Origin of the sequence: Blautia sp. 1033sp1_1033st1_G9_1033SCRN_220408, from assembly GCF_040929965.1 — a bacterium.
Taxonomy (GTDB): domain Bacteria; phylum Bacillota; class Clostridia; order Lachnospirales; family Lachnospiraceae; genus Blautia_A; species Blautia_A ammoniilytica.
The window spans coordinates 1-57,671 of record NZ_JBFKZO010000023.1 but is presented as its reverse complement, the minus strand read 5'-3'; the positions used below and the strand labels follow the sequence as shown (position 1 = coordinate 57,671).

Below are 57,671 nucleotides of genomic sequence, written 5' to 3'. Positions count from 1 at the left end.
CATCATCTCTAAGTACAATGGCAGCAAGACCTGTCTTACGCACATTCACGTATTCAGTGATCGGCGTCTTCTTAACAAGACCCTTTCTGGTAGCCATCATCAGGTAATGACCTTCTTCAAACTTACTGATCGGTATTACTGCCGTGATTCGTTCTCCAGGCATCAGCTGTAAAAGATTTACGATTGCTGTGCCTCTCGCTGTGCGGCTGGCCTCCGGTATCTCATAGACTTTCAGTCTGTACACACGACCAGTATTGGTAAAGAACATCAGGTAATGATGGGTTGTGGTCATCAGAAGTTCTTCGATATAATCATCTTCCAATGTCTGCATGCCTTTAATGCCTCTGCCGCCTCTATTCTGGCTGCGGAAGTTATCTACGGTCATACGTTTAATATATCCAAGCTTTGTCATTGTGATCACTGTATTTTCTTTAGGAATCAGATCCTCTGTAGAAATATCATATACATCGTACCCAATAGCAGTCCTTCTCTCATCACCATATTTATCAGAAATCAGAAGGATTTCTTCACGTACAACACGGAGCAAAAGATTTCTGTCAGCAAGGATAGCCTGAAATCTTCGGATCTTTTCTTCCAGTTCCGCATACTCTGCCTCAAGTTTCTCTCTTTCCAAGCCTGTAAGAGCACGAAGACGCATATCAACAATAGCCTGAGCCTGCACATCGGTAAGTTCAAACCTGTCGATTAATTCCTGCTTTGCAATCTGAACGTTTCGTGCACCACGAATGATCCTGATCACTTCATCAATATTATCCAGGGCTTTTAAAAGACCTTCTAATATATGTGCACGTTCCTGTGCCTTATTCAGATCATACTTTGTCCTTCTGGTAACAACATCCTCCTGATGTGCCAGATAAGCCTCAAGAAGCTGTTTCAGATTCAGCACCTTAGGCTCAAGACTGCCACCTCTGGGCACTACGCAAAGCATGATCACGCCAAAAGTATCCTGCAGCTGTGTATGCTTATACAGCTGATTCAGCACAACATTGGCATTAGCATCTTTACGCAGATCAATACAGATCCTCATACCCTCCCGGCTGGAATGGTCATTCAAGTCTGTGATCCCATCAATCTTCTTATCTCTTACAAGCTCTGCGATCTTCTCCACCAGTCTTGCTTTATTTACCAGATACGGAAGCTCAGTAACAACGATCCTGGATTTGCCATTAGGCAGTGTCTCTATATTAGTCACTGCGCGAACACGGATCTTGCCGCGTCCTGTACGATATGCCTCCTCGATCCCTCTTTTGCCCAGAATGGTAGCTCCTGTAGGGAAATCCGGACCTTTTACGATCTCAAGAAGCTCTTCTATAGTCGTATCGCGCTGTTCTTCCACAATATTATCAATAATTTTTACAACAGCACCAATAATCTCACGCAGATTATGAGGCGGAATATTGGTAGCCATACCAACTGCAATACCGGAAGTACCATTCACAAGAAGATTGGGAAATCTGGATGGAAGTACCACCGGCTCCCGCTCTGTCTCATCAAAGTTTGGTTGGAAATCAACGGTATCTTTATTAATGTCTGCAAGCATCTCCATGGAAATCTTGCTTAAACGAGCCTCTGTATATCGCATAGCTGCTGCACCGTCACCGTCCACAGAACCAAAATTACCATGGCCGTCTACAAGCGGATACCTGAAAGACCAGTCTTGGGCCATATTCACCAGTGCCCCATAAATAGAGCTGTCTCCATGGGGATGATATTTACCCATTGTATCACCAACGATACGTGCGCACTTACGATGCGGCTTATCCGGACCGTTGTTCAGTTCGATCATAGAATACAGTACACGACGCTGTACTGGCTTCAATCCATCTCTTACATCCGGCAGTGCCCTTGAAGCAATAACACTCATAGCATACTCAATGTAAGATTCTTTCATCGTTTTTTCCAAATCCACTTCGTGGACTTTGTCAAAAATATTATCTTCCATAAATCATTTTCTCCCCTGCTGGAATCAGATATCCAGATTTTTTACAAACCTTGCATTCTCTTCGATAAATTCACGTCTTGGCTCTACCTTGTCACCCATCAAAGTGGTAAATACCAGATCAATCTCAGATGTGGCAGCCTCATCCATGGTCACTCGCAACAAGATCCTCTTCTCCGGATCCATAGTCGTCTCCCAAAGCTGTTCTGCGTCCATCTCACCAAGACCTTTGTATCTCTGGATCTTATTATTTCCATCACGGCCGATCTCTGTCAGAATATTGTTCAGCTCGTCATCATCATATGCATACCAGATCTTTTTATTTTTCTCGATTTTATAAAGCGGCGGCTGAGCCAGGTAAACATAGCCCTGCTTGATCAGTTCCGGCATGAAGCGATACAGGAAAGTAAGAAGCAGTGTAGCAATATGTGCACCATCCACATCCGCATCAGTCATAATGATGATCTTATGGTAACGAAGCTTTGAAATATCAAAATCCTCGTGGATGCCTGTTCCAAAAGCAGTGATCATTGCCTTAATCTCTTTGTTTGCATAAATCTTATCCAGGCGGGCCTTTTCAACATTCAGGATCTTACCTCGAAGTGGCAGGATAGCCTGTGTGGCACGGTTTCTTGCAGTTTTTGCAGAACCACCGGCGGAATCTCCCTCTACAATATAAATCTCACAATTCTTAGGGTCTTTATCTGAACAGTCTGCCAGCTTGCCTGGCAAGGACATGCTGTCAAGTGCGGACTTACGTCTGGTAAGATCCCTTGCCTTTCTTGCGGCTTCCCTTGCACGCTGTGCCAACACAGACTTCTCTATGGTTGTCTTTGCCACAGAAGGATTCTGCTCCAGGAAAATCTCCAGTTGCTTGCTTACAACACTGTCTACAGCGCCTCTGGCTTCACTGTTACCCAGCTTCTGCTTGGTCTGTCCCTCGAACTGAGGATTCTCGATCTTAACACTGACAATAGCAGTAAGTCCCTCACGGATATCATCTCCGCTTAAATTAGGCTCACTGTCTTTCAGAAGCTTATTCTTTCTTGCATAATCATTAAAAGTCTTTGTAAGGGCATTTCTGAAGCCTACGATATGCGTACCGCCTTCAGGAGTATTAATGTTATTTACAAAGGCATAGCTGTTCTCTGTATAGGAATCATTATGCTGCATAGCAACTTCCACGTATACACCGTCTTTGTTTCCCTCACAGTAAATGATCTCCGGATACAGAGCTTCTTTGCTTTTATTCAGATAAGTTACAAATTCACGGATACCGCCTTCGTAGTGGAAGATCTTTTCTCTTTCCATGCCTTCCCGGTTATCCTTCAGAACGATCTTCAGTCCTTTTGTAAGGAAAGCCATCTCCCGAAGCCGCTGTTTCAATATATCGTAATCATAAACGGTTTCTTCAAAGATCTCTTTATCCGGCAGGAATGTGACCGTAGTTCCATGACGGTCTTCTTCACAGTCTCCTGTCACTTTTAAAGAATACATGGTCTTGCCCCGCTCGTATCTTTGCTGATAAATCTTACCTTCATGGTAAATAGATACTTCCAGCCATTCTGACAATGCATTGACTACAGATGCTCCAACTCCATGAAGACCTCCGGATACCTTGTATCCTCCACCGCCAAATTTACCTCCTGCATGAAGAACTGTAAATACTACTTCTACTGCCGGGAGTCCTGCTTTATGATTGATCCCTACAGGAATGCCTCGTCCATTATCTGTTACTGTAATGGAATTGTCAGGATTGATTGTCACATTGATTTCTGTACACACACCTGCCAGCGCTTCATCCACTGAGTTGTCTACGATCTCATATACCAGGTGATGAAGTCCTCTGCTGGAGGTACTTCCGATATACATTCCGGGTCTTTTGCGTACTGCTTCCAGTCCTTCCAGTATCTGGATCTGGTCCGCTCCGTATTCCGTATTCTCTACGCCCATGTTGTTCCTCCCGTTTTTCTATAATAAAGACCATCTCAGGCCTGAGCTGTTTTTAAGCCCAATAACTCGAATTTATTATAACACAAAAACAAAGAGCGTGCCATGAAAATCGCAAAATTTCGCCGACCGGATACAACAAAACAGGTTCCGAACCTTATCACTCATTCACGATAAAGCCCGGAACCTGTTTTATTTTACATATTTTTAAAACTGAAATTTACTGTTCTATTTTTTCGTTTGCTATTTTATTTCTTTACCACTTTCTTACGTTTTCCCACACGTACCTTCAAGGTAGCTTTCTTACCGCTGGTGGTTCTGGCAGTGATGGTTGCCCTTCCATTGGCCTTCAACCTTACTACGCCCTTGGAAGAAACAGCTGCAACTCTGGTATTGGAGCTCCTCCAGGTTATCCTGTCTGTAGAATTGCCTGGCGTTAATCTGCCCTTTACTGTAAAACGGTATCCCTTATATGCAGTAATGCTTTTCAGATTCAGCCGGATCCGCTTTGCTGGGATCTCCCTTACCGTCACAGTACAAGAAGCCTTTTTCCCATTGGAAAGAGTTGCCGTTATAACAGCCTTCCCTTTTCTTTTTGCTGTTACTTTTCCGGTCTTGCTTACAACCGCCACCTTGGTATTGGAACTTCTCCACTTTGGAGTTTCATTGGCTCTTGCCGGTGTTGTAGTCGCTTTCAGAACTGCTTTTTTTCCCTTCAGAAGACTCAGTGTTTTTCTGTTCAGGCGAATGGTTTTCGCTGCAACAACCAGCTTGCCTTTTACTGCTACATTCACAGATCCGGACAATCCGGCGCCACTGACAGTGATCACTGTCTTTCCTTCCGCTACAGCCGTAACATTTCCTTCACTGTCCACCTTTGCCACAGACGGATTGCTGCTGGTCCATGTGAAAGAATCCGGATCCGGTCTGGAATATACCCAGTCCCACCCTGGATTTTCGATCCGTGCACACAGAATCCTTTTCTGTCCCTGAGACATATTGGCAGTGCCCCGGTCTTCCCACTCTAAATAAAAGCTTTTCTGGTAATTTTGTGGATCTATTGGAATTGCTACCCTTACCTTCTTATCTGCCGGTTTTGAAAAAGCAGCCGTTTCTTCTGTGCCAAACATCTGAACCCAAAATTTTGTACCGCCCTGTTCAAAGCAGCCAATACCGATGGTTTTATATCCGGATGACATAATATTAGCCCTGTGTCCGGCGGAATTCATCCACTGATTCATAGCTCCGGTAGCAGATGTACTTCCTGCAGCAATATTTTCTCCGCTTGCCTTTGCATTGGCTGTAAAACAATCCTGTCCTGTTGGTCTTGTATGTGAAAAATCAAGACATGTTTCTACAGCACGGAGCATGGCTGATTCCAAAAGGCTTTCATCCATGGCAAGAGGTGCCAGACCTTCTTTGCCACGTTCCTGATTTACAATATCCAACACCCGATATGCATCAGCGTAATGGTAATTTCCTGAATAATATAAGGTTTCCACCGTCAGGTAAGACCCATCTTCCATCTGTGTAAGGTGAGAAGGATAATCCACATTCAGATTGGTACATCCGCTAAACGCTCCTGCTTCAATCTTTTTCACAGTAGAAGGAACCTTAAGGTATGTAAGAGATTTACATCCCCAGAAATCTGCTACATCAATATTTTCCAGTCCTTCTGGAAGATTTACAGAAGTAAGGGCTGTACAATTAAAAAAGATTCTTGTGCCAAATTCCTTAATATTACTTCCAAGAGTTACTGTAGTAAGACTTGTACACTGCTCAAAGGTTCTGTATGGAAGAACAGCTACCCCATTTCCCACATAAGCTGTCACAAGGCTTCTGCACTCTTGCGCAATGCCGTATCCAATGGTTGTCACAGTATCCGGAATTGTAAGAGATGTAAGACCAGATCTGGCAAATGCCCAGTCTCCAATGGTTGTCACAGTAGCTGGAATAGATACCTGCTGCAAGGCTGTATTTTTGATAAAAGCCGAACCTCCTACCGTTACAACTCCATTTGGAATCGCATAGGAAGTATCTCTTTTCCCAGTTGGATAATCCAGTAATGTGCTTCCATCCTTTGTAAAAAGAACACCATTTTCTGCTTTAAAGGACGGATTCTGACTGTCTGCTGTATACTGGCTGATACTGGATCCGAAAAATGCCAGCGGATCATACGTAGTCAGGGATGCTGGAAAATGAAAAGCAGTAATCAACGTCTGCTGAAAAGCATACTCTCCTACTTCACGAACCTGTGATCCCATATTCAAGGTTTCCAGATTGATGCAGTCTGCAAAAGCTGCTGTACCGATCACCTGAAGAGACTGTGGCAGTGTTACTGAATGAAGATTATATGCATTGTAAAAAGCTGCTTCACCAATGGATGCAAGCCCCTCAGGCAAAGATATCTCACGCAGGGAGCCACATTCTATAAAGCTGTAATCGCCTACACGAGTAATCCCCGGAGAGATAATAATCGTACTGATCTGTCCTACATCATCTTTCCAGGGGGCACTCTTTGAATCCTCAAAATCCTTCATTGCTCCAGAGCCACTGACTGTGAATACTCCATTTACAAGTGTGGCGGTAATGCCATTTCCTGCATCATAGCTTTTGGTGCCTTCGTTCTCACCGGAAGAAAACAGATCTGTATCCGCATCCTCCTCCACATCTTCAAAAACTACATCTCCCTCCTGGGAATCTTCCCCGGAAACATCGTAACCCTCCTCTGCGTCAGTAACTTCATCCTGATTCTCAACATCCTCAACAGATGTTTGGTCTTCCCCTGTTACAGGTGTGGCAGAAGAATCTCCTTCTGGCTCGCTCTCATCCGCTTCACTGCTGCCTGCTTCACTCTCAGCAGTTTCGCTGTCAGTTGTCTCGCTTGCAGTGAATTCACTGCCGGCCACTTCCTCAGCCTGGCAGATTGCAGCCGGCTGCACTGCCAGCATAAAACTTAAAATACCTGCTAAAAACTTCTTCTTCATGGTTTCCCTTCTTTTCTTCATGTGTATTTGTGACAGCCCGGGTATCAAATCCGTCTGCTTTAATTCCCTTTATTATACTACTAATGTTCCGTCGATTCTACCCAAAAGATAGGATAATCAACTTCTCCAAATTGACAGATAAATGACAGAAACAAAAACGGTTGCCTTGATCCCGCAAATCCTGTTTGCGAAATCAGACAACCGTTTTCAGTTTCAAACCTTCTGTTTAATCTGTTTATTTTTTAATTTGTTTCTTATTTTCCCGGAATTCCTCTGAATACATTGATGTCAAAATCCATTGCTGCTTCGCTTTCCCTGCATGTATCCAGTATAATGTTATCAGAAGACGCTGCATCTACGCGCACAGCATCCACAGAAAGTCTTACCAGTTCATTCATGCTGAGCAAAGCCCCCACCTGTGCATCGAAGCAGGAAGAATCCCCTTCTTTTTCTTTTTTGTCTGCTTGTGTAGTCGCTACAATATGATTGCAGGCAACGTAATTTTCTGTTCCGGAAACCAGGCGGATCACCACAGGCTTTATCCCTGCCGGTTTTAAATATTGCATTTCTATGGTTTCAGAAATATGATTGCTGATCACAGAGTTGCAGCTTCCCTCTATATGAATAAGGCCATAATCATCATTCAGCCCATTATCATATCCCTGCATAGGCGGCCACGGCTCATGATCCCTCAGGAAATGATTAGAAGATACCAGATTTTCCCTGCAATCTTCAAAAATCAGCATGCCCGGATAAAAAGAGTGAAACCTGTTGGCTGTTACAGAGGATCTAAGCACACCTCTAAAATGAACAATGCTTCTGCCCCTGGGGAAAATATTGTTGGAAGCAACCAGTAAGCCTCCGAAATTTTCTGCATAAATTGAATGACCTCTGTATCCTGCACCCATAAGATTGTCTGTGATCTTAGATGCCTGTCCAGCACCCCGAAGTTCCACACAATTTCCACATTCTGCGATAAAATTATCATGTACAGACAGTGCATCTGAATTGTAAAGAGTCACGCCATGCTCCAGATATATGATTCCCATACCTGTGATTCTAAATGAATCCTGTGCACTGGCAACATAAATCCCGGTCTTTCCATTTACATATGTATTCTCAGGATCTCCATTCCCATCATCTACAAAATGAAGCCCATCTATGCAGAAATTTTCAAATTCCACAGAACTGATTCTTGGATCTCCTTCACGCTCTACTAAAAATGCCGCTCCTGATCTTTCGTCGTTTTTCTCAGGCTTCAGATCCACCAGGATCCTGCTGCCTCCAGGCCAAATATCATGAAGATCTTTCCACTGTTCCTGTGGTACATTATACCGGATACTGGACGACACAAATCCATGTCCGGAGCCTTGGATCTTCAGATAACTGATATCAATCTTTACCTGAGTTTTCAGGTGATAATCCCCAGAAGGAATATAAATAACCGCACCTGGTTTTCCCTCATCATTCACATCCGTTTCCTGTTGTCTGCTTTTAATATCTGCAAGGATGCTGTTGATCACTTCTCCAATATCCGTATACGGATTACCAACATGCCAGTCTGTCACATCATAGTAATTTTTACCAGCCATTTTTATCCCTCCGGTCACTCTTTCCTGAAACAGTCTTTTAATTTATATGATTCATAATTTCTGATCACTGCTTTTCCGCCATGAGCTGAAATACTCAACTGATCCTGCTGATCACCTGCAAAAATATTGTTTGAATGATTATTCCGATACTGATCTGTAAAAATTTCCAGAGAACTCTGATCAGAAAAAATATGAACATCCAGTTCGCTTTTATCATTAACCAACAGCACACTTCTGGATACACCTATACTCCATCCATCAGAATTCTGCCTGTCCACAGACAATTCTCCATTTTTCAAATCAAAGATACAGCAGGTTTCTTTTCCGTCACCGCATCTAAATTTCATTTCTATACTGTCTGCATCTGTTTTCTTAAGGTCAAACACAAATTTCATCTCAAAGCTGATCCCGTCTCCTGCTTTTAACTGCTTCGGATCTTCTGTTATCAGCATTTCTTCCTGACAGAACCCGTCTTCACGGATATTTTTCATTTCCTCTATTGGAACAAACTGCAATGTACCATCATTACCAAGTTTTACTTCCCGAATCAGATTAAAGAAACCACACCATCCCTCCTGATAGGTAGGTCCCCAATCCTTAAAAAGCGGCATCCATTCCCATTCATTTGCCCAGGAAATGACCAGCCGTCTTCCATCTGGTGTTACAATGGACTGTGGTGCATAATAGTCAAACCCCCAATCCATTTCCCCACTTACATGAGAATCAAACCTGCCGGTTTCATAATCAAAATCCCCTACCAGATATACAGAGGTATGATCCCCTGATCCCATCGGTGAAAATGTGAGAACGTACTTATCTCCTAATGGATAGAAATCCGGACATTCCCACATAAATCCCCATTCTCCACGGCTTTCTGACAGTACATTTAAGTAATTCCAGTGATAAAGATCTTCAGATTCAAAAATCAGAGCCAGTCCTCTGTGATTGCGGCTTCCTCCGATCACCATATAATATTTTTCTTCATGCTTCCATACCTTTGGATCCCGAAATGAGTCCGGTTCGATTCCCTCCGGAACAGTGATCAGTGGATTTCCGGTATATTTTTCAAAATGAATACCATCCTCACTTATGGCAAGACACTGGGTCTGCACATTTCCATGTCCATGATTGGCTGTAGCTGTATAAAACAGATACATTTTCCCATCATGTTCAATGGCACTTCCTGAAAAGCATCCGCCCTTTTGAAAATCATCATATACCTCACTTGGTGCCAATGCCAGAGGAAGGTATTCCCAGTGAAGAAGATCCTTGCTGACAGCATGTCCCCAGTGCATACTGTCCCAGAAACCGCTATATGGATTTGTCTGATAAAAAACGTGATACTGCCCTTTAAAATAAATCAGTCCATTTGGATCATTCATCCATCCACATTGAGGCATTAAATGGTAATGCTGACGCATTTTTCCATTTTCCACATACTTCTTTTTATCATCTATTTCTTTTTGTGCTTTTGCAATTTTTTCGTTCATTAATAATTTAGTCACTATTTTCTCCATGTCATTACCCTTTTACAGCTCCGGCAGTCATTCCCTGAACAATGTATCTTTGCGCAAACATGGACAAAATCATTACCGGAAAACTGAACAGGAAAGCACCGGCACACATTGGTCCAAGATCCTGATTATATGCAGATAGGAAACCTGCAAGTCCTACGGTAAATGTTTTGGCATTCATGCTTGTCAGAAGCAATGAAAGCAGGAAATCATTCCATGCCAGAAACAATGTAAATATAAATGCAGTTGCAAGTCCAGGCGTACAGATTGGCAAAATAATCCTTCGGAAAGTCTGAAGACTGGTTGCACCATCCACGTATGCCGCTTCATCCAGAGTTGATGGTATTCCTTCGTAAAAGCTAAGCATGGTCCACATAACAAAAGGCATGTTGACAGCTGCATAGACAATAATCAGTGCAATCTTGGTATCATAAAGTCCCAGGTTACAGATGATTTCATAAATTGGAACTGCAATACTGGAAGTTGGAATCATTTTCAGACACAAGATCAGAACTACCAGCCATACAGACAACTTTGCTCCTGATCTTTGAATGGCATATGCAGCCAAAGATCCCAAAATTACCGCGATCAGTGTACTGCCTACAGCTGTAGTCAGACTGTTGATCAAATATTTCGCTGCATCCATTCTGGAAAAAAGCTGTGAAAAACTCTCTGTTGAAAATACTTTAGGCAGAAAGGACGGTGGAACTGCAACCACTTCTGATCCCGGTTTAAATGAGCAGCAGATTACATAAATATATGGAATCAACCAGAATAGTGTAACAATTATTGAAATAACAATTGCTATTTTCAGTTTGATACTCTTACCTTTTTTCATTTTCTTCTCCTTATTGAAATCCTTAATAATTACTGTTTAATACCTTCTCAACAGTTTTTATTTTTTCTTTGGATTCCATAAACTCTGCATGAATATTAAAGTGAATACCACAAGAACTATGATAAAGATAACAGCCATCGCACTGGCATATCCTGTGTTATTGTATTTTACAAGGGTCTTATAAATAACAATACTGATCGTCTCAGAGGAACTGTTGGGGCCGCCTTCTGTCATTGCCCAGATAATATCAAATGTCTTTGCTGCATCAATGATACGCACAGATAATGCAGTGAGCAAAACCGGCTTGATTCCCGGCACTTTAATGTAAAAAATCTCCTGCAGCTTATTGGCTCCATCCATTCTTGCCGCTTCGACCATGCTGCCATCCAAACCTTGAAGCCCAGCCAGAATCATCAGCATCATAAATGGTGTGGTCAGCCATATATCTGCGATGCAACATGCGATCAAAGACCATCTGGAATCCGCCAGCCACAGAATATCACTGGCGTTGGATAGGATTCCCATTCTCATCAACATCTCATTGACAATACCGAAATTTGAACTCATCATCAGTTTCCAGATAAGACCTGCAACCAATGGTGCAATCATAAGCGGAGTCATCATAAAAGACCGAACGATCTTGCTTCCTTTATAGTTGAGTTCAAACAGTAATGCAAAAATAAATCCAAGAATTGTTTCCACAGATACCGCTATCAGAATATAGACCAGTGTATTTTTCAACTGCTTCATAAATCCACCGGCAGTAAATGCTTTAATATAATTATCAAGTCCTATAAATGCCCGGTCCCCTGTGATGCCAACCTTAAAAAAGCTGTCAAATACCATTTTCATGATCGGATATATCAAAAAAGCACCCATGAAAATCGCACCCGGAAGAAAGAACAGCAATAATGTTTTCTTTGATATCAGTCTCATACTATTTCCCGCTTTCTCAAAACCAAGGGTGATTCAACTCTTTTTTTGTCAAACCACCCTTGGATCAATTATACACTCAATATGATCTATATGATCTTACTTGCCGATTGCTTCGATCTCATCTTTTGCAGCTGCAAGAGTTTCTTCCACATCAGCACCGCCCAGGCAGGATTCTACAACACCTACCAAAACTTCTTCTACCTGTGACCATGTTGTAACCATTGGTCTTGGCTGAGTCTGTGCTGCACCCAGTGTATCCAGAACTGCCTGTGTGTGCTCATTTCCAGCCTCTTTGGCAGATTCTTCGTATACAGAAGTACGTCCTGCGATCTTAAGTGTTTCATTCATGTAATCAGCATTATGATCATACATATACTCTACATATTTCAGTGCCATGTCTTTGTTTTCAGAGTTCTTCATCACGCTCTCATACCAAGGACCTGTTGTTGCTCCAATGCCTGCACTTCCACCGATCATCGGTGCACATCCAACCTTATCAGCTCCAAGTGCTGCTACTGCTGCCGGATACTGATGGCTCCAGTTCAGCTGCATGGCAACCTTGCCGTTTGTAAATAACTCCTGAGATTCTGTTGCTGCTGTAGCAAGAGAATCTGTAGGTGAATAATCTGCATTTGCCATTTCAACCATGAAGTTCAATGCATCTACGTATGCCTGGTCAGTAATATTTACATTTCCGTCTTTATCATATACAAGTCCTTCTGCACCGGCCTGGCATGCAAAATCAAGGAATGAACAAACTGCATCAGTACCACTTCCAAATACGGTTGTTCCATACATGTCATCTGTTTTCAACTCTTCTGCAAGTGCTTTATATTCATCCCAGGTCTTCGGCACTTTATCCTCCGGAATCAGATCTTTTCTGTAGATAAGGATCTTTGAATTCACCCACATTGGATATCCGAGAAGGTTGCCATCAATAGTTCCGCTCTCTTCCAATGTTGGAAGAAAATCACTTGTATCAGCTCCTGTGATCGGTTCGATTGCATCCGCAAATGCTGCCAGCCATACAAAGTCCATACATGCAACATCGTGTGCAGCCTGGCCTGCCTTGATTTCTGTAGAAAGCTTATCGTACATACCTGTATAAGCAACTGCGTCAATCACAACCTTGCATCCTGTCTCTTTTTCAAAATCCGCAGCCGTATTGTTGGCCAGTGCTTCTGCCGGTGAACCACTTTCAACAAGAACAGTTATGCTGCCCCCATTTCCCTTATCCTCTGCAAAACATGGTACAACCATTCCAGCCATCATACTTCCAGTTAATGTTGCAGCGAGTAATGAATTAATAATTCTTTTTTTCATCTTTTTTCTCCTTACGTTTTCAACCTGTGATATTGGTGGTTATTAATATCATTTTGTTTAGTCATTTAGAATGCGTTTGTTTACGTATCACCTGAACCGTTTAGATATTCTCCGGAGTTATCTAAATTTACGGGTTAAAAATTGGAAAACCTTTTTTGTGTGGAACGCGTTCCACATCTATTAAAAAATTTCTGTTTTCCAATTCCTTTAAATTTATTATACTTTTTTTATTATTTTTGTCAATACACTTGTGATTTTTTTTCATTTTTCGTTCATTCTATCTAATTTCAGGTGTTTATTTTGCACAAAACAGACTGTTTTTTGTGCAAAACTTTCAATTTTCTAAACTGTTGTGCCCCCTTTCCGGAATGTGGGTTTTAAAATAATCTGACGGTTTTTGATTTTTTCCCCACTGATCAGCTCACACATACACTGAACAGATGCTTCAGCCATTTTGTCAATGGGCTGGACAATCGTACTGATCTTAGGCTCAACGATCTCTGTAATATAAGTTCCATCATATGACACAATCTTTACATCCTGAGGAATATTCTTATGCTGCCTGATCAGACCATTCATGCATTCAATAGCCAGCCGATCTACTCCAAATACACCATCAAATTCAATCCCTTTTTCAAATATTTCTTCCACTACCTGATGATAATACTCAATATCAAGTCGGCGCCAGTCCAAATTATAGCAATAAGTTTCCACACCACATTCATCCATGATCTTCTGAAATTCTGTGTGACGGTCATGGTACAGGGACTTTTTCTCAGCAGTACTTCTGAAATGAAGGATTTTCTTGCATCCACTGGCAAGCAGTACTTCTGCTGCCAGTCTTCCACCTTCTTTATGATCTACTGTTACAACAGGGATATATTCTCCAAGATAACGGTCAAGGGCAACGACAGGCTTCTGGATTCTGGAATATTCACTTTCATCCAAAGAAGACATGCCTGCGATCACCCCATCCACAATATGTCTGTTCAAAAGATCCAGATATTCAGCTTCTGACTTCACATCCTTCATGGTGCTGCAAAGCATGATTTTAAATCCGGCTCTGCGCAGTTCTCCCTCTACGCAGTCAATAAACTGGGCAAAAAAAGGATTCAGCACATTCGGAACCAGTACGGCAATGATGCCGCTTTTTTTATAGTAAAGATTTCTGGCAAGCTCATTGGGTGTATAATTCAGTTCTTTCATTGCAGCTTCTATCTTCGCTCTTGTATCAATGGAAACATATCCACTTTCATTGATCATTCTGGATACAGTTCCAACTCCAACTCCCGCCAGTTTTGCAACGTCCTTTATTCCTGCCATACTTTCACCTTCTTTCCCCATTTATTATTTCTTATACACTTTCTTCTTGCTCCACACTGTAACCTTCACAGTGGCTTTCTTGCCGCTTTTGGTTCTTGCTGTAATGGTAGCCTTACCATTCTTTTTCATCCGGATCACACCCTTGGATGTGACAGATGCAACCTTTGGATTAGAACTTTTCCAGGTAATAGTATCTGTGGCTTTTTTCGGTGTAAGGGTAGTCTTTACTGTAAATTTGTAACCTTTATATGCCCGCAGATCCTTTACATTCAGTTTTATCCTCTTTGCAGGGATCTCTTTTACTCTTACCTTGCAGACAGCCTTTTTCCCATTAGAAAAAGACGCTGTGATCACTGCAGTTCCTTTCTTTTTTGCAGTGACTTTTCCTTTCTGGTTCACTGCTGCCACACGGCTGTTAGAACTTTTCCAGGTAATTTTCCCTTTGGCCCCACTTGCCTTAAGCACAGCATTTTTCCCTTTATAAAGGGTCATAGAAGATCTGTTCAACTTAATTTTGGAACTGCTGCTACTGTTGCTTCCACTATTGATATTGTTATTGTTGCTGTTATTTTCATTGTTTTTATCATTATTTCCAAATGGATTGTCCCCATCCCCATCAATGGTATCCCAGAAATTTACCTCACCCACTTTGATCCTTACCGGTGCTGTTACTGTAAAGCCGCCCATCATAGTGGTGGTTGCAGTGATCTGTGCACGTCCTGCTGAAATCCCCCGTACATTTCCCTGGGCATCTACAGAAGCCACAGCCGGGTTACTGCTGCTCCACTGGAAATCTTCAGGATCCAGTTCCGTCACTGTCCTGCTTTCATTTGACTCTGCGATCACAGGAGCCATTTTCTGTGTATCTCCCACACTCACGGTCTGTGTCCATGCAGTAATAGTCTGGTCATACCATACCAGTTTTTTAATGGTATAATCTTCAGCGATCACAGGGATTGTTACTTTTGTTGTGTAATCTGCCGGTGCTGCAAAGCTTCCAGGAGTGGTTTTGCCGAAAAGCTGTACACAGTAAAAATGTTCATTCTGCTCAAAGCATCCCACACCAATTGAAGTATAATCTGTGTTCAGGATATTCCATTTGTGCATTTCTGAATTCATCCACATCTGCACATCCCCGGCTGCATCCAGGTAACTGGTTGCACTTAAAATATTTTCTCCCCAGGCAGTAACAACTGTGCTTGCAGTATTCCATGCGGATCCTGTAGGTCTGGTATGATCATATTTCACGCTGCATTCTGATGCTCTTTTCATGGCAGCTGCAAGAAGATCCGGATCCATGGTAAGGGGTGCAGCTCCCACCTTTGCTCTTTCCTGATTGGTAAAGTTCAAAATTTCATATGCTCTTGAATATTTGTATGTACCTGTAAAACTTAAATTGCTGGTTCTTCTGTAAGACCCATCATCCGTCTGTACCAAACCTGAAGGAAGATTCACCACCAGTTCAGGAGAACACTCGGCAAAGGCTCGGCTTTCTATTGTTTTAACCGTTGAAGGAATATTGATTTGCCTTAATGCAGTACACCTGTAAAAAGAATTACCGTTGATCGTTTCCAGCCCCTCTGGCAGACTAATAGAAGTCAGACTGGTACAATCCAAACACGCCCTTGAATCAATTACTTTAATGTTATTTCCAAGGCTTATACTTTCCAGACTTGTGCATTCTTCAAAAGTCTTGTAAGGCAGTTCTGTAATTCCGTTTCCGATAACAGCTGTCCTCAGGCTCTTGCTTCCCATGGCAATTCCGTATCCAATCTGTGTTACCGTATCCGGGATCACCAGTGATTCAAGACTGGAATCCTGGAATACCCAGCTTTCAACTGTAGTCACACTGGCCGGAATCGACACCTGTTTGATATTCTTAACCCCTGCAAAAGAAGAATCTCCTATAATCTCCACACCATCAGGAATCTGATATGTATCTGTATTTTTCCCTACAGGAACACTGAGCAGTTTCTTACCATCCGCACTGAATAAAACACCATCGATCACTTTGTAGTAAGGATTGCCTGTATCAAGAATGTATTCTTCCAGTGTTGTATTGTCAAATGACTGGGTATCGATAGACTCCAGGGATGCAGGAAGTGTGATCTGCTTTACATCCACACCCATAAAAGCTGCATTTCCAATGGATTTTACGTTCTTTCCCATACGTACCCCGGAAGCTCTTTCACATGCACAGAATGCTCCGTCTTCGATCGTCACCAGAGATTCCGGAAGATTAATTGTCTTCAGCCTGTAACAGCTGTAAAATGCATTTCTTCCGATCACAGTCAGTGTTTCCGGAAAAGAGATTTCCTCTATGGCACAGCACCAGAAATTGGAACTTCCTACCTTTGTGATCCCATCAGAAATCACCAGTTTCTTAATCTTCGTTTCCTCTGAATACCAGGGTTGCTGAGTATCATCTTCATAATCAGGCATTTCGCCGCTTCCGGTTATCGTCATCACTCCCTGTGATAACTGAGCGGTAATGGTTCCGGTTAATGTATAAGTCTTTGTTTCCCCTGAATCGCCTGCACTAAACACATCTGTATCTGCCTGATCTGTAAATTCTTCCTCCGTAACCTCAAAAGAATCGTCTGTTACATCCTGAACCTGATCTTCTGACGCGTCCTCTGCCGATACAGCCTCATCCTGTACATCTTCTATCTCATTATCAGAGTATCTTGTATTATCACTCTGTGCAACTTCATCCTCTGATAACTCTCCTACACTTTCCATATCCTGCTGTACATTTTCCTGGCTATTCTCCTGCACATTTAAAGCCTCTTCTGCTGTAAACTCCTCTGCGCCGCATAACGCTGCAGGCTGCACAGCCAGTATCAGGGTTAAAACTCCTGCAAGTAATTTTTTCTTCATCTCTCTTATTCCCCTTTTGTACTTGATGAAACAGACATGTCACCTATAGGCGGCCAAAAGTCCTCTGATTCACTGGATCAGATACTTATAAATTTCTCTTTTAGTCACGCCTCTGTCCTTTGCCACCTGCTTCATGGCTTCCTTACGCGGCATTCCCTGTTTTTCATAAAGCTCCATATGATCCTCAATAGAAATCTCTTCCCAGGATTCCTGGGCTTCCTTTTCCATCTCTTTTCTGCTTCTTCCCTGGATCACCAGCACGCATTCTCCTAAAGGCTTGCTGTCCTTATAATATGCCAGCAGATCATCTATTGTAGTAAGAAATGCTGTCTCATGCTTCTTGGTCAGTTCCCGGCATAAGGTCATTTTCCTGTTACCAAGAGCTTCCCTTAACTCTTCCAGGGTGCTTAACAGATGATGTGGTGCTTCATAAACGATCATAGTTCTTGTTTCATTCTTCAGTTCTTCCAGAACCGCCCTGCGCTCTTTCTTATCAGAGGGAAGAAAGGCTTCAAAAGCAAATCGCCTGGTAGAAAGCCCGGACATGGTAAGAGCTGTAATACAGGCAGCAGGACCAGGCAAGGAGGTCACTTCAATCCCCGCCTGGTGGCACATGGAGACCAGTTCTTCCCCCGGATCTGAAATCCCCGGAGTACCTGCATCTGTGATCAGAGCAATATTGGCACCTTGACGCATCTTTTCAACCAATACCATCCCTTTATCAATCTTATTATATTCATGATAGCTTGTCATAGGCGTTTTGATCTCAAAATGATTCAGCAGCTTAATACTATTCCTGGTATCCTCCGCTGCGATCAGATCCACCTCTTTCAATGTACGCAGAACCCTGAAAGTAATATCCTCCAGATTCCCGATCGGTGTTGCGCATAGATATAATTTTCCGCTCATAAATTCCTCATTTCAGATACATTCAAGTCGAGCAGCTGCGAGACTTGGCGCGTGATTCTGGTCAGCGTAAGCTGACATATTCTTTACAGAATCACTGCGCATCCTCGCGGAGCGTTTACCTCAGTCGGAGATTGGACTCCCACTGAGACGAACTTGCTGTTACTCACCACCTGAAAGAGGTGGGAGTCTTCTCGACTGAGGTAAAATAACCACTGCATAATCATCCTTACCTCATACCATCCCATACAGTTCCAAGATAGACTTTGTGTAAACCCCCGGCTTTTCATAAACGATCAAAGGCCTTTCCACTGTGATCCGCGGATTACCGCCTTTCACAGCTTCAATCAGAACCATGTTGGGTTCCTTATCAATATATGGATAAACCATCTGCATTCTCTTTGGCTCCAGCTTGTATCTGGTCAGAACATTCATGATCTCAGCCAATCGAAAAGGCCTGTGCACCATATAAAAACGTCCTCTGTCCCCTAGTACCCTGGCTGCCTGGCTTACCACATCTTCCAAAGTACACAGGATCTCGTGTCTTGCAATTGCCTTTGGCATATGGGGATTGGTCAGCCCATGGGCACCGATCATATAAGGAGGATTACAGGTAATAACATGAAAAGAAGCTGCCCCGAAAATACTGACAGCTTCCTTTATATCTCCCTGTATGATCTGAATCCTGTCCTCAAGGCCGTTATACTTTACGCTTCTTTCTGCCATCTGGGCGCAATCCTCCTGGATCTCTATCCCGGTAAAATTCTTTCCCTTTGTTTTGGCAGATAAAAGAATGGGGATAATGCCGGTACCTGTACACATATCAAGTACCTTTTCCCCTTCCTTTACCTTTGTAAAACCTGACAGAAGCACTGCATCCATGCCAAAACAGAACTTTTCCCTGTCCTGGATCACATAACAGCCATTCTGCAGATCATCTACACGTTCATTTTCTTTTACAAGATCTTTATTCATCCAGCTTGGAGTCTCCCTTTTTGTCTTCCAGATTCTTAAGTTCTTTCAGTTCCTGCTCTGAAATCTTCACTTTCTTTTTCCTTGGTCGGAACTTCAGATCCTCCACAGCAAACTCCTGGATCTCTTTTTCATCGTTAATCTCAACAATAACCTTTACTCTCTGCCTCAGTACATTCACACTGTGTACAGTTCCATGAAGGCCATCCGGAGTGATCACTGTATCACCATTCCCGGGAAGACGCTTGTTTAACTCCTCGTAGGTTTCCTGCTCATTTTTCAGACAGCACATCAGTCTTCCGCACACACCAGAAATCTTGGTCTGGTTCAGAGAAAGGTTCTGCTCTTTTGCCATACGAATGGAAACCGGTGCAAACTCTGACAGATAAGTATGACAGCAAAGGCACCTGCCGCAGATCCCAATACCTCCCAGGATCTTTGTCTCGTCCCTTACTCCAATCTGACGAAGCTCAATCCTGGTCTTGAAAATGGCTGCCAGATCCTTTACCAGCTGTCTGAAATCAATACGTCCGTCTGCTGTAAAATAAAACAGCACCTTATTGTTATCAAAAGTATACTCTGCATCGATCAGCTTCATTTCAAGCCCATGTTCACGGATCTTCTTCTGACAAATCTTGAAAGCATCCTTTTCCTTCATGCGATTCTGGGCTTCTCTTTCGTCATCATCCTTTGTTGCCACCCTGATCACTTCTTTCAGAGGATGCACCACATCTTCTTCTTTGATATCTCTTGGTGCAAGCACAACCTTGCCATACTCCACACCTCGTGCTGTCTCAACGATCACATGATCTCCTACTTTTATTTTGTAGGTCTTAGGGTTAAAATAATATATTTTTCCTACATTTCGGAATCTTACACCAACTACCTTTGCCATTCTATTTCTCCCTGATTGTCAGAAACAGTAATTCCAGTGCCAGTTCCGTATTAACATTGGCACGCAGACGTACTTTTGTCTTATCCAATGCCTCCAGTATCTTTTCCAGATTCTCATACGAACGCTGACTGGCCTGTTCCCTGATATAATTGATTTCCTGCTTAAATACCAGATTATCGATCTCTCTGGTAGCTTTGAACATCAGAACATCCCTGAACCAGAACTGAAAAATATCCAGATAGTCATTAATATTCTGCTTCTCACTGGACAGATTCTTAATGGCTTCTGTCAGCTCATATACTTCCATGGAATCTGCATACTTCAGAATTTTAAGTGCCTTCTGAGTAATATCCGCAAACTCCTGAGAGGTGGCTGCTTCCTTTGCCTTGCCTATACTGCCATGTGCAAAAGATGCATCAATCTCTGCCTGATAATCCGGTATATGAAGATGCTCCATCAGATATTTCTTTACCAGTCCATCATCCACTACCTTCAAATCCAGACGTACACATCTGGAACGGATGGTAGGCAGAAGGCCGTCAATATTACTGGTAAGCAGCATGATCACAGCGTATTCCGGTGGCTCTTCAATGGTTTTCAGAAGAGCATTCTGTGCCTGCGGTGTCATGATCTCTGCATCCGGAATAATATAGATCTTATGTGGACTGCTGTAAGGCTTAATATCCACATCATTTACTACCTGCTCACGTATTTCATCAATACTGATGGTGTTTGGTTTTTCATGCTTCACCATGATGATATCCGGGTGATTCTTACCAATAGCTCTCTTACAGGATTCGCACTTCCCACATGCATTCTCTCCACCTGCTTCGCATTGCAGTGTCATTGCATAAATGCCGGCAAGCAGTCGCTTTCCGGATCCCGGTTCTCCGGCAAAAATATAGGAATGTGATATCTTTCCTGTTTTGATGGCATTTTGTAAATGCCTGATAATCTCTTCATGCCCTATCACATTATTAAACCCTACCATAGGAATCGCCCCTCTCTCATCAATCTTGTTTCAGTATATCATATTTTCGGATATAATGCTACAATTTACACAAGACGCCAGATCCGAAAACGAAGGCCTGATATATCGTTTCTTTCAAATTTACCCCCACATATTGTATCTTCGTATTTTATTGTGTTTTGATATAGCCTACAATCTCCTCCACACAATCCTCCAATTCAACATTCTGAAACCTCTTCCAGATTCCTGCCTTCAGAATATTCTCCTCAGAAAAATCTGCCTGATCTGCCAGGAAACGTCTGCACATTTCCTCATACTTTGGCTTCTCCTGCTCCTTCTCCCTATTCAGTGCACGGGTAAGACGTTCTCCATCCTCCACTTCGATATAAACCGGACGTACTGCATCCTCACCATAATAGTTTTTCAGTTTAAGATAGGATTCCAATGTGCCAATCCCAAGATAATCATCCTGTGCCAGATCCACCTGTCCGTCATCTGCGGTAAAATAATACCAGATTCCATGCATGGTACTGTAGGAACGCGCCTCGATCACATAACCCTTTCTCCTGAATTCTTTCAGCTTTTCTTCATCTGTAAAAAAATATTGCTTTCCTTCTTCTTCTCCGTCACGTATAGGACGTGTTGTATATAAAACCATTTTTTTCAGATTCAGTTCTGTATGCTGCATCAGTCTTGCGTAGATATGATCCTTACCTGATGCACTCTTTCCCATGATATAAAAAATCTTTCCCATATGGTTCCAGGGCATAAGCCCTATAACTCCTTTACTACTGCTATGGTTTCATTTGTATTGTCTGCAAGCCCCTGGAAATTCAGTCCCTGCTCCATGTATCTTCTCACATTCTTTATGAAAAGTCCAGTAATCTGCTCACCTGGTACCAGAATCGGAATCCCCGGTGGATACAGATAAGCAAATTCTGTAGAAATCTTCCCTGCACTTTCTTCTAAAGGACAAGGCACAGATGGAGCATCCATTGCCTGGGTGATCCTCATAAACTGCTTTTTTTCTTCCCAGCGAAAATCATACTCTCCCCTCTTATCTTCCACCTTCAAAATGGCAGCTTCTCTTTCATCAATGGTCTGTATGGCCTCACACAAACGTAAAAATCCTTCTTCTGTATCACCTACTGCTGCCATAGCGATCACATACTGCTCTGTCTCCATCTCCACTTCGATCTTAAATTCCTGACGCAGGATCTTGGCAAGCTGTGTGCCATTAAAGGAACAATGCTCTGTAGACAATATGATCTTTGATCTATCAAAATCGAAATATTCTTTATTGCCTGGCTCAGGAACCAATCTTATATAATTACATTTCGCCAATCTTCGCCTTGCCTGCTCCAACTGCCTGGTAAAGGTGCGAAACATGTCCGTACCTTCTCTTTTCATCTTGTCTACACAGGCATCAATACTTGCCATAAGTACATAGGAGGGACTGCTGGTCTGATAAATATCCATAAATCTGGCAAGCTTTGTCCCATCTACAAGATCACTGCACCTGTGGAGAACTGCAGTCTGTGTCATAGAAGGCAGGGTCTTGTGAAAACTCTGGATCACCACATCTGCTCCCAGCTTCTCTGCTGGCACAGGAAAATAAGAAGAATATCGGAAATGAGCACCATGAGCCTCATCTACGATCAGTGGAACCTGATGCTCATGTGCGATCCTGGCGATTTCCTGAATATCTGACACTACTCCATCATAAGTAGGAGAAGTGATCAGCACTGCCTGGATATTTTTATTTTCTTCCAGCGATCTTTCCACACGGGAAGTCAAAATTTCTCCATTTATCCCCAATTTGGGGTCTGTCTGTGGATAAATATATATTGGTTCAAGATCTCTTAAATAAATCCCATGATATACCGCTTTGTGGCAGTTACGTGCTACCAGAATCTGTCCTCCCTTTTCCACAGAAGCAGAAATAGCCGAAAGGATAGCTGCCGTACTTCCATTTACAGAAAAAAAACTTTGTTTTACTTCGTAAAGTCTGGCCAGCTCTTCCTGTGCTTCTTTAATGATCCCTTCTGCATGATGAAGATTATCAAATCCATATATTTCTGTAATATCCTGCTCTATTGGAAAATCTCCGTACACAGATGCTTTGTTTCTTTTGTGCCCCGGCATGTGAAACGGGTAAGACCCTTCCTGACCGTATGCTTCCAGCTTTTTATATAATCGTTCCATCCTGTCCTCATATCCTGTCTGTATGGCCGATCCAGCAGGATCAAACCTTAAACCTGTATCCAACACCCCAGATCGTCTCAATATACTGTGGCTTTGCTGTATTAAACTCTATCTTCTCACGGATCTTCTTAATGTGTACAGTAACTGTGGCTATATCCCCTACAGATTCCATATCCCAGATCTCCCGGAACAATTCTTCTTTTGTAAATACCCGGTTGGGATTCTCTGCCAGAAAAGTAAGAAGATCAAATTCCTTGGTAGTAAAGGTGGTTTCTTCCCCATTAATCCATACTCTCCTGGCCGTCTTGTCAATCTTGATCCCACGGATCTCGATCACATCATTCTTCTGGACATTAGATCCTACCAGACGATTGTATCTTTCCATATGAGCTTTTACCCGGGCAACCAGTTCACTGGGGCTGAATGGCTTGGTCATGTAATCATCTGCTCCAAGTCCAAGTCCTCGTATCTTGTCAATATCATCCTTCTTGGCAGAAACCATGATGATCGGGATATTCTTTTCCTGGCGCACCTGTCTGCAAATATCAAAGCCATCCACCTCCGGAAGCATAAGATCCAGAATGATCAGATCAAATTTCTCTGTCAGTGCCCGATCAAGTCCTGTATCTCCCCGGTTGGCTATCTCTACTTCAAACCCGGAAAGTTCCAGATAATCTTTTTCCAGATCTGCAATTGCTTCTTCATCTTCTATGATCAATATCTTACTCATTTCATAGGTACCTCCTGATATTTTCTGAGAACAAAGTACATGATCGTACCAATCCCTTCACGGCTTGTAGCCCATACCTTGCCGCCATGGTCCTCCAGGATTTTCTTTACAATGGAAAGCCCTATGCCACTGCCCCCCTTAGAAGAATTACGGGAAATATCCGTCCTGTAAAAACGGTCAAAAATATATGGAAGATCCTTGGCCCCAATACCCTTGCCATTGTCCTCTATCTCAACCTGGATAAAATCTCCAACATCCTTTACACGAATCTGTATAATACCTCTCTTCTTGTCCATGTACTTGATGGCATTGCCGATAATATTGTGAATCACCCTGCGGATCTGCTCACCGTCAGCGATCACCACCACATCATTCTCCACATAATTGGCATAAACCAACTCGATTCCTTTTGTTTCCAGCTCCAGACCAACTTCTTCTGCGCAGTCACTGAAATAATCCTCTACATTCAGCTTGCTGAACGTATATGGGATACGGTTGGTGTCAATCTTGGAATAAAAAGTAAGCTCATTGATCAAATGATCCATCTCATTGGTCTTATTATAAATGGTACGCACATATCTGTCCATCTTCTCCGGTGTATCTGCAACACCATCCATGATCCCCTCCACATATCCTTTCACAGCAGTGATCGGGGTCTTCAGGTCATGGGAAATATTGCTAATCAGCTCTTTATTCTCTTTTTCGATCAGATTCTTCTCTTCTGTGGATTCTTTCAGACGGCGGCGCATCTCTTCAAAGTCCTGGCACAACTGGGAAAATTCATCATTTCCCTCTACATCCAGGACAAAGTCCAAATTCCCTTCTTTGATGTTCTGCGTCGCTTTTTTAAGTTTTACCAAGGGAGTGGCAATACTCCGGTACAGCCAGAGACCAATTGCCAGCGCTGTAAATATAAGAATAATAAATGCAGACAAAAACAGATCCTTGGTCATCAAATGGATCCTGGCATGTCCTTCATCGGACTGCGAAATGGCAATATCATATACTTCTCCATCACTGTCAGTCTCTGTCTGGGTAACGGTTTGCTTGGACTGAGTCTCTCTAAAACCATATAATGCTGCAGCAAAAAGCAGTAACGGAACCAAAATGATCATCGTAAATCCTACGATGATTCTTGCTTTCAGTTTCATAGGCAATATCCTTTACTTATTCATCCTGTACGTTAGCAGTATTATATCACAGATACCATTGTTTATCTCTAAATTTTCTATAAAAAAGCTTCACTGGGCACGATCCTATTACGAAAAAAAGCGCCCCACCATACAGTGAAGCGCATTTTCCAAATCTATTAACGGCTTATGCCAGATATTTTTTAAGATCATCAACTTTGTCCAGATGCTCCCATGGAAGATCAACATCTGTACGTCCAAAATGTCCGTAAGCAGCAGTCTGTTTGTAGATCGGGCGACGCAGATCCAGCATTTTGATGATACCAGCCGGGCGAAGATCAAAATTCTCACGGATCACTTCTACAAGCTTTGCATCAGAAAGCTTTCCTGTGCCAAATGTTTCTACATGAATAGATGTAGGATGTGCAACACCGATTGCATAAGAAAGCTGGATCTCACACTTGTCGGCCAGTCCTGCTGCTACAATATTCTTAGCTACATAACGAGCTGCATAAGCTGCAGAACGGTCCACCTTTGTACAGTCCTTTCCGGAAAAAGCACCGCCGCCGTGACGTCCTGTTCCACCGTATGTATCTACAATGATCTTACGTCCGGTAAGTCCACTATCACCATGAGGTCCGCCGATTACAAAACGTCCGGTAGGATTAATAAAATACTTGGTATCCTCATCTACCATATCACTTGGGATGATCTCATCAAATACATATTTTTTAATATCTTTATGGATTTGCTCCTGTGTTACATCCGGATCATGCTGTGTAGAGCATACAACTGTATCAATACGGATCGGCTTTCCATCTTCACTGTATTCTACAGTTACCTGAGTCTTGCCATCTGGCCTTAAATATTTTAAAGTACCGTCTTTACGTACTTTTGTAAGCTGATATGAAAGCTTGTGTGCCATATTGATGGCATAAGGCATATATTCTTCTGTCTCATTGGTAGCATAACCAAACTGAATGCCTTGATCACCGGCTCCAATGGAATCCAGTTCATCCTCATCCATCTTATCCTCTCTCAGCTCCAATGCTTTATCAACACCCATTGCAATGTCTCCTGACTGCTCGTCGATTGCAGTGATCACAGCACAGGTATCTGCATCAAATCCGTATTTGCCTCTGGTATAACCAATCTCACGAATCGTATCCCTTACGATCTTCTGGATATCAACATATGCTTTTGTAGTAATCTCTCCCATAACAAGCACAAGACCTGTGGTTGTTGCTGTCTCGCAGGCTACACGGCTCATCGGATCCTGTTCTATCAATGCATCAAGAATGGCATCTGAAATAGCATCACACATTTTGTCCGGATGACCTTCTGTTACTGATTCGGAAGTAAATAAAAGTTTCTCCATGATTTCTCCTTTTCTCTTTAAATGTAAAAACAGCCCGAATAATCGGACTGTTTAATAAATGCTATATATAATCAGTCCTCTTATTGTTCGATTGCTCGCTCAGGCAGGGCACCTTCCATGATCTCTCAGGGGTTGCCGTGGCTTCTCAGGTCCTATGTACCTCCACCACTCTGAATAAAAGGCTATTTTTAATTGTATCGTTGCAAACAATACAATATACTCATTAATATCAATTGTCAATAGATTTCAGAAAAAAGCCTGACCGACAGTCATTTCATAGTATTAACACCGCTTTACAGCATGCTATAGCATCAGGCCAAATCCATAAGATCATCCTACACGAAGACGGAACTTCTGGATCTCTTTCTCACTGGATACACGCTCGATCTCAGCTCCAAGACTTCTCAGCTTGTCCTCAAAATCTTCATATCCTCTCTGGATATACTGGATATCATCCACTATGGTAATACCCTCTGCTGCAAGTCCGGCAATCACAAGAGCAGCTCCTGCACGCAGATCCGGTGCACTGACTCTAGCTCCTGTCAGCTTCCTCACACCATCAATAATAGCAGAATTACCTTCTACCTTGATGTTGGCTCCCATTCTGGAAAGCTCGTCTGCATATTTGAAACGATTCTCAAAAATACTCTCTGTTACAATACTTGTTCCCTCTGCAAGGGCAAGGGCAACTGCGATCTGCGGCTGCATATCTGTAGGATATCCTGGATATGGAAGGGTCTTCACATGGGTACGGTGAAGCTTTCCTGTAGCACGTACACGAACCGCATCATCAAATTCCTGTACCTCACAGCCGATTTCCTCCAGCTTGGCAGTGGTTGCTTCCAGATGCTTCGGTATTACATTTCTTACGGTAACATCGCCGCCTGTAGCAGCTGCAGCAAACATAAATGTACCAGCCTCGATCTGATCCGGAATAATGGAATATTCTGTCTTGTGAAGCTTCTCAACTCCACGGATACGGATCACATCTGTACCTGCACCCTTGATGTTGGCTCCCATACTGTTCAGGAAATTGGCAACATCTACTACATGTGGCTCACGTGCTGCATTCTCGATAATCGTACGTCCTGGCGCCAGGGATGCAGCCATCATAATATTGATGGTAGCTCCAACAGATACCACATCAAGGAAAATATGACTTCCATGAAGATTCTCTGCTTTGGCCACGATCGCACCATGAAGAATATCCACCTTTGCTCCAAGGGCACGGAATCCCTTTAAATGCTGGTCGATAGGACGGCTTCCGATATTACATCCTCCCGGAAGGGGGACTTCTGCATGCTTATACTTGCCAAGCAGTGCTCCTAACAGATAATAAGACGCACGGATCTTCTTAATATATTCATAATCTACACTTACGTCCGCAATGGTAGAACCATTGATCTTAACGGTTGATTTGTTCACACGTTCTACCTGGGCACCAATACCGGAAATAGCCTCCAGCAAAACATTTATGTCTCTTACATCAGGCAGGTTTTCAATCAGGATAGTCTCGTCCGTCATTATTGCTGCGGATAAAATAGCAAGAGCCGCATTCTTTGCACCGGCTATGTCCACCTCACCTACCAGTGGATTTCCGCCTTTAATAACATACTGTTCCATAAAACACCTCTATTATTTACTCTCCTCATGTCAACAGTTACTTTTACCCCTTTGATTATCATATAGCTACTGATTCTTTTCACTATACCAGTGTTTCCAAAACTGCCTGCAGACTTGCTTCCAAATCTTTCCCTTCTTCATCGATCACAATATCTGCATATCTCTCATATAAGGGAACTCGTTCCTCATAAAGGCTTTTCAGAGTCTGTCCTTCCTTCAAAAGAACTCCTCTTTTTTCAAGATTTCCCAGTCTTTTAGCAAGGGAATCCAGAGAAAGCCTGAGATAAACGACTTTTCCTATTTTTTTGAGATGATCCATTGCCTCCTCACAATATACCACACTTCCCCCAGTGGCAATAACTGTATTCTCAGTCTCAATGGATGCATTCACACGATTCTCTATGGCTTTGAATCCTTCGACTCCTTCCTGCTCAATGATCTGATGCAGACGCCTTTTCTCCTGACGCTGTATCAACAGGTCTGAATCCATAAATTCATATCCCAGTACCTTGGCAAGAACAACACCAATGGTGCTCTTCCCCACTCCCGGCATGCCAATCAATGTAATATTATTCATGTTCTCAATAAATTCCTTTCGATTTTAACACATTCTGATCAAATGTGCAATCCCACCGTGAAATCAGCGCTTTTCCTGTTTTTTTCTTTTCTTTACGCTGTACCCGAAAGTGCCCAGGCTTTTGCCTGTTCCCAAATATTCACCATGGGAATATACGATCGGTTTTGCTTTATTCAGTTGAAATTTATTATTCTTATCTATGTACTCCTGCTGGGCATGGACTGCCAGAACCTCTGCAAGAAACATGTGATGGGAACCAAGCTCCCTCACCTCTGTTACCCTGCATTCAATAGATACCGGTGATTCCTTGATCATAGGTGCCTTTACAAACTGTGCCGGCTCCTTGGTAAGATGGGCTTCTTTAAATTTGTCCACATCCCTTCCTGAACGGACACCACAGTAATCTGTAGCAAAAGCCAATTCCTCAGTGGTAAGGTTGATCACAAATTCTCCGGTCTTTTTAAGCATTTCGTAGGAATATCTTGACGGGCGCACAGAAATATAAACCATAGGCGGATTAGTACATATGGTTCCTGTCCAGGCCACTGTAATAATGTTGTCATTCCCCTGTCCGTCTGTAACGCTTACCATCACTGCCGGAAGAGGATACAGCATATTCCCAGGTTTCCATGTTTCTTTCATAATTTTTATCTATCCTTCTGTATTCTTTAATGCTCTTTATCCTAACGATTTTTATACAATGGTCTTTACTGTAATGATCTTACTGCAAGATTATGCATATTCGTTGGTCATAAGCTGTGCAGCTTCCATCATCGCAGGAATGATCTGCTTCTTTCTTGAAACCACTCCCGGAAGCATAAATGCTCCGTTCTCAGGCTCAATATGAAAAGCAGACTCTGCCATTTCCCGGCTGCCTTCTCCATAGTAAAGAAGCATAGTAGACTCGTCCAGGATATTAGTAAGCATAAAATAAACCCTGGTAACACCATGCCGCCCGCATTCGCTTACCATAAATGGCTCCAGCCTCTCTTTGATCTCCAGAAGCTCGTCTTTGTCCATGGAACTGATCTGTCCCACGCCAAAAGTAACATTTCCTTCTGCAATAAATTTCTTGTAATCCTGATAAAAAATCTCTTCCGGAGACTTGTCCTTCAGATTGCTGCCTGCCTTAAACATTTCCTTTGCAAATTCTTCTATCTTAATATCAGCGATCAGTGCCAATGCACTAGCAGCAATCTTATCCTGCTGCGTGCATGTAGGGGAACGAAACATCAGCGTGTCTGAGATGATTGCCGCACAGAGAAGTCCTGCGATCTTTGGCGGAATCTCCAGCCTTTCTTCCCCATAAATCTTATAAAGAATGGTGGCTGTGCAGCCTACCGGTTCATTCCGAAAGCTGATAGGCTTCATCGTCTCCAATGATCCCAGCTTATGGTGATCAATGATCTCAACGATCTCAGCTTTATCTATATTATCAACTGCCTGATCCTTCTCATTATGATCTACCAGAATCACCTTTTTCCTGTGCATATCAAGAAAATTACGGCGAGAAATAGTACCTACGCATTTCCCCCGCTTATTGATCACAGGAAATGCACGGTGACGGTGTTTAATCATAACATCCTGAATATCATCTGTAAAGTCTTCTGTATTAAAAGTCACCAGATTATCCCTTTTCATTACAAATCTTAAAGGAATACTCTGGTTGATCAGCCTTGCAATTGTAAAAGAATCACATGGTGAGGTGATCACCACAATGTTCTTCTCATGTGCAAGAGATAGCACCTTCTGAGATACCTCAACGCCCATACCCACAATGATACAGCTTACATTTAGTCTGATTGCCTGGATATGGTCTTCTTCACGGTTGCCCATGATCACCATATCGTCTTCTTTTACAAATTCCTTCAGTACCTGAGGATTGGCAGTGCCTACAAGCACCTTACCCTTTACAAAATAAGCATGTTCATTACCCTCAACTACCTTGCCGCTAAGGGTTTCCGCAATCCTTCTGTACTGGGTCCTGGCATTAGACAGAAAGTAACTATCTGTTGTATCCATGTAAGTCTTTGCAATATCTCCGATGGTGACAAGGCCTTCCAGTTCTCCGTCCTTGTCCCGGATGGGCAGTGACACAATACTATTCTCCTGCATCATATCCCATGCATTCTTCAGGGACATACTCTTATCCGCCTCAGGACTGACACGAATATCCATATCCTTTACCTGTGTACCTATATTTCCCAGATATGCAGGAGGCTGTACCCCAAAACGCTTCAGTACATACTGAGTCTCTTCATTGATCTGACCTGCACGCTTGGGAATATATTTTTTTACAAGGCTTTTTTGATTCTTAATGTCTGCATAAGCAATGGCAGAACAGATGGAATCCGTATCCGGATTCTTATGTCCTATTACAAATATTTTTTCCTGTGTACCCATTCATACCGTCCTTCCACGATCCAGAACCCTGATCAAAGCTTGATGTTTGCAAACAGAGAACCAAGGGATGTTGTAGCCTGTTCTCCTGAATCAGGAATTTCAAAAGTTTCTTCTTCTACATCTTTTGCCATCAGGTCGGAAGCCTCTTTAATGCTCAGGCTTAACTTACCGTCCTTCACAGAAATCACTTTTACCTTAACAGTATCTCCTACTGTCAATACTTCTGAAGGCTTCTTGATCCTTTTCTCACAGATCTGTGAAATATGGACAAGACCAGAAAGACCATTTCCCAGATCAACAAATGCGCCATAAGGCTGCAGGCTTTCTACTTTTCCTTCCGTAACAAAGCCCGGCTGAATATTTGAAATTTTGTTCTTACGCTCTTCCTCTGCCTTCTCTCTGAGAAGCTCTTTTGCAGAAAGAATCAGCTTCTTGCTATCTTCATCAACATCGATCACCTGTACCTGAAGATGCTTATTCAGGTAATCATTGGTATCCTCCACATAAGAAAGTGCCAGCTTAGATGCAGGGATAAAGCCTCTGATGCCTTCTACATAGGCAACTACACCGCTGTTCACAACTCCCTTTACAATCACATTGATCACTTCACCGGAAGCTTTCATCTCTTTTAAACGATCCCAGGCCAGCACATCAGTGGCCTCCACCCTTGAAAGCAGAATATTCCCATGTCCGTCATCTGTACGCACTACTGTGGCAGAAACCTCATCACCTACATGCACATCTTCTTTCAGGTTAAAACCAGGCTCCCTGCTGTAATCCTCTGCCGGAATAATACCTTCTGCATAATATCTCAGGTCAAGCACTACTTCCTTCTCATCTACACTGATCACTGTACCGGTAAGAATGTCTCCCTCCTGTACCTTCTTAAAAGAAGCCTCCAGCTCCCTTTCATAATCTTTCATTGTTTCAGACATAATCTATTCTCCCATCTTTCAATATTAATTATTCTCATTGTAAATAATCCATATCCTTATAGTATTACTTTTAAAAATGCATTCCACAGATAATTCTCATCTTATCTGAAGTGAATTATAGCATACTAGCTGAAAAGATGAAAATATGGATTTTTATATTTTTATATAACATTTTGCTTTCTTCTTGGAAATAAAGATAAACTTTCCCTAAAAACGAGGAGTGCCCCGGTAGTGGTTTACCGGGGCAATTATTATGAAAAAATTTTATGTGTAATGGTGTCATTACAACGTCTTTGGTATTGTTCTTTCGAACTGATTACATCATAGCAGTTACTTGTGAACAAATTATGAACCTGTAGTGAACTTTTAGCTTTTTTGCACAATATTTTCTGTTTTTCTATTCTTTTTTTATAAAATTACCACATGCAATTTTTTCATAATGTTTTTATTTATTGTATATTTAGTACATTAAAGTGATAAATTAGAACCATCCTTTTACTAAATTAAGAATCTTCTTCAGGAATCCTTTCACATCATTCTTCTCAACTCCAAGAGCATCCATCTTGTCAAATACTGCATTTACATCACTGCGAAGCTCATCCTCATCAATATTGGCATCCTTTACCTTTCTGGCAAGGTCTACCAGATTGTCCTTCTCTGAATCTGTAAGACTGATCTGGAAAGCATCCGCTGCCTCATTGATCACAGTACGGATCTGATCATCAGTTACATCCTGCTGTCCGATCTTGTCCTTCACATACATGATAATGTCTACTGTCTGATCCGGATCGCTGAATACTGCATCCACTCCACTGTCGATCAGAGCTTCCAGAGAAGAAGTATCAAAACCGGAAGCTATCGCCGGTACCGGTACAGAAAAAGCAAGTGCCCCAGCCATCATAATACCTGTTAATTTCTTTATGTTCTTCAAAATAATAACCTCCTGTTAAATAACCAAATGATCTTTATGTCTCATAATTTCTCTATGATATCATCAAATCATTACATCCTTACGATCCGTTTCTTATATCATAAAGTTCGGTTTATTATAACACAGTTGGTATTTAAAATTTGTAAAATATATATAAAATTTCTATAATCATTTTATAAGTAATATCCAAAAGAAAGTTATAATTTTCACTCAATTCCAAATCTCAGTTACAATTATTTTTTTTCTCGTTCATTGTTTTTTCATAATATAAACATGATTCCATCACAATTTATGGATATACTAAAAAACGTAAAAATAATACAGCCAACATTATTTTTATAAATTTCTTTTTCATATGTTAATTACCAATACGGTAATTAACTCTCCTTCCTTTTAAAAAATATATTTGAGACAAAATAAAAAGCATCCGCCTAGCCAACGGATGCTTTTTATTTTATTTTATTTATATTCTGGAAAATTCATTGGAAAGCTGTGCAAACTGCTCCAGCGTCAGTGCCTCTCCTCTGATATTCAGCGGAATACCAGCACTTGTCAGCGCACTTTCGATCTGCTCCTTCGTAAAAGACAATTCAGAAGCGTTCTTAAGTCCGTTTACCAGAGTCTTTCTTCTCTGATTAAAGGATGCCCGGATAATGGCAAACATCAGTTTCTCATCATCTACCTTTACCGGCGGCTCCTGAAATCTGGTAAGCCTGATTACAGCACTTCCTACCTTTGGCCTTGGCATAAAACAGTTTGGCGGAACATTGGTCACGATCTGTGGCCTCGCATAATACTGTACAGCCAGTGACAGTGCTCCATAATCCTTAGTACCCGGACCTACCTGCATCCTGTCTGCCACTTCTTTCTGCACCATAATAGTAATACTGTCCAATGGTACCTGATTTTCAAATAATCCCATAATAATAGGCGTTGTAATATAATATGGCAGATTGGCAACCACCTTTACCGGACGTCCACTGTTCTTCTCCTGGGCCAGCTTACATACATCTACCTTCAGGATATCCTCATTGATCACAGTTACATTATCCCAGTCCTGTAAGGTATCCTGTAAGATTGGAATCAGAGAACGGTCGATCTCCACCGCTGCCACTTCCCTGGCAGCCTCTGCCAGATACTGGGTCATCGTACCGATACCAGGACCTATTTCAATCACAAAATCATCCTTTGTTATCTGGGCAGCTTCAATGATCCGTTCCAGAACGTGGGTATCAATTAAAAAATTCTGCCCAAACCTTTTCTGGAATACAAAATGATACTTTTGAAGGACTTCAATGGTATATTTTGGATTTCCAAGATAAGGTCTGGGCATTTTTTAATCTCCTTTATTTTGCAAAATCTTTCTCATAGAGTACGATGTATCCGTCTCTGTCAACTCTTTTTTTCTTGTTGAATTTCAGAAGGCCTCCCTGAGATCTGGAAATTGCATTATCCAGAAGCTCTTTCACAGAACCGATATTCATTGGCTCATCTTCTTTTTGGTTGATGCCAATCAGATTATAAAGGGCAAGCATTCCCATCTGATCGATACGGTATCCATTTTCTTTTGTATAAACTCTTGCGAAATTCACAAGCTCATCATTAGTGAAAACAGGTATATTGATCATGGATGTGAACTTCTTTGCAAACTTTGGATATTTGGCAATCAGCTTCCTCATGCCAATCTTCTCATCTTCAAGGATCACTGTAAGACCATCCGTCCTGAAATTCATAGCTTTATCCAGTTCTTCTACAGTCTCCGGAGTAAGGGAATTGGCTTCCTCAATCACCAAAAATCCACCGGAAAGCTTATCTACTACCTTTGACATATCCATGCCATTGATCTGGTCAGCAAATACGTAGGCTACTTTTGAAGCTTCAATATTTCTTTCTTTACAAATAGCAGGAATAAGACTTCCGATCAGCCTTGTCTTACCTGTATCATGACCTCCCATAACAATAATATTGCCTGTTTTTGAGGTCTTATCTGCTGCTGCCAATTGGGCGTCCAGAAGAGCGTCCAGAAGCTGCTCCTTCATACCGGGAACCTTTACAAAATATGTAAACAGCTTTTTCTCCTCATCAGTCAGTGTACGCTCTCTTGGGATAATATCCATAGGATCTCTTTCATCCTTAGGCTGAATAGAATCAATAAACTGCTCTAATTCCTCTTCCTCAGAAAGAACCGGCTTCTCTTCTTCTGACTCTTCATTCAATGGCTGTATCTCTTCTGCAGCTTCAGGCACTTTCGGTGCAGCCTTTTCTTCTAATTCTTCTATCGGCTCATCATCTGCACTGTAATCGTTGGTAAATAATTCTTCATCTTCCAGTCTTGGGATCTCAGGTACAGAAGATTTCTCAAGGCTTTTCTCTTCAGGCTTCTTCGGACCATTCAGGAATTCAGCTTCTGCTTCCTGCAGATCCTCCTCGGAAAGAAATTCTTCTTCCTCAAGTTCCACCATTTTCTTTTGTGGTGAAGGCACTTCTTCTTTTTCAGGAATCTTTTCTTCTTTGGAAACAAGAGTTTCCTTTACTTCAGGTTCTTCTGGAATATTGATGCCCTGGGCACTTGCTGCTGCCAGAATGGTATCTTCCAGATTAAATTCTTTGCCCTCTTTCTGATTGGCAAAAACAGGAGTATCATCCAGAACTGCCTTAGGTACCTCTGGTGTTTCTTCTGCTTCAAAATTCTTCATGGACTCCGGAATTTTAAGCTCCGGCATGGTGAAATTCTCTTTCAGATCTGCAGATTCTTTCTTTTCTGCAGCATCCTCTTTAACCAGAATGGACTTGCCGCTCTCAGGCTCCAGTGCAGGTGCATTCGCCAGTTCTTTATCTGAAGGCTTTTTGATCATCTCATCCTCTGCACCATACTCCTCGCTTAAAAGCTCTTCATCCGATTCCATACGTTTACCGAAAATGTCACGGATTCCTTTGGATATCTTCTCCTGAAGACTTTCTACTCCGCTCAGGTCTTTATCATTGCCAACCGGAATACTTTCGATCAGTGGCTGTTCTTTTTCTTCACTGCTTTCTTTCGGCTCCTCGCCTTTGTCCTTCAGACTCTGTACTTCCTCAGGTGTAAACAGCTTAGGCACAAACTGCTGCTCATAACGCTGCTTCTCATCTCCTGTAAGTGCTCCCATACGAAGCTTCAGATCCATGGCACGCATCACATAGCTACCTTCATTAAACCACAGGATCATCTCATTACATAATTCAAGACACTTTTCCTTTTCGCCTGCCTGATAATAAAGATTTGCCAGCTCATAAGACCATTTCTCTGTAAATTCTTTTTCTTTATATTCTTCAAGAACCTTGATCTGTTCACTGATAGGAGCATTCTTTGCACTTAAGATCTTATATTTCAGAACCAGAAGCGTGCTGTCCCCTGGGGCAACCTCCTTGTATTCCTGATAAAAATCCTTAGCCTCCTCAATGTCCCCCATCTTCAGAGAAACCTCGATCAGACGGTAAAGAATATTCTTGCCGATAGGTGCCCTGTGATAAGCCAGAAGAAAAATCTCCTTACTGTCCTCATACCGCTTATTGGCAGCATAGATCTCACCTACTACACAAAGAGTACGTACATTCTTTACACGGCGCCAGTCAATACTGTCAACAACGCCCATAGCCCCCTTATAATCCTTGTTCTCAACAAGGTGATTAATCTCCTCCAGCTTAATACGAAATTCTTCCTTGTCCAAAATTTTCACCAACTTTCCAATACCAACTCACAATTACGGATAGTTTATCATAAGCAGTCATGCTTGTCAAAAAATAAATGTTACTGTTCACAGGTAACTATGAACGTAATAAACAGAAACACTGTTTCACGTCTATTCAAGAATGCCTCGGCATTCTTGCTGCGAGGTGCGCGTCATGCAATTGCATGACATACTTCTCCTGCGCACCTCTGCAATCCTGCCGGAGGCTATATCAGCTAGGGGATTGACTCCCACCACTGATACCAGCTTGTTGCTCACCACCTATAGAGGTGGGAGGCATCTCCCAGCTAATGTACATGACCAGCAACAACCTGAAAAACCTTATTAATGTGAAACTGCCTGCTTACAAAATCATCAAGTCCTGTACAGGTGATCAATGTCTGTATATCATGGATGCAGTCCAGGAGACAGGACTGCCTGCTGCTGTCAAGTTCAGAAAGCACATCATCCAGAAGAAGCACAGGCTTATCCTTAATGATTTTTTCTACCAGATATATTTCTGAAAGCTTCAAAGATAAAGCTGCTGTCCTTTGCTGTCCCTGAGAACCATATTTACGGATATCAATGCCATTGACCATTACACAAAAATCATCTCTGTGGGGTCCTGTAGAACTTAAGCGCATACGAAAATCCCTGTCTCTGTTCTTAAACAAAGTCTCTTCAAAATCCTGGTCACTTACATTTGGCTCATAAAGGATCTCCAACAGTTCCTCCCTGCCCGTAAGATTCTTATGGATTTCCCGGATAATATCATTAAGTTCTGCCACAAAATCCCTTCGCTTAGTAATTACCCTCTTCCCATAATTAACCATCTGCATATCCCATACATCCAGAGTGTCCTTCAGAGATGTATTCCCCAATATCTCCTTCAGCAGCTTATTCCTCTGATTCAGTATATGATTATATCCTGCCAGGTCTGTAAGATAAAGCCGGTCAAGCTGGCAAAGCTCTGAATCCATAAACCTTCTTCGCTCTGAAGGACCGTTTTTGATAATATTCAGATCCTCCGGCGAAAAGAAAACCAGATTTACCACACCTAGCAGTTCTCTTGCTTTCTTGATAGGCATTCCATTAATTGCCACGCCCTTTGCCTTATTTTTACGAAGATGCATATCTATTTGATAATTCATCCTGTTTTTACATACATTCATCCGTATGTGGGACTCATCCTGCCCGAAACGGATCACTTCTTTATCCCGGCTTCCTTTATGGGAACGGCTTGTACCACACAGATAAACAGACTCCAGGATATTTGTCTTTCCCTGCGCATTATCTCCGTAAAAAATATTGGTTCCCTGATCCAGATGCAGTTCAAGATTCTCGTAATTTCTGAAATTGCTTAATTTGATGGATTCAATATACATGGGACTGCTTATTCACTTTCTCCTTCAACCTGCACATCCTGTCCATTATAGGAAATCGTATCGCCCACATATAGCTTACGGCCTCTGCGTGTGTCAACCTCTCCGTTTACTTTTACAAGTCCGTCACTGATCACATATTTTGCTTCTACACCGTCAGATACCAGATCTGCCAGCTTCATTGCCTGTCCAAGTTTGATAAATTCGTCTCTGATATGGATAACCAAAATAATCCGCCTCCTGATGTTTTTACTGTTTACATTTTATTTTTTACACAGATCCGGCTTTCTATCTGTGTCAGTTATTTTCTCTTCTTTTATCTTGCCTGATTCTGATTAATGTTCACAGGCAGGATCAGATACGTATAGGACTCCTCATCATCCCTGATAAAGCATGGAGCCTTGGGATTTACAAGATAAATATTAATGTTTTCATCATCAATGACCTTCAATGCATCGATCAGGAATTTAGGATTAAAGCCGATTACAATATCCTTTCCATCTTTTGAAATATCAATATCCTCATTCATAGAACCCATGGCAGAATCGATTTTCAACTCCATACTGCTGTCTGTAATGGAAATAATGATAGGTTTTTTATCACCTTCACGTACCAGAAGAGTGGCACGGTCAATACAGCTTAAAAATTCTTTTTTGTTAATAGTCAGCTTAGTCTCATAATCGCTGGAAAGCATCTGGTCAATCCTGAAATATTCTCCTTCAATCAGTCTGGATACTACCATTGTCTGGTCAAATTCAAAAAGAATATGATTTTTTGTAAAGAAAATGCTTACCTGTTCATCTACTTCGCCAGAAAGGATCTTGCTGATCTCATTGAGAGTCTTACCTGGTACCACCACTTTTTTGTCTGAGTAATCTCTTTTCAACGGCATTTTACGAATAGCAATACGGTGTCCATCCAGAGAAACTATTTTCAGACAATTATTTTTTATTTCAAACAATTCACCGGTCATTAATTTGTTGTTTTCATTCACTGCAATTGAGAAAATTGTCTGACAAATCATATTTTTCAATGTGTACTGGGATAAAGTCAAAGGTTCATCCCTTTCAATCATTGGCAAATAGGCAAAATCTTCTCCGGATTTGCCGGGAATCGTAAATTTTGCTTTTTCACAGGTAATCGTTGCAGTAAATTTATCATCTGTTTTGATGGTTACATCATTATCAGGAAGTCTTCTTATGATTTCGTAAAAGATTTTAGCATCTAGTGCAACCATACCTTTTTCTTCAATAGTACCCTCAACTATGGTTTCAATACCAAGTTCCATATCATTTGTTGTAAATTTAATCTGACTGGCTGATGCATCAATAAGAATACATTCAAGAATCGGCATGGTTGTTTTTGATGGAACTGCTTTTAATGAAATGCTTACGCTTTTCAGAAGATTATTTTTAGAGCAGATAATTTTCATAATGTGTATAACTCCTTTTCTGGCTGATGTGGGTTTTTATGTGTTTAAATAAAAGAAGAAATCCGAAGTAATCGCCGTAGGGGGTGTGAAAATGTGAATAACTTCATAAAAGCCCCAAAATCAAAGGGTTCAAGCATTGGATAACTTCGTGTAAAATTCAGGTTTAGGTGTGTGAATAACTTGTGTAAAACAAATGTGGAAAAAAACGGGTAAAAAAACCACTTAAGTTTTCCACATTAAACCACATGCTATACACAGGGTGTGTGGATAAGCGATGTTAATTTTGTGGATTAATCTTTTTCTTTAAGATGTCAATGGTATTGTTAAGATTACTGTCTGTAATTATTTCCTTTTCCATCTTTTCGATACCATGCATAATAGTGGTATGGTCACGGTTTCCAAGGGATTTACCAATGCTTTTTAATGGTGTGGAAGTAAGTTCACGGCAAAGGTACATTGCTACCTGTCTTGGAATCACGATTTTGGAGCTTCGCTTATTGCCGCAAAGATCAGCGGTTGTTACATTATAATGTTCTGCAACAATGGAAATAATATATTCAGGAGTTATAACTCTCTTTTCATCAGGTGAAATAATATCCTTTAATGCCTGTTCAGCCAGTTCTAAGGTAACATCTTTTTGTTCCAGCTTTGCGGAAGCCATTACTTTATTAAAGGCGCCTTCCAGCTCACGGATATTAGATTTGATATTATTGGCAATGTATTTGATAACTTCTTCATTAATATTATAGCCGTCCATTTCTTCTTTTTTGTGAAGGATGGCCATACGTGTTTCGTAATCTGGCAGGGTTATATCTGCGATCAGTCCCCATTCAAACCTGGAACGGAATCGTTCTTCCAGGATCTCCATATCCTTTGGCGGTTTATCTGAGGAGATGATGATCTGCTTTTTGGCGCTGTGCAGGCTGTTAAAAGTATGGAAAAATTCTTCCTGGGTGGATTCTTTACCTATAATAAACTGAATATCATCAACCAGAAGAACATCGATATTACGGTATTTTTCACGGAATTTGGTCATGGCAGAATTATTTCCATTACGGATCGTCTCGATCAGTTCGTTGGTAAATTCTTCACTGGTAACATAAAGTACCTTACTTTTTTCGTTATGTTCAATAATAAAGTGGGCAATAGAATGCATCAGATGGGTCTTTCCAAGTCCGGCACCGCCGTAGATGAAAAGCGGATTATATGCTTCTCCTGGTGATTCTGCAACTGCAAGGGCTGCAGCCTGTGCAAATTTGTTGTTGCTGCCTACGATAAAGGTATCAAATGTATATTTGGGATTTAAATGTGCTTCTTCGCAACGGATATCCTGCGCTGTATGGCTGTTGCCAGAAGAAACTGTTTTTTTGGCTGGTACGTCTTCGGGAAGGATAAAACGCACATCACAGTTGTCCATGCCTGCAACTTCACTGATGGTTACCTGCAGAGGAAGCTTATATTTCTTTGTAATATAAGAAAGCCCTACCTGCTCAGAGGGCACGATGATGGTGACTACATTACCATTTACTTCATATACTTTAAGGGGTTTCAGCCATGTATTAAAGGAAACCTCAGAAAGATCATGTTCTGTTTTTACTATATTAAGGATTTCATCCCATTTTTCGATTACTGTGTTCATTTTTTCCTCCCGTGGTGCATTGATAAAAGGACATAAATATCCTTTTATATATTATAATAAATTTCCTGGTTTCGCAATGAGAAAATAGGGCAGTGATGGAAAATAAATGGTGGGTAATGAGAAGAATAATGTGGATTAGATGGGTTGTTATCCACATTTTAGCTGTGGATTAGTGTGGATAACAGTGGAAATAACCACACAGGTTTCCATAAAATCCGAAATAGCGACAAAATGGTTTAAAATAATGTGTATAAGTTTATCCACTGTCCACCACTTGAAAAAAATGGCTTTTTAGCAAAAGGTGTGTATAAATATGTCGAAAAAAGTGGATAGTTTTATAGATTATTGACAAGTTATCCACAAGTTATCCACAAATTGTGGATAATATTACGTAAACCATTTAAACTATCCACTATTTCCCAAAATGGCAAAAAAAATGAGACGAAAAAAAGCCGGAAAATTCCCATTTTATGCTTGACGTATCAGGTTTTTATGAATATAATTGAAATGATGTTCTGATTAGGATAGATAATTAAAATGATAAATAGATAAAGGAGGTGCTTTACCTATGAAAATGACATTTCAGCCGAAAAAAGGATCAAGAGCAAAGGTTCACGGATTCCGTGCACGTATGAGTACAAAAGGCGGACGTAAAGTTCTGGCTGCCAGAAGATTAAAAGGAAGAAAGCGCTTATCTGCTTAAGCAGGACAGCTGTCAGCAGCCAATTTTATATGCTGGAGCAATAAGAATGCTTGACCCGTTAAGACCGCAGATATGTGGTCTTTTCTTCTATAAAGAATTAAAAAGGAGGATTAGATGCAATACTCAGACTCCTTAAAGAAAAATCAGGATTTTCAGAAAGTATACCGAAAAGGAACATCACAGGCAAACAGGTATCTGGTGATGTACGTGCTGAAGAATGGGCACATGGAGAATCGTCTGGGAATATCAGTAAGTAAAAAAGTAGGGAATAGTGTGGTACGCCACAGAATCACCAGATTGATCAGAGAGAGTTATCGCCTGAATGAAACATTATTTGAAAGAGGTTTGGATATAGTAGTTGTTGCCAGGACCGGGGCAAAGGGAAGGTCTTATCAGGAAATCGAAAGCGCCCTTTTGCATCTGGGTCAGCGGCATAAATGCTGTGGAGGAAAGCCATGATCAAAAAATGGATGATTAAGATGATTCGTCTCTATCAGAAATATTTGTCACCAATGAAGAGAACAAAATGTCCTTATATTCCCACATGTTCTCAATATGGTTTGGAAGCAATCGAAAAGTACGGTGCATGGAAAGGCGGCCTTCTTGCTTTGTGGAGGATATTAAGATGTAATCCTTTTTCACATGGAGGCTACGATCCTGTACCATAAGGTATTTTACCTAAGCAGTACGAAATCTAGGAGGAGAAAACCTTGGATATTATTTTAGCCACAAAGAGTACTACTCCGATCATTGGCCAGCTGGCAACTCTGATGGGATGGATCATGAATGGCATCTACAAGATGTTTGATAGTCTGTTCGGTATTCAGAACCTGGGTCTTTGTATCATTATTTTCAGTATCGTTATTTTTTTGTTTATGACCCCGCTGCAGGTTAAGCAGCAGAAATTTTCCAAGCTGAGTGCGGTTATGCAGCCTGAGCTTCAGAAGATTCAGAAGAAGTATCAGGGTAAGAGAGATCAGGTTTCCGCACAAAAGATGCAGGAAGAAACACAGGCTGTTTACCAGAAATACGGCGTTTCTCCTACAGGAAGCTGTGTGCAGTTGTTGATCCAGTTTCCTGTATTGATGGCTTTATGGCAGGTTATCTATAAGATTCCTGCATATGTAAGCAGTGTTGGTGAAGTATTTACAGATGTTGTGACAAAGATCGTTTCCGTAAACGGATATACAGATCTGCTTCAGACCTTTATCAAGGATCACAACATGTCAAGGGTATCCCTTGTTTTAGATGGAACAAAGGCTACAAGCAACTCAATCATTGATTTCCTGTATGCACTTTCCCCATCTCAGTGGAAGGAACTTTCTTCCATGAGCCAGTTTTCAGGATTTTCCAAGGAGATCAATGGAGCAGCCAGCGAGATTTCCAAGATGCAGAGCTTTTGCGGGCTGAATATTGCAGACCAGCCTCTTACCTATATTAAGGCTGCATTTACAGGTGGTGCTATCATCCTTGCTATTGTAGCGATCATGATCCCGGTTCTTGCATGGGCAACACAGGTACTCAATTATAAGCTGATGCCTCAGGCAGCAGTAACAAATGACAGCAATTCTACCATGAATGCATCCATGAAGACCATGAATACAGTAATGCCCCTGATGTCTGCTGTATTCTGTTTCACATTCCCGGTAGGTCTTGGTATTTACTGGATTGCCAGTGCAGTGGTACGAAGCGTACAGCAGGTAGTGATCAATCGTCTTCTGAATAAGATTGATATTAATGACCTGATTAATGAAAACATGAAAAAAATGGAAAAGAAGCGTGCAAAACAGGGGCTTCCGCCACAGAAGATCACAAATCAGGCAAATCAAAATACAAAGAACATTAATACAACAAAGATTGATAAGGGAAATGGCGGCGGCAATGCTGCTGAGAAGACAAAAAAACTTGAGGAATCCTACCAGAAGGCAAGAAATGCAAAGCCAGGCAGTATTACTGCAAAGGCCAATATGGTAAGGGATTTTGATGAGAGAAACAAGAAAAAATAAGAACAACAATAAGGAACGGAGGGGCTATGATGGAGGATTACGTTCAGTTTTCCGCAAAAACTAAAAGTGAAGCAATCACAAAAGCCTGCATAGAGCTTGGCACATCCAGTGACCAGCTTGATATTCAGGTTGTAAGCGAAGGCAGCTCTGGATTTTTTGGCATCGGCAGTAAGCCTGCAATTATTAAAGTACGTAAGATCGAAACCGTTTCTGATGAGGAAGAGATCAAGGAAATCGTTGATACTGTAAAAGTGGAAGCGATCAAAGAAGATGAAAACCGCAAAAAGGCTCCGAAGCCAGTGAAGAAACAGGCACCCAGACAGGAAGAAAAGAAAGAGCCAAAGAAAGCGGATCTTGCAAAAGAACCAAAGGAAAAGCCAGTTAAGCCGGCAAAAGAGAAAACTTATAAAGAACGTCCGGTTAAAGAAAGACAGCCAAAAGAAACAGAAGGCACAGTAAAAGAACGTCAGCCGAAGGAAAGACCGGTAAAGCCGTCTAAGCCTGTAGAAGTGATCACAGATCCACAGGAGATCAAAGAGATCGAAGAGAGAGCAATTGTTTTCCTGAAGGATGTGTTTGCATCCATGGATCTTGGAGAAGTAGAGATCACATCCAAGTACGACACAACTGACGGATGTCTGGAGGTGGATTTTGAAGGCGAAGATATGGGTATCCTGATCGGAAAAAGAGGACAGACTCTGGATTCCCTTCAGTATCTTACCAGCCTTGTGGTAAATAAAGGCAAGAGTAATTATATTCGTGTAAAGCTTGATACAGAGGACTATCGCCGTCGTCGTAAAGAGACACTGGAGAACCTGGCAAGAGGGATTGCCTACAAGGTTAAGAAGACCAGGAAGCCGGTAGTTTTAGAGCCGATGAATCCATATGAGAGAAGGATCATCCATTCCTCTTTGCAGGGAAACAAGTATGTGGAGACCATCAGCGAGGGCGAAGAGCCATATCGTCATGTAGTTGTAAGACTGAAAAGGTACTAAGATTACAGGATGGAAAATATGGACTCAGATATAATAATATTTGTTTTGCGAAAGCTCAGAAAACAGATATAAGAATATCTGTTTTCCGAAAATCCAGTTGAATATGAAACTGAAAAGATGTTATTCTAGGTGAAAGATAGAAAAGCAGCTTTGTTATTCGGGATATATTCCAGCATAGCAAGGTGCACCTGGAGTAACATTTTTTTATTGAAAAAACAAGAGGAGAATGAAAATGGAAAAAACCATCGCTGCAATTTCTACAGCTGTCAGTGCATCCGGCATTGGGATCGTCCGTATCAGTGGAGAAGAATCCATGGATGTGATCAGTCGGATTTACAGATCCAAAGGTGGGAAAAAGGATATCCGCAAAGCGGCATCTCATACTATTCATTATGGATATATTTATGATGGAGAGGAATTGGTAGATGAGGTTCTGGTAATGATCATGAAGGCACCGCGCACTTTTACAGGAGAGGACACTGTAGAGATCGATTGCCATGGCGGTGTGTATGCCATGAACAGGGTACTGGAAACAGTTTTGAAAAACGGAGCTAAGATTGCAGAGCCAGGTGAATTTACAAAACGGGCATTCTTAAACGGAAGGCTGGATCTGTCCCAGGCTGAGGCAGTGATGGATGTGATCCAGGCAAAGAATCAGTCAGCTTTGAACTGCTCTATGAGCCAGCTGAAGGGTTCTGTAAAAAAAGTGATCACACAGATCCGTAGTGAGCTGATCTACCATATTGCATATATTGAATCTGCACTGGACGATCCGGAACATATCAGTTTGGATGGATATCCGGAGCAGCTCCTTAAAGTAGTAAAAATACAGGAAAAGAAGATGGATCATCTGATTGCAACAGCTTCAGATGGAAAAATGATCCGTGAGGGTATCCGCACAGTGATCCTTGGTAAGCCAAATGCAGGAAAATCTTCCATGCTGAATCTTCTGACAGGGGAAAACAGGGCTATTGTTACAGACATTGCAGGAACTACCAGAGATGTGCTTGAGGAGTATATTAATCTTCATGGGATCACCCTGAAAATGGCAGATACTGCAGGAATACGGCAGACAGAGGATGTGGTTGAAAAGATTGGCGTAGGGAAGGCAAAGGAGCTGGCAAAGGACGCAGATCTGATCCTGTATGTGGTAGATTCGTCTACGCCTCTTGATGAAAATGATCATGAGATCATGAAGATGCTGGAAGGAAAAAAAGCCATTGTGCTTTATAATAAAACAGATCTGGATCCGGCTGTTACAACAGAAGATATTAGGGCACTGGTTTCACATCCTGTAATTCCGGTTTCGGCTAAAGAAGAGACTGGGATAGGAGAACTGGAAGAACAGATCCGGAAGCTTTTCTTTCAGGGGGAAATCACTTTTAATGACCAGGTTTATATTACAAATGCAAGGCATAAGGAAGCCCTTACAGATGCATTGGCAAGCTTGAAAATGGTGGAACAAAGTATTATTGATGATATGCCTGAAGACTTCTTTTCCATAGATCTTATGAGCGCTTATGAGAGGCTTGGAAGGATCATAGGAGAGTCGGTAGGCGAAGATCTGGTAAATGAGATATTCAGTAAATTCTGTATGGGAAAATAGGTAAAAGGAGCAGACAGCAAATGAAAAGAATAGAAGAAGATTTTGATATTGTTGTTGTAGGTGCAGGGCATGCAGGCTGTGAGGCAGCACTGGCAGGGGCACGCCTTGGACTTAATACCATTATGTTTACAGTCAGTGTGGAAAGTATTGCGCTTATGCCCTGTAATCCTAATATCGGCGGCAGTTCCAAGGGACATCTGGTAAGAGAATTGGATGCACTTGGCGGCGAAATGGGGAAGAATATTGACAAAACATTTATACAGTCAAAGATGCTGAATTGTTCCAAAGGACCGGCCGTTCATTCCCTTCGTGCCCAGGCAGACAAGCAGGCTTATAGCAATGAAATGCGTAAAACACTGGAAAATCAGGAGAACCTTACCATTCGTCAGGGCGAGGTGACAAAGCTGCTGGTACAGGATGGCAGGATCACAGGTGTGGAAACATATTCAGGCGCTATTTATCATTGTAAAGCAGTAGTTCTTTGTACAGGCACTTATCTGAAGGCAAGGTGTATTTATGGGGATATAAGCAATTATACAGGACCTAACGGCCTTCAGGCAGCCAATTATCTTACAGATTCCCTGAAGGAGCTGGGAATTGAAATGTTCCGTTTTAAAACCGGTACACCGGCCAGAATCGCAGGAAATACCATTGATTACAGCAAGATGGAAGAACAGTTCGGAGACGAAAAAGTAGTGCCGTTTTCCTTCTCTACTGACCCTGAAGATGTACAGATCCCTCAGAAATCCTGCTGGCTCACCTACACCAATGAAGAGACACATAAGATCATCCGGGATAATCTGGATCGATCTCCTCTTTACTCCGGAATGATCCACGGAACAGGACCCAGATACTGTCCTTCTATTGAGGATAAGGTAGTACGTTTTGCAGATAAAAAAAGGCATCAGGTGTTTATTGAGCCTGAAGGCGAATATACAAATGAAATGTATATCGGAGGTATGTCCAGTTCTCTGCCTGAGGATGTGCAGAAGGCTATGTACCATACAGTACCTGGTCTGGAGCATGCAAAGATCGTGAAAAATGCATATGCAATTGAGTATGACTGCATTAATCCAAGGCAGCTTTATCCCACTTTGGAATTTAAGAAAATCCAAGGATTGTTCAGTGGAGGACAGTTTAATGGAAGCTCCGGATATGAGGAAGCAGCGGCCCAGGGATTAATAGCAGGAATTAATGCGGCTATGGAGGTAAAAGGCCAGGAACAGCTGATTTTGGACCGCTCAGAGGCATATATCGGAGTGCTGATAGATGACCTGGTAACAAAGGAAAACCATGAACCATACCGTATGATGACAAGTCGTGCAGAATACAGGCTTCTTCTCCGGCAGGATAATGCAGATCTGCGTCTGCGTAAAAAAGGATGGCAGGTAGGGCTTGTGGATGATGCCACTTATCAGAAGATCCTTGTTAAAGAGCAGCAAATTAAAGATGAGATTAAGAGGATCGAAAATGCTACTATTGGAGGAACACCGCAGGTACAGCAGCTTCTGGAAAGCTTAGGAAGCACACCATTAAAATCCGGTACAACACTTGCAGAACTTATCCGCAGACCGGAGCTTTCTTATGATGCGATCCAGTCTATTGATCCGGCAAGACCAAAGCTGTCCAGGGATGTGGAGGAACAGGTAAATATTAATGTGAAATACGACGGATATATCCGTCGTCAGTTGAAGCAGGTGGAGCAGTTTAAGAAGCTGGAAGAAAAGAAGATACCTGCAGATCTGGACTATGAAAAGGTAGGAAGCCTGCGTCTGGAAGCAAAACAAAAACTGGAACTATACAGGCCTGTATCCATTGGTCAGGCATCCAGAATTTCAGGAGTATCTCCTGCAGATATTTCCGTACTTCTGGTATATTTGTCCCACTGAAACATTCTTAAAATAGTTGGGTGTTTTGCACCCAACATCACATTTATTTAGAAAGAGGAAATCCAGATGAATTATGATCTGACATCATTTGAAAAAGGGCTGGAACAGCTTTCTATTACCCTTTCCGGGGAGCAGAAACAGCAGTTTCTCACCTATTATGAATACCTTGTAGAGAAGAATAAAGTTATGAATCTTACGGCGATTACAGAATATGAAGAAGTGATCACTAAGCATTTTCTTGACAGTCTTGCTGTGGTAAAAACCAGCTGTTTTAAGCCGGAAAAGCTGGCTGGAAAAAGGCTGATAGATATAGGAACAGGAGCTGGTTTTCCAGGAATCCCGCTGAAGATTGCTTTCCCAGAGCTGGAGATCCTTTTGCTGGATTCACTGAATAAAAGAATCAATTTTCTGAATGAGGTAACAGAAATGCTGGGGCTTACAAAGATCAATACTGTGCATGGAAGAGCCGAAGATTATGCAAAACAGAAGGGATACAGGGAGAGTTTTGACTTTTGTGTATCCCGTGCTGTTGCTAATTTAAGTACACTTTCCGAGTATTGTATCCCATTTGTCAAGCAGGGCGGATGCTTTATTTCCTATAAGTCCGGTAGTGTTGACCAGGAGCTTATCCAGGCAGAAAAGGCTGTAAAGATCCTGGGAGGACAAAGAGAAGAGGTGGTGCGTTTTTCCCTTGCAGACACAGATATGGACAGATCCTTTGTGGTGATACGCAAGGCAAAACCAACACCAAAGAAGTATCCAAGAAAGGCCGGACTTCCTTCCAAAGAGCCATTAGGAGTGGTAATACTATCATAAATACCAGATAAAATATCAGATAAAATACTGCGAAAAATAGCACATAAAATACTAGAAAAATACTGGATAAAACACCTGAAATTTCACATTTGAAACACATAACTATCACACTTTTTTCACACAATCATACAATTTTCCTCACATCTTAAACATAAAATATATGTTAAAGAAGTATCCATGCGGCAAAAATGCTGAGGCATTTTTGCTGTGTGGAAATGTGGCCTATGAGCCGCATTACCATATATGAAAGTCAGCAGTCATCCTGGACTTTCACAGCAAAAAAGGAGGAGAAGAACTTGATTGAAGTGAATAATCTGGTCAAGCGGTATGGAGATCACAAAGCGGTTGACCATCTCTCTTTTTCTATCGAAAAAGGCAAAATCTACGGTTTTCTAGGACCAAATGGAGCCGGTAAATCTACTACCATGAATATGATCACCGGCTATATCGCTTCCACAGAAGGAAGCGTTGTTATTGATGGGCATGATATTCTGGAGGAGCCTGAGGAAGCGAAAAAATGTATTGGCTATCTTCCGGAGCAGCCACCTCTTTACTTTGACATGACGGTTCTTGAGTACCTGCGGTTTGTCGCTGATCTTAAAAAAATTCCAAGAGCAAAAAAAATGTCCATGATCGAAGAAGTTATGGATATGGTTAAAATAACGGACATGAAACATCGTCTGATCAAGAATCTATCCAAAGGATACAGACAGAGGGTAGGAATTGCTCAGGCAGTGCTGGGATATCCGGAAGTGATCATTCTGGATGAGCCTACCGTTGGTCTTGACCCGAAACAGATCAATGAGATCCGGGAACTGATCAAAGGTCTTAAAAAGAAGCATACTGTGATTTTAAGTTCTCATATTCTGTCAGAGGTCAGTGCGGTATGTGATTATGTTTTGATTATCTCCCACGGGAAGCTGGTTGCCAGTGATACACCGGAGAATTTGGCTAAACTGGCAGCAGGATCCAATAATCTGAATATGCTGATCAAAGGAAATCGCAGTGAAATTCAGAACGCACTTGCTGAAGTGGAAGGCATTAAACAGATAAAACTGGAAAAATCATCTGAAGAAAATATTTGGAATGCATCGCTAACCCTGGATGAAAATAAAGATATAAGAGAAGCGGTATTTTACAGTATGGTTAAAGCTGACTGCCCAATCCTTGAGATGAAAACAAAGAGGGCTTCTCTTGAGGAAGTATTCCTTGAGCTTACCGAAAATGAAAAGCAAGATCAGGCAAAAGATGAAAAAACTGATAAGAAGTCAGAAGCAGCCATTTCAGACGCAGATATGGATACAGATACTGAAACAGATATAGCTGCAGAAAAAGATACAGAAAGCGTTGCAGATGTGGATATAGAAACAAGTGCTGGATCTGTAAACGGACCGGCAGAAAAGGAGGAAGATCCAGATGACAGCAGTTTATAAAAGAGAACTAAAAAGCTATCTGACCTCCATGATCGGATACCTGTTTATATTTTTTATCCTTGTTTTAGCAGGAATTTATTTTTCTGCCTATCAGCTTTCATCCGCTTATCCAAAGTTTGAGTATACTATGAGTGCGCTTACGTTTGTATTTCTTATTAGTGTGCCCATTCTTACTATGCGTGTATTGGCAGAAGAAAGAAAGCAGAAAACAGACCAGCTGCTTCTTACATCCCCTGTGTCTGTTACAGGCATTGTAATGGGAAAATATCTGGCATTGGTAACTGTTTTTGCAATACCGATGGCAGTGATGTGCACATATCCGCTGATCATGTCAAAGTTTGGAAGTGTATCCTATAAGGGAGCTTACACAGCGATTCTTGGGTTCTTTCTTCTTGGATGTGCCAATATTGCCATTGGAGTATTCTTTTCATCTATAACAGAAAGCCAGGTAATCGCAGCAGTGCTTACTTTTGTATTTTTGTTTGCATTTTACATGATGAGTGGGATTTCTTCATTCTTTTCGCAGACAGCACTTTCTACATGTATTGCATTTGGTTGTCTGATTCTTGCACTTTGTATCATTATTTATACTATGATTAAGAATACAATAATATCAGCAGTCATCTGTATCTGCGGAGAAGCCGCACTTGTCGTCACATATATAGTGAAATCCAGTATTTTTGAAGGCGGGATTCAAAAGATTCTGGAAGTGTTTAACCTGAGTGCACATTACGAGAACTTTACGAATAATATTTTGGATGTAACAGGAATTGTATATTTTATTTCTGTAATTGCAATCTGTATATTCCTTACTGTCCAGTCAATCGTGAAGAGACGCTGGAATTAAGGAGGTGGAGAAATGAAATTGTTAGGAAAAAATATAAACGAACAGACAAAAAAAGAATCTAAGGAAAAGATGCCGCTTAATAAGAAATATCTGCGGAACGGCTCTTACAGTACGCTGTTGATCGTGATTTTTGTGGCAATCGTGGTAGTGATCAACATGATCGTAGGAAAACTGCCATCCAAGTATACGCAGATTGATATTAGTGATCAGCAGCTGTACAGTATTGGTGATGAGACAAAGAAAGTCCTGAATAATCTGGACAAGGATGTTACCATCTATCAGATTGCTCAAAGCGGTTCTGAGGATGAAACTATCAGTAATTTGCTTCAGAAATACGCAGATGAGTCCAAACATGTGAAGGTTGAATTGAAGGATCCGGTTGTAAGTCCCAAATTTGTTTCTGAATACACCAGTGATCAGGTATCTTCCAATAGTCTGATCGTTGCATGTGGCGACAGAAATAAAGTAGTGAATTATAATGACATGTACGAATCTACAATGGATTATAATACTTACAGTTACCAAACAACCGGATTTGATGGAGAAGGACAGATCACAAGTGCGATTGCTTATGTAACAACAGAGAATCTTCCTGTTCTTTATACATTGGAAGGACATGGAGAGAAAGAACTGGACAGCACCATAAAAGAAGATATTGAAAAAGCCAATATGGAAGTCAAGACTCTAAATTTGATCAGTGAGGGTAGTGTGCCAGATGATGCAGCGTGTCTGCTGATTGATTCACCATCCAGCGATATTTCTGATGATGAAAAAACAGCATTGTTGGATTATCTGGAAAATGGAGGAAAAGCAATGGTCTTCTCCGATTATACAGAGAGTACATTGTCCAATTTTGCTGCTGTGCTTGAAAACTACGGAGTAAAAGCAGCTGATGGCATTGTTTTTGAGGGAGATAACCAGCATTACGGAATGCAGATGCCATATTATCTGCTTCCTACTGTTAACAGTACAGACGCATCCTCTGAAACAGCCTCTTCCGGATATTATATTATCATGCCTTACGCACAGGGAATCCAGAAGCTTGATGATGTTAGAGATACTGTAACCGTTGAGGATATTCTTACAACATCTGACAGTGCTTATTCAAAAACAAACCTGCAAAGTGAGACGCTGGAAAAGGAAGACGGAGATGTAGAAGGGCCGTTTGCTCTTGGTGTAAGCATCAAAGAAGATGTGGGAGATGGAAAAAAGACTCAAATAATCTACTATTCTTCTTCTTATATTATGGATTCGCAAATGAATCAGCTGGTTTCCGGAGGAAATGAGAAGCTTGTAACAGAAAGCCTTAACTCTATGGTATCTACAGAGGAAACAACCACTGTTTCTATTCCGTCCAAGAGCCTGGAAGTATCATATCTGACAATATCTGATTATGATGCAAGTTCCTGGAAGATTTGTACAATTGGTTTGATCCCTGGTATCTTTTTAGTGGCAGGTTTTGTGATCTGGTTTAAGAGGAGAAAAGCCTGATGAAGAAAAAATCAATGAATCTGATAACTGCAGTTGCAGTATTAGTCGTTTTAAGCGGTGCATATGTAGGCGTTAAGACATATGTGGCCAAACAAGAAGAAAAAGAAAATGCAGAAGAGGAAGAGGAGAAAACCCAGGTTTTCTCCATTTCCTCTGAGGATGTTCAGTCAATCAAATTTGTGATTGATAAGAAAGAAGTTACTTTTGAAAAAAATAATGATGAATGGGTTAAAAGCGATGAAAGGGACTTTCCGGTAGATCAGGATAAACTGATTGAGGCTATAGGAAGTCTGAATAATGTTGAAGCGGATCGTGTTCTGGACAATGTTACAGATACTACGGAGTATGGCTTAGATGATCCTACAAATACTATTACGATAACTGATAAAGATGGTAAAGAGACAGTACTGCATGTGGGAATGGAAAATGCATCTACAAGTCAGTATTATGTAGAAAATGGTGAAGATGAGTCAAAAATTTATGTTGTAGCAGATTCAGTATTCCAGCCATTTATGAAGACCTTGTATGATTATGCAAAAGCTGGAACATTCCCTGTTATAGATTCTTCAACGGTCAGCAATGTTACAGTTGATGAAAATGATGATAGTTACACTTTGACCAAAGATGATAATACTGGGCTTTGGAATATCCAGGATCAGGACGGGTCCGAGAAAGCAGATTCCGCAAAAGTCAGCAGTCTTACTTCATCGATTGCAAGCATTGCTTATGGATCATTTGTAAATTACAATTGTAAAGATCTTTCAGAGTATGGTCTGGATAAACCTTATGGAACCATTACCATTAATTATCAGGAGAAAGTGGAGGAGAAAAGTGATTCTTCAGAAGATGGAGATGTATCTGAAGAAAATTCCACAGATGAGCAGGACACTACAGAAGACAAGAAAGATATCTCCGCTACGGATTCTACAGAAGATAAGGATGATGCCTCTGCTGTAGATTCTACAAAAGAAGATACCTCCGCTACGGATTCGACAGAGGAAGATACCTCTGTTACGGATTCATCAGATACTCAGACTAGAATGGTGAATCGTGAGATGACAATTCTTGTAGGTGATCAGTCTGATGATGACGGAAGATATGTAATGGTAAATAACAGTAAAGAAATATACACTATCTCAAATGATACATTATCTGTATTCCTTGGAAAGACAAAAGAAGATTTCTGGGATATGACAGTAAGCTATCTTTCTGTAAACAATCTTGAAAGCTTGCAGGCAGAATATCAGGGAGAGACGCATGTAATTGATGTTTCACGTGAAACATCTGAGGATAATAGTGGTGATGATTCTTCCACAACAAGTACTACAACCTTAAGCTATCAGCTGGATGGAACAGAATTGGATGACAGCACTCCATTTACTACATTTTATAATAAGCTGATTAATATGACCGGACAGAAACGACTGACGGAAAAATATGAAAATAACAATAAATCAGATTTTGATGTAGAATTAGAAGATGTAGACGGTGAAAAGACAAAGATTGACTATTATCAATATGATACCAATTTTTATGCAGCTGTTGTTGGTCAGAAGGTGTATTTGGTAAATAAGATGACAGTAAAAGAATTGATTGATAGTTATAAAACTCTTGTAGGACAAACAGATTCTGAATCATCTGATGAAAATTCGGATTTGGTAAGTGAAGAGAATGCTACTGATGAAGAATCTAATTCAGCAGATAATACTGATAATACAAATGGTGTAGATGTAGATTAGGCGACTGAAAAGCAAATGATATAGTTTTGAAATTTTCAAGACATATAAAATTTATCTCAGTCGAGAAGACTCCCACCTCTTTCAGGTGGTGAGTAACAGCAAGTTAGTCTTAGTGGGAGTCCAATCTCCGACTGAGATAAACGCTCCGCGAGGATGCACAGTGATTCTGCAAAGAATATGTCAGCTTACGCTGACCAGAATCACGCACCAAGTCTCGTGGCTGCTCGACTTGAACAGAAATCTTTGGCTTGTCAAGTAATCTGGAGTTTATCTTATCCTCGGTTTGATAAGTACTATTATAATGATGATAGGGCAAAAGCCTCAAATTATGATATCTACGGATTACTTTGTGCTATGCTATCCCATGGAGCATTTCTTATTACTCATCACTTATAGAAGTGGGGCCTTCTCATCTGAGTTAAAAAGTGATAAAAGTGACGGTGATATTTTTAACATCCCAAATTGGGTTTGAAGTCCGATATTTGGAGTGTTGTGATTTATCACCGTCACTTTTAGTTGTAATGGGAATCTTACAGAGTAATATCACTAGTACATATAAATTGCTTTGCAAGGATGTGCTGGTATAGTGAATATTAAGCAACCACCATATTGACTTGTCTGATTTTCCGTATGTTGTGTTGTCGGCAGTCGCTGTAGTCATCACTACGCCTCCACCCTCTACCTTGCATATGAGAAAATCATTCTGCGCCAATATAGTAGATATAGTAGATATTTAATTTTCACTGTACTAGATACAAGTGAAATATATTTACTGAAACATGCCACTACTGGCATGAAAAACGTGCTAAGTCCCTCGAGAAATTGAGGGACTTAGTATGAGTGAAACCAATTTGTTTGTTATTTGAAATTGTAATTTAACGGATATTTGCAATCCGCTTTGTTACTTGTCATAACCGAATCACTATTCCACAGTTATGTTGTTAAAATCCAGAATATATGCAAATCTAGATTATTGAATTAGATAATCAGAAACAGCATTTAAAAATCCTGATACATTTTCCATGTGTGGAAAATGCTTGCTTTTTTCTATAACGGATGTTTCTATAGACTGATTTAACTGCATATATTCATCAACAATAGATTCTCTTTTATATTCAGCTTCGCCTGTTAGAATATATATGCTATTATCCATTTCCTGAATACTTTTGCTAATGTCGATATTCATGTATTTGGATTTTTGACTGGAATACATGTATTTGGCATAATAGCCACCTTTATGAGCTGATTCATAGTAAACATCAATTGTTCGATCATCTACATGGAACGGATTGAAATAGAGATTATCAATAAACAAATTACTAATTGTTTCACGTGAAACAATCATATGATATATTAATGTTCCAAAAACGGGGAATTCAATTAAATATTTGAATAATTTATTCTTTTCAGAAGGATATTGCTTTAAGGAATTGATGCTGGGTGGATTCACAAATATAATTTTATTGAAACAGGTATTGTCATAACGGCAAGCCATTGTAATAAAAGAACATGAAAAACCACAAGCAATTACATCTGTTTTTTCTTTAATTACATTCTTAGTAAAATCACAAAGCAACTGTACAAATAAAAAATTAGTATATGTGATTCCAGGCTTATCAGAACGACCACAACCTAAAAGATCAATGGTATATACAGTATGCTCTTCTGCAAGACGATCAGCAGTTAATGACCATTCATATCCTGAAGAACCTGTTATTGTGTCATGAATCAATAATATTGGACTTCCAGATCCTCTTTTTGTATAGAAAACCTTTCCAAATCTCCAATCATAATATTGGTTTTCAGTTGCTGGAAGCAAATTCTTAATTTGGGAGGATGCAGCAATACAGCGGTTTGCTACATGGATAATTCCGGCAGCAATTGTAGTCAGAGCTGCAAGAGTAATAATTTTTCGGTTATGTTCTTTCATTACAATCCCTCCTGATGATTAAAAAATTCTCATTAAAAATTATTATAATAATCTAAATTAATTCAAATAGCAAAAACTTACGGAGCATGAATATACGGACTGTTTTGTAATATGCATACCCAAAAGTCTTCTTGTTATATTGGATGCGAGGTGACGACCACTATTACAAGAAGTGAGCGTCAAATTACTTTTGGTGATGGTATTTGCTTTGTATGTCTCGGAATTTTGGCAAAATACATGTCAAAAATTTTACGGGTTATTATCTTCTGAATAGCTGCCATTTTTCTTTGTAACTATGAAAATACTTTTTAGTTACATTATAGTTCATATTATAAGCCAATTTTGGTGAATTTACAATGTTAAGTTTCCTATTAGGATGTAACATAAAACATTTTTGTTATTCATATCAATTATTTACCGGTACATTGTTTTACAAATAACTGGTCTTATTTTCTCACTGCGGCATATACATATCCAATACTTGAGTTAAAGCCAACTACATCAATAATTTTTTCTTTTGCTGAATAAAAATTATCTTGCATTATTTGATTAATTATCGTTCAGTACGCTTTACTAAATTCATTCTGGATTTTTGTTGAAGCTTTGAAATGTATAGGACAGATTCATTAAGATTCATTTCTTTCATGAATGATGTCTGTTACTTTGGTTATAAATAATTCTGAGTAAGATATGCGTATTCATTAAGTAATTCTGATTGAGATATGCATATTCATTAAATGATTCAAATCATGAGGTTCGTATTTGTTCAAACCCACATTCGCAATCTGTTTCACTGTTTGTTCATAACAAAATAACTGCTCCACAATATATCAGAAGGAACGACACTCTTTCTGATATTATCAAGTCCGCAAGCTCCTATCCATTGCTTATTGTTTTCTACAATTGAAATAGGTGACTTACGTGATTTGGCTATATCAGCTGGGAGATGACTCCTACCTCTATAGGTGTTGAGAAACAAGCTGGTATCAGTGGTGGGAGTCAATCCCCCAACTGATATAGCCTCCGGCAGGATTGCAGAGGCGCGCAGGAGAAGTATGTCATGCAATTGCATGACGCGCACCTCGCAGCAAGAATGCC

General features: G+C 41.1%; 44 protein-coding genes, 1 pseudogene and 1 riboswitch (1 of these 46 running past the window's edge). Of the genes and pseudogenes, 12 read left to right on the top strand and 33 right to left on the bottom strand.

Annotated features, from left to right (window positions below; all coding sequences use genetic code 11):
* The 31 genes from gyrA to dnaA all read right to left on the bottom strand — a co-directional run.
* A protein-coding gene (gene gyrA / locus AB5916_RS14570; RefSeq protein WP_368191557.1) for a DNA gyrase subunit A crosses the window boundary here: on the bottom strand, window positions 1-1,963 show its 5' portion. Its footprint begins 596 nt before the window's first position; 1,963 of the gene's 2,559 nt are visible here — the first part of the coding sequence; it begins with the start codon at window positions 1,961-1,963; the stop codon falls past the left edge of the window.
* Window positions 1,964-1,987: 24 nt separating this feature from the next.
* Window positions 1,988-3,913 (bottom strand): DNA topoisomerase (ATP-hydrolyzing) subunit B, encoded by a 1,926-nt coding sequence (gyrB, locus tag AB5916_RS14565; RefSeq protein WP_368191556.1) that lies wholly within the window; start codon window positions 3,911-3,913, stop codon window positions 1,988-1,990.
* Window positions 3,914-4,158: 245 nt separating this feature from the next.
* A complete protein-coding gene (locus AB5916_RS14560; RefSeq protein ID WP_368191555.1) occupies window positions 4,159-6,918 on the bottom strand; it encodes a leucine-rich repeat protein in 2,760 nt (919 codons plus the stop codon).
* Window positions 6,919-7,151: 233 nt separating this feature from the next.
* Window positions 7,152-8,489: a NosD domain-containing protein gene (locus AB5916_RS14555; protein ID WP_368191554.1), complete on the bottom strand. Its 1,338-nt coding sequence runs from the start codon at window positions 8,487-8,489 to the stop codon at window positions 7,152-7,154.
* Window positions 8,490-8,503: 14 nt separating this feature from the next.
* Window positions 8,504-9,979 carry a glycoside hydrolase family 32 protein gene (locus AB5916_RS14550; RefSeq protein WP_244093059.1) on the bottom strand — a complete coding sequence of 492 codons (1,476 nt, stop codon included), beginning with the start codon at window positions 9,977-9,979 and terminating at the stop codon, window positions 8,504-8,506.
* A 31-nt stretch (window positions 9,980-10,010) separates the two neighbouring features.
* Window positions 10,011-10,841, bottom strand: coding sequence for a carbohydrate ABC transporter permease (locus AB5916_RS14545; protein ID WP_158422839.1), 831 nt, complete (start codon window positions 10,839-10,841; stop codon window positions 10,011-10,013).
* A 57-nt stretch (window positions 10,842-10,898) separates the two neighbouring features.
* Entirely contained in the window at window positions 10,899-11,777 is an 879-nt protein-coding gene (locus AB5916_RS14540) for a carbohydrate ABC transporter permease (RefSeq protein ID WP_158422840.1), read from the bottom strand.
* 96 nt (window positions 11,778-11,873) lie between these two features.
* Complete coding sequence (locus tag AB5916_RS14535; RefSeq protein ID WP_158422841.1) at window positions 11,874-13,100, bottom strand: ABC transporter substrate-binding protein; 1,227 nt, start codon at window positions 13,098-13,100, stop codon at window positions 11,874-11,876.
* Window positions 13,101-13,442: 342 nt separating this feature from the next.
* Window positions 13,443-14,423 (bottom strand): LacI family DNA-binding transcriptional regulator, encoded by a 981-nt coding sequence (locus AB5916_RS14530; protein ID WP_368191553.1) that lies wholly within the window; start codon window positions 14,421-14,423, stop codon window positions 13,443-13,445.
* A gap of 24 nt (window positions 14,424-14,447) precedes the next feature.
* The gene (locus tag AB5916_RS14525; RefSeq protein WP_368191552.1) at window positions 14,448-17,303 is read right to left on the bottom strand and encodes a leucine-rich repeat protein; all 2,856 of its coding nucleotides are present in this window, start codon (window positions 17,301-17,303) and stop codon (window positions 14,448-14,450) included.
* Window positions 17,304-17,372: 69 nt separating this feature from the next.
* Window positions 17,373-18,212, bottom strand: a complete 840-nt coding sequence (gene rsmI / locus AB5916_RS14520; RefSeq protein ID WP_368191551.1) for a 16S rRNA (cytidine(1402)-2'-O)-methyltransferase — start codon at window positions 18,210-18,212, stop codon at window positions 17,373-17,375.
* Between the two features lie 231 nt (window positions 18,213-18,443).
* Window positions 18,444-19,184 (bottom strand): tRNA1(Val) (adenine(37)-N6)-methyltransferase, encoded by a 741-nt coding sequence (locus tag AB5916_RS14515; RefSeq protein ID WP_368191550.1) that lies wholly within the window; start codon window positions 19,182-19,184, stop codon window positions 18,444-18,446.
* Window positions 19,177-20,076 (bottom strand): stage 0 sporulation family protein, encoded by a 900-nt coding sequence (locus AB5916_RS14510; protein WP_158422905.1) that lies wholly within the window; start codon window positions 20,074-20,076, stop codon window positions 19,177-19,179. Before AB5916_RS14510 ends, AB5916_RS14515 begins: the two co-directional genes overlap by 8 nt.
* A gap of 1 nt (window position 20,077) precedes the next feature.
* Window positions 20,078-21,067 carry a DNA polymerase III subunit delta' gene (gene holB / locus AB5916_RS14505; RefSeq protein ID WP_173729101.1) on the bottom strand — a complete coding sequence of 330 codons (990 nt, stop codon included), beginning with the start codon at window positions 21,065-21,067 and terminating at the stop codon, window positions 20,078-20,080.
* 148 nt (window positions 21,068-21,215) lie between these two features.
* Window positions 21,216-21,800: a guanylate kinase gene (locus AB5916_RS14500; protein WP_368191549.1), complete on the bottom strand. Its 585-nt coding sequence runs from the start codon at window positions 21,798-21,800 to the stop codon at window positions 21,216-21,218.
* 20 nt (window positions 21,801-21,820) lie between these two features.
* Window positions 21,821-23,251 (bottom strand): aminotransferase class I/II-fold pyridoxal phosphate-dependent enzyme, encoded by a 1,431-nt coding sequence (locus AB5916_RS14495; RefSeq protein WP_368191548.1) that lies wholly within the window; start codon window positions 23,249-23,251, stop codon window positions 21,821-21,823.
* 40 nt (window positions 23,252-23,291) lie between these two features.
* Window positions 23,292-23,981: a response regulator transcription factor gene (locus tag AB5916_RS14490; protein ID WP_158422146.1), complete on the bottom strand. Its 690-nt coding sequence runs from the start codon at window positions 23,979-23,981 to the stop codon at window positions 23,292-23,294.
* Window positions 23,978-25,132 (bottom strand): cell wall metabolism sensor histidine kinase WalK, encoded by a 1,155-nt coding sequence (locus AB5916_RS14485; protein ID WP_158422147.1) that lies wholly within the window; start codon window positions 25,130-25,132, stop codon window positions 23,978-23,980. Before AB5916_RS14485 ends, AB5916_RS14490 begins: the two co-directional genes overlap by 4 nt.
* A 166-nt stretch (window positions 25,133-25,298) precedes the next feature.
* Complete coding sequence (gene metK, locus AB5916_RS14480) at window positions 25,299-26,489, bottom strand: methionine adenosyltransferase (protein ID WP_368191547.1); 1,191 nt, start codon at window positions 26,487-26,489, stop codon at window positions 25,299-25,301.
* Between the two features lie 77 nt (window positions 26,490-26,566).
* Window positions 26,567-26,670: riboswitch (SAM riboswitch) on the bottom strand.
* A gap of 149 nt (window positions 26,671-26,819) precedes the next feature.
* Window positions 26,820-28,112, bottom strand: a complete 1,293-nt coding sequence (locus AB5916_RS14475; RefSeq protein WP_368191546.1) for a UDP-N-acetylglucosamine 1-carboxyvinyltransferase — start codon at window positions 28,110-28,112, stop codon at window positions 26,820-26,822.
* 82 nt (window positions 28,113-28,194) lie between these two features.
* On the bottom strand, window positions 28,195-28,689 hold the full coding sequence (locus tag AB5916_RS14470; RefSeq protein WP_158422150.1) for a shikimate kinase: 495 nt from the start codon (window positions 28,687-28,689) through the stop codon (window positions 28,195-28,197).
* 63 nt (window positions 28,690-28,752) lie between these two features.
* Window positions 28,753-29,334, bottom strand: a complete 582-nt coding sequence (locus tag AB5916_RS14465) for a flavin reductase family protein (protein WP_368191561.1) — start codon at window positions 29,332-29,334, stop codon at window positions 28,753-28,755.
* Between the two features lie 87 nt (window positions 29,335-29,421).
* Entirely contained in the window at window positions 29,422-31,092 is a 1,671-nt protein-coding gene (locus tag AB5916_RS14460; protein ID WP_158422152.1) for a putative manganese-dependent inorganic diphosphatase, read from the bottom strand.
* A 32-nt stretch (window positions 31,093-31,124) separates the two neighbouring features.
* Window positions 31,125-32,027: a 30S ribosomal protein S1 gene (locus AB5916_RS14455; RefSeq protein WP_368191545.1), complete on the bottom strand. Its 903-nt coding sequence runs from the start codon at window positions 32,025-32,027 to the stop codon at window positions 31,125-31,127.
* A gap of 481 nt (window positions 32,028-32,508) precedes the next feature.
* A complete protein-coding gene (locus AB5916_RS14450) occupies window positions 32,509-32,958 on the bottom strand; it encodes a DUF1002 domain-containing protein (protein WP_173727402.1) in 450 nt (149 codons plus the stop codon).
* A gap of 463 nt (window positions 32,959-33,421) precedes the next feature.
* Window positions 33,422-34,291 carry a 16S rRNA (adenine(1518)-N(6)/adenine(1519)-N(6))-dimethyltransferase RsmA gene (rsmA, locus tag AB5916_RS14445; RefSeq protein WP_368191544.1) on the bottom strand — a complete coding sequence of 290 codons (870 nt, stop codon included), beginning with the start codon at window positions 34,289-34,291 and terminating at the stop codon, window positions 33,422-33,424.
* Between the two features lie 13 nt (window positions 34,292-34,304).
* A complete protein-coding gene (locus AB5916_RS14440; RefSeq protein ID WP_368191543.1) occupies window positions 34,305-36,674 on the bottom strand; it encodes a hypothetical protein in 2,370 nt (789 codons plus the stop codon).
* A 299-nt stretch (window positions 36,675-36,973) separates the two neighbouring features.
* Complete coding sequence (recF, locus tag AB5916_RS14435) at window positions 36,974-38,050, bottom strand: DNA replication/repair protein RecF (protein WP_368191542.1); 1,077 nt, start codon at window positions 38,048-38,050, stop codon at window positions 36,974-36,976.
* 8 nt (window positions 38,051-38,058) lie between these two features.
* Window positions 38,059-38,277: an RNA-binding S4 domain-containing protein gene (locus tag AB5916_RS14430; RefSeq protein ID WP_368191560.1), complete on the bottom strand. Its 219-nt coding sequence runs from the start codon at window positions 38,275-38,277 to the stop codon at window positions 38,059-38,061.
* An 86-nt stretch (window positions 38,278-38,363) separates the two neighbouring features.
* Window positions 38,364-39,479 (bottom strand): DNA polymerase III subunit beta, encoded by a 1,116-nt coding sequence (dnaN, locus tag AB5916_RS14425; RefSeq protein WP_158422159.1) that lies wholly within the window; start codon window positions 39,477-39,479, stop codon window positions 38,364-38,366.
* Window positions 39,480-39,756: 277 nt separating this feature from the next.
* Complete coding sequence (gene dnaA, locus AB5916_RS14420) at window positions 39,757-41,118, bottom strand: chromosomal replication initiator protein DnaA (protein WP_158422160.1); 1,362 nt, start codon at window positions 41,116-41,118, stop codon at window positions 39,757-39,759.
* Window positions 41,119-41,686: 568 nt separating this feature from the next.
* Here dnaA and rpmH point away from each other — a divergent pair.
* From rpmH to AB5916_RS14360, 12 genes are all read left to right on the top strand, one after another.
* Window positions 41,687-41,821 (top strand): 50S ribosomal protein L34, encoded by a 135-nt coding sequence (gene rpmH / locus AB5916_RS14415; RefSeq protein ID WP_158422161.1) that lies wholly within the window; start codon window positions 41,687-41,689, stop codon window positions 41,819-41,821.
* A 114-nt stretch (window positions 41,822-41,935) separates the two neighbouring features.
* Window positions 41,936-42,280, top strand: coding sequence for a ribonuclease P protein component (rnpA, locus tag AB5916_RS14410; protein ID WP_158422162.1), 345 nt, complete (start codon window positions 41,936-41,938; stop codon window positions 42,278-42,280).
* Window positions 42,277-42,489, top strand: a complete 213-nt coding sequence (gene yidD, locus AB5916_RS14405; RefSeq protein WP_158422163.1) for a membrane protein insertion efficiency factor YidD — start codon at window positions 42,277-42,279, stop codon at window positions 42,487-42,489. Before rnpA ends, yidD begins: the two co-directional genes overlap by 4 nt.
* A gap of 42 nt (window positions 42,490-42,531) precedes the next feature.
* Window positions 42,532-43,827, top strand: a complete 1,296-nt coding sequence (yidC, locus tag AB5916_RS14400; protein WP_368191541.1) for a membrane protein insertase YidC — start codon at window positions 42,532-42,534, stop codon at window positions 43,825-43,827.
* A gap of 29 nt (window positions 43,828-43,856) precedes the next feature.
* Entirely contained in the window at window positions 43,857-44,822 is a 966-nt protein-coding gene (gene jag, locus AB5916_RS14395) for an RNA-binding cell elongation regulator Jag/EloR (protein WP_158422180.1), read from the top strand.
* 232 nt (window positions 44,823-45,054) lie between these two features.
* Window positions 45,055-46,428 (top strand): tRNA uridine-5-carboxymethylaminomethyl(34) synthesis GTPase MnmE, encoded by a 1,374-nt coding sequence (gene mnmE / locus AB5916_RS14390; protein ID WP_368191540.1) that lies wholly within the window; start codon window positions 45,055-45,057, stop codon window positions 46,426-46,428.
* A gap of 20 nt (window positions 46,429-46,448) precedes the next feature.
* Window positions 46,449-48,317, top strand: coding sequence for a tRNA uridine-5-carboxymethylaminomethyl(34) synthesis enzyme MnmG (gene mnmG, locus AB5916_RS14385; RefSeq protein ID WP_173727406.1), 1,869 nt, complete (start codon window positions 46,449-46,451; stop codon window positions 48,315-48,317).
* Window positions 48,318-48,383: 66 nt separating this feature from the next.
* Window positions 48,384-49,133, top strand: coding sequence for a 16S rRNA (guanine(527)-N(7))-methyltransferase RsmG (gene rsmG / locus AB5916_RS14380; protein ID WP_368191539.1), 750 nt, complete (start codon window positions 48,384-48,386; stop codon window positions 49,131-49,133).
* A gap of 296 nt (window positions 49,134-49,429) precedes the next feature.
* On the top strand, window positions 49,430-50,566 hold the full coding sequence (locus AB5916_RS14375; protein WP_368191538.1) for an ABC transporter ATP-binding protein: 1,137 nt from the start codon (window positions 49,430-49,432) through the stop codon (window positions 50,564-50,566).
* Window positions 50,550-51,413, top strand: a complete 864-nt coding sequence (locus AB5916_RS14370; RefSeq protein ID WP_368191537.1) for an ABC transporter permease — start codon at window positions 50,550-50,552, stop codon at window positions 51,411-51,413. The genes AB5916_RS14375 and AB5916_RS14370 overlap by 17 nt, the downstream gene beginning before the upstream one ends.
* 12 nt (window positions 51,414-51,425) lie before the next feature.
* Entirely contained in the window at window positions 51,426-52,904 is a 1,479-nt protein-coding gene (locus tag AB5916_RS14365; protein WP_368191536.1) for a Gldg family protein, read from the top strand.
* Complete coding sequence (locus tag AB5916_RS14360) at window positions 52,904-54,643, top strand: DUF4340 domain-containing protein (protein WP_368191535.1); 1,740 nt, start codon at window positions 52,904-52,906, stop codon at window positions 54,641-54,643. Before AB5916_RS14365 ends, AB5916_RS14360 begins: the two co-directional genes overlap by 1 nt.
* Before the next feature lie 970 nt (window positions 54,644-55,613).
* Here AB5916_RS14360 and AB5916_RS14355 read toward each other — a convergent pair.
* Both AB5916_RS14355 and AB5916_RS14350 read right to left on the bottom strand, forming a co-directional pair.
* Window positions 55,614-56,573 (bottom strand): alpha/beta fold hydrolase, encoded by a 960-nt coding sequence (locus tag AB5916_RS14355; RefSeq protein ID WP_368191534.1) that lies wholly within the window; start codon window positions 56,571-56,573, stop codon window positions 55,614-55,616.
* A gap of 790 nt (window positions 56,574-57,363) precedes the next feature.
* A pseudogene (locus tag AB5916_RS14350) lies at window positions 57,364-57,671 on the bottom strand (hypothetical protein); the annotation flags it as partial.

Excerpts from the sequence above, each read along its gene's own strand:
- AB5916_RS14560 (WP_368191555.1), bottom strand. The coding sequence starts at position 6,918 with ATGAAGAAAAGAAGGGAAACCATGAAGAAGAAGTTTTTAGCAGGTATT.
- yidD (WP_158422163.1), top strand. The coding sequence starts at position 42,277 with ATGATCAAAAAATGGATGATTAAGATGATTCGTCTCTATCAGAAATAT.
- AB5916_RS14500 (WP_368191549.1), bottom strand. The coding sequence starts at position 21,800 with ATGGGAAAGATTTTTTATATCATGGGAAAGAGTGCATCAGGTAAGGAT.
- AB5916_RS14540 (WP_158422840.1), bottom strand. The coding sequence starts at position 11,777 with ATGAGACTGATATCAAAGAAAACATTATTGCTGTTCTTTCTTCCGGGT.
- mnmG (WP_173727406.1), top strand. The coding sequence starts at position 46,449 with ATGAAAAGAATAGAAGAAGATTTTGATATTGTTGTTGTAGGTGCAGGG.
- AB5916_RS14475 (WP_368191546.1), bottom strand. The coding sequence starts at position 28,112 with ATGGAACAGTATGTTATTAAAGGCGGAAATCCACTGGTAGGTGAGGTG.
- AB5916_RS14515 (WP_368191550.1), bottom strand. The coding sequence starts at position 19,184 with ATGAATAAAGATCTTGTAAAAGAAAATGAACGTGTAGATGATCTGCAG.
- rsmI (WP_368191551.1), bottom strand. The coding sequence starts at position 18,212 with ATGAGCGGAAAATTATATCTATGCGCAACACCGATCGGGAATCTGGAG.
- mnmE (WP_368191540.1), top strand. The coding sequence starts at position 45,055 with ATGGAAAAAACCATCGCTGCAATTTCTACAGCTGTCAGTGCATCCGGC.
- AB5916_RS14470 (WP_158422150.1), bottom strand. The coding sequence starts at position 28,689 with ATGAATAATATTACATTGATTGGCATGCCGGGAGTGGGGAAGAGCACC.
- rsmA (WP_368191544.1), bottom strand. The coding sequence starts at position 34,291 with ATGCCCAGACCTTATCTTGGAAATCCAAAATATACCATTGAAGTCCTT.
- AB5916_RS14495 (WP_368191548.1), bottom strand. The coding sequence starts at position 23,251 with ATGGAACGATTATATAAAAAGCTGGAAGCATACGGTCAGGAAGGGTCT.
- AB5916_RS14485 (WP_158422147.1), bottom strand. The coding sequence starts at position 25,132 with ATGAAACTGAAAGCAAGAATCATCGTAGGATTTACGATGATCATTTTG.
- rnpA (WP_158422162.1), top strand. The coding sequence starts at position 41,936 with ATGCAATACTCAGACTCCTTAAAGAAAAATCAGGATTTTCAGAAAGTA.
- AB5916_RS14530 (WP_368191553.1), bottom strand. The coding sequence starts at position 14,423 with ATGGCAGGAATAAAGGACGTTGCAAAACTGGCGGGAGTTGGAGTTGGA.
- AB5916_RS14365 (WP_368191536.1), top strand. The coding sequence starts at position 51,426 with ATGAAATTGTTAGGAAAAAATATAAACGAACAGACAAAAAAAGAATCT.
- dnaA (WP_158422160.1), bottom strand. The coding sequence starts at position 41,118 with ATGAACACAGTAATCGAAAAATGGGATGAAATCCTTAATATAGTAAAA.
- jag (WP_158422180.1), top strand. The coding sequence starts at position 43,857 with ATGGAGGATTACGTTCAGTTTTCCGCAAAAACTAAAAGTGAAGCAATC.
- AB5916_RS14370 (WP_368191537.1), top strand. The coding sequence starts at position 50,550 with ATGACAGCAGTTTATAAAAGAGAACTAAAAAGCTATCTGACCTCCATG.
- AB5916_RS14525 (WP_368191552.1), bottom strand. The coding sequence starts at position 17,303 with ATGAAGAAAAAATTACTTGCAGGAGTTTTAACCCTGATACTGGCTGTG.
- AB5916_RS14460 (WP_158422152.1), bottom strand. The coding sequence starts at position 31,092 with ATGGGTACACAGGAAAAAATATTTGTAATAGGACATAAGAATCCGGAT.
- gyrB (WP_368191556.1), bottom strand. The coding sequence starts at position 3,913 with ATGGGCGTAGAGAATACGGAATACGGAGCGGACCAGATCCAGATACTG.
- AB5916_RS14545 (WP_158422839.1), bottom strand. The coding sequence starts at position 10,841 with ATGAAAAAAGGTAAGAGTATCAAACTGAAAATAGCAATTGTTATTTCA.
- metK (WP_368191547.1), bottom strand. The coding sequence starts at position 26,489 with ATGGAGAAACTTTTATTTACTTCCGAATCAGTAACAGAAGGTCATCCG.
- rsmG (WP_368191539.1), top strand. The coding sequence starts at position 48,384 with ATGAATTATGATCTGACATCATTTGAAAAAGGGCTGGAACAGCTTTCT.
- AB5916_RS14550 (WP_244093059.1), bottom strand. The coding sequence starts at position 9,979 with ATGAACGAAAAAATTGCAAAAGCACAAAAAGAAATAGATGATAAAAAG.
- rpmH (WP_158422161.1), top strand. The coding sequence starts at position 41,687 with ATGAAAATGACATTTCAGCCGAAAAAAGGATCAAGAGCAAAGGTTCAC.
- AB5916_RS14555 (WP_368191554.1), bottom strand. The coding sequence starts at position 8,489 with ATGGCTGGTAAAAATTACTATGATGTGACAGACTGGCATGTTGGTAAT.
- holB (WP_173729101.1), bottom strand. The coding sequence starts at position 21,067 with ATGGTAGGGTTTAATAATGTGATAGGGCATGAAGAGATTATCAGGCAT.
- AB5916_RS14360 (WP_368191535.1), top strand. The coding sequence starts at position 52,904 with ATGAAGAAAAAATCAATGAATCTGATAACTGCAGTTGCAGTATTAGTC.
- recF (WP_368191542.1), bottom strand. The coding sequence starts at position 38,050 with ATGTATATTGAATCCATCAAATTAAGCAATTTCAGAAATTACGAGAAT.
- AB5916_RS14490 (WP_158422146.1), bottom strand. The coding sequence starts at position 23,981 with ATGAGTAAGATATTGATCATAGAAGATGAAGAAGCAATTGCAGATCTG.
- AB5916_RS14455 (WP_368191545.1), bottom strand. The coding sequence starts at position 32,027 with ATGTCTGAAACAATGAAAGATTATGAAAGGGAGCTGGAGGCTTCTTTT.
- dnaN (WP_158422159.1), bottom strand. The coding sequence starts at position 39,479 with ATGAAAATTATCTGCTCTAAAAATAATCTTCTGAAAAGCGTAAGCATT.
- AB5916_RS14535 (WP_158422841.1), bottom strand. The coding sequence starts at position 13,100 with ATGAAAAAAAGAATTATTAATTCATTACTCGCTGCAACATTAACTGGA.
- AB5916_RS14510 (WP_158422905.1), bottom strand. The coding sequence starts at position 20,076 with ATGGCAAAGGTAGTTGGTGTAAGATTCCGAAATGTAGGAAAAATATAT.
- AB5916_RS14355 (WP_368191534.1), bottom strand. The coding sequence starts at position 56,573 with ATGAAAGAACATAACCGAAAAATTATTACTCTTGCAGCTCTGACTACA.